Annotated in this window: 51 protein-coding genes, 2 tRNA genes and 1 pseudogene (2 of these 54 running past the window's edge); 27 read left to right on the top strand and 27 right to left on the bottom strand. The window is 40.7% G+C overall.

The window, feature by feature from the left end:
• From STRCR_RS01940 to STRCR_RS01870, 15 genes are all read right to left on the bottom strand, one after another.
• Positions 1–1031 carry the 5' portion of a serine hydrolase gene (locus STRCR_RS01940; protein WP_004229782.1) on the bottom strand. The gene continues 274 nt to the left of window position 1, outside the view, so 1031 of the gene's 1305 nt are visible here — the first part of the coding sequence; it begins with the start codon at positions 1029–1031; its stop codon lies off the left edge, out of view.
• The gene (locus STRCR_RS01935) at positions 1021–1134 is read right to left on the bottom strand and encodes an SP_0009 family protein (protein ID WP_004226303.1); all 114 of its coding nucleotides are present in this window, start codon (positions 1132–1134) and stop codon (positions 1021–1023) included. Before STRCR_RS01935 ends, STRCR_RS01940 begins: the two co-directional genes overlap by 11 nt.
• A 2-nt stretch (positions 1135–1136) precedes the next feature.
• The gene (locus STRCR_RS01930) at positions 1137–1511 is read right to left on the bottom strand and encodes an FtsB family cell division protein (protein ID WP_004227453.1); all 375 of its coding nucleotides are present in this window, start codon (positions 1509–1511) and stop codon (positions 1137–1139) included.
• Positions 1504–1770, bottom strand: coding sequence for an RNA-binding S4 domain-containing protein (locus tag STRCR_RS01925; protein WP_004228454.1), 267 nt, complete (start codon positions 1768–1770; stop codon positions 1504–1506). Before STRCR_RS01925 ends, STRCR_RS01930 begins: the two co-directional genes overlap by 8 nt.
• 84 nt (positions 1771–1854) lie before the next feature.
• Entirely contained in the window at positions 1855–5364 is a 3510-nt protein-coding gene (mfd, locus tag STRCR_RS01920; protein ID WP_004229780.1) for a transcription-repair coupling factor, read from the bottom strand.
• Complete coding sequence (gene pth, locus STRCR_RS01915; RefSeq protein ID WP_004226887.1) at positions 5357–5926, bottom strand: aminoacyl-tRNA hydrolase; 570 nt, start codon at positions 5924–5926, stop codon at positions 5357–5359. Before pth ends, mfd begins: the two co-directional genes overlap by 8 nt.
• A gap of 76 nt (positions 5927–6002) precedes the next feature.
• Positions 6003–7118, bottom strand: a complete 1116-nt coding sequence (ychF, locus tag STRCR_RS01910) for a redox-regulated ATPase YchF (protein WP_004227405.1) — start codon at positions 7116–7118, stop codon at positions 6003–6005.
• 216 nt (positions 7119–7334) lie between these two features.
• Positions 7335–7691, bottom strand: coding sequence for a helix-turn-helix domain-containing protein (locus STRCR_RS01905; protein WP_004229275.1), 357 nt, complete (start codon positions 7689–7691; stop codon positions 7335–7337).
• Entirely contained in the window at positions 7688–8494 is an 807-nt protein-coding gene (locus STRCR_RS01900; protein ID WP_004226006.1) for a CPBP family intramembrane glutamic endopeptidase, read from the bottom strand. Before STRCR_RS01900 ends, STRCR_RS01905 begins: the two co-directional genes overlap by 4 nt.
• Positions 8495–8642: 148 nt before the next feature.
• The gene (locus STRCR_RS01895) at positions 8643–9524 is read right to left on the bottom strand and encodes a diacylglycerol/lipid kinase family protein (protein ID WP_004228086.1); all 882 of its coding nucleotides are present in this window, start codon (positions 9522–9524) and stop codon (positions 8643–8645) included.
• On the bottom strand, positions 9521–9712 hold the full coding sequence (locus STRCR_RS01890; protein ID WP_004225386.1) for a DUF951 domain-containing protein: 192 nt from the start codon (positions 9710–9712) through the stop codon (positions 9521–9523). The genes STRCR_RS01895 and STRCR_RS01890 overlap by 4 nt, the downstream gene beginning before the upstream one ends.
• A gap of 637 nt (positions 9713–10349) precedes the next feature.
• Complete coding sequence (gene dnaN / locus STRCR_RS01885; RefSeq protein WP_004226435.1) at positions 10350–11486, bottom strand: DNA polymerase III subunit beta; 1137 nt, start codon at positions 11484–11486, stop codon at positions 10350–10352.
• Between the two features lie 155 nt (positions 11487–11641).
• Positions 11642–13030 (bottom strand): chromosomal replication initiator protein DnaA, encoded by a 1389-nt coding sequence (gene dnaA, locus STRCR_RS01880; RefSeq protein ID WP_004227575.1) that lies wholly within the window; start codon positions 13028–13030, stop codon positions 11642–11644.
• A gap of 203 nt (positions 13031–13233) precedes the next feature.
• Positions 13234–14004 carry a ParB/RepB/Spo0J family partition protein gene (locus STRCR_RS01875; RefSeq protein WP_004228795.1) on the bottom strand — a complete coding sequence of 257 codons (771 nt, stop codon included), beginning with the start codon at positions 14002–14004 and terminating at the stop codon, positions 13234–13236.
• A 170-nt stretch (positions 14005–14174) separates the two neighbouring features.
• Positions 14175–15383 (bottom strand): S1C family serine protease, encoded by a 1209-nt coding sequence (locus STRCR_RS01870; protein ID WP_004228905.1) that lies wholly within the window; start codon positions 15381–15383, stop codon positions 14175–14177.
• Between the two features lie 183 nt (positions 15384–15566).
• On the opposite strand from STRCR_RS01870, the pseudogene rlmH reads away from it, so the two are divergent.
• A pseudogene (rlmH, locus tag STRCR_RS01865) lies at positions 15567–16046 on the top strand (23S rRNA (pseudouridine(1915)-N(3))-methyltransferase RlmH).
• Positions 16047–16094: 48 nt separating this feature from the next.
• Here the strand turns inward: rlmH and STRCR_RS01860 are convergent.
• A tRNA-Arg gene (locus STRCR_RS01860) sits at positions 16095–16168 on the bottom strand.
• Positions 16169–16330: 162 nt separating this feature from the next.
• On the opposite strand from STRCR_RS01860, the gene STRCR_RS01855 reads away from it, so the two are divergent.
• Positions 16331–16402: transfer RNA gene (locus tag STRCR_RS01855), tRNA-Glu, on the top strand.
• A 58-nt stretch (positions 16403–16460) separates the two neighbouring features.
• Here the strand turns inward: STRCR_RS01855 and STRCR_RS01850 are convergent.
• Complete coding sequence (locus STRCR_RS01850) at positions 16461–19067, bottom strand: YfhO family protein (protein ID WP_004226913.1); 2607 nt, start codon at positions 19065–19067, stop codon at positions 16461–16463.
• A 61-nt stretch (positions 19068–19128) separates the two neighbouring features.
• Positions 19129–20748, bottom strand: coding sequence for an ATP-binding cassette domain-containing protein (locus STRCR_RS01845; RefSeq protein ID WP_004229967.1), 1620 nt, complete (start codon positions 20746–20748; stop codon positions 19129–19131).
• Positions 20749–20919: 171 nt separating this feature from the next.
• On the opposite strand from STRCR_RS01845, the gene trpS reads away from it, so the two are divergent.
• Both trpS and guaB read left to right on the top strand, forming a co-directional pair.
• A complete protein-coding gene (trpS, locus tag STRCR_RS01840; protein WP_004228701.1) occupies positions 20920–21945 on the top strand; it encodes a tryptophan--tRNA ligase in 1026 nt (341 codons plus the stop codon).
• A 616-nt stretch (positions 21946–22561) separates the two neighbouring features.
• Positions 22562–24043, top strand: a complete 1482-nt coding sequence (gene guaB / locus STRCR_RS01835; protein ID WP_004225141.1) for an IMP dehydrogenase — start codon at positions 22562–22564, stop codon at positions 24041–24043.
• Between the two features lie 1182 nt (positions 24044–25225).
• Here the strand turns inward: guaB and recF are convergent.
• Both recF and yaaA read right to left on the bottom strand, forming a co-directional pair.
• Positions 25226–26335 (bottom strand): DNA replication/repair protein RecF, encoded by a 1110-nt coding sequence (gene recF, locus STRCR_RS01830; RefSeq protein ID WP_004227982.1) that lies wholly within the window; start codon positions 26333–26335, stop codon positions 25226–25228.
• Between the two features lies 1 nt (position 26336).
• A complete protein-coding gene (gene yaaA, locus STRCR_RS01825) occupies positions 26337–26723 on the bottom strand; it encodes a S4 domain-containing protein YaaA (RefSeq protein ID WP_004227334.1) in 387 nt (128 codons plus the stop codon).
• A 79-nt stretch (positions 26724–26802) separates the two neighbouring features.
• On the opposite strand from yaaA, the gene yfmF reads away from it, so the two are divergent.
• From yfmF to STRCR_RS01780, 9 genes are all read left to right on the top strand, one after another.
• Complete coding sequence (yfmF, locus tag STRCR_RS01820; protein WP_004225994.1) at positions 26803–28050, top strand: EF-P 5-aminopentanol modification-associated protein YfmF; 1248 nt, start codon at positions 26803–26805, stop codon at positions 28048–28050.
• 1 nt (position 28051) lies between these two features.
• A complete protein-coding gene (yfmH, locus tag STRCR_RS01815) occupies positions 28052–29323 on the top strand; it encodes an EF-P 5-aminopentanol modification-associated protein YfmH (protein WP_004228611.1) in 1272 nt (423 codons plus the stop codon).
• A gap of 60 nt (positions 29324–29383) precedes the next feature.
• Positions 29384–30259, top strand: a complete 876-nt coding sequence (locus STRCR_RS01810; RefSeq protein WP_004229584.1) for a helix-turn-helix domain-containing protein — start codon at positions 29384–29386, stop codon at positions 30257–30259.
• 11 nt (positions 30260–30270) lie between these two features.
• Positions 30271–30813, top strand: coding sequence for a CDP-diacylglycerol--glycerol-3-phosphate 3-phosphatidyltransferase (pgsA, locus tag STRCR_RS01805; protein WP_004229319.1), 543 nt, complete (start codon positions 30271–30273; stop codon positions 30811–30813).
• Positions 30814–30816: 3 nt separating this feature from the next.
• Positions 30817–31653, top strand: coding sequence for an energy-coupling factor ABC transporter ATP-binding protein (locus STRCR_RS01800; RefSeq protein ID WP_004225344.1), 837 nt, complete (start codon positions 30817–30819; stop codon positions 31651–31653).
• The gene (locus STRCR_RS01795) at positions 31629–32468 is read left to right on the top strand and encodes an energy-coupling factor ABC transporter ATP-binding protein (protein WP_004225987.1); all 840 of its coding nucleotides are present in this window, start codon (positions 31629–31631) and stop codon (positions 32466–32468) included. The genes STRCR_RS01800 and STRCR_RS01795 overlap by 25 nt, the downstream gene beginning before the upstream one ends.
• Positions 32461–33258 (top strand): energy-coupling factor transporter transmembrane component T family protein, encoded by a 798-nt coding sequence (locus STRCR_RS01790; RefSeq protein ID WP_004229672.1) that lies wholly within the window; start codon positions 32461–32463, stop codon positions 33256–33258. The genes STRCR_RS01795 and STRCR_RS01790 overlap by 8 nt, the downstream gene beginning before the upstream one ends.
• 136 nt (positions 33259–33394) lie before the next feature.
• On the top strand, positions 33395–34408 hold the full coding sequence (locus STRCR_RS01785) for a LysM peptidoglycan-binding domain-containing protein (RefSeq protein ID WP_004226870.1): 1014 nt from the start codon (positions 33395–33397) through the stop codon (positions 34406–34408).
• Between the two features lie 162 nt (positions 34409–34570).
• Positions 34571–35191 carry a transglycosylase SLT domain-containing protein gene (locus tag STRCR_RS01780; protein ID WP_004225997.1) on the top strand — a complete coding sequence of 207 codons (621 nt, stop codon included), beginning with the start codon at positions 34571–34573 and terminating at the stop codon, positions 35189–35191.
• Positions 35192–35322: 131 nt separating this feature from the next.
• Here STRCR_RS01780 and STRCR_RS01775 read toward each other — a convergent pair whose 3' ends face one another.
• Entirely contained in the window at positions 35323–36276 is a 954-nt protein-coding gene (locus tag STRCR_RS01775) for an IS30 family transposase (protein WP_004225294.1), read from the bottom strand.
• Positions 36277–36455: 179 nt separating this feature from the next.
• On the opposite strand from STRCR_RS01775, the gene STRCR_RS01770 reads away from it, so the two are divergent.
• Positions 36456–38168 (top strand): hypothetical protein, encoded by a 1713-nt coding sequence (locus tag STRCR_RS01770; RefSeq protein WP_004227725.1) that lies wholly within the window; start codon positions 36456–36458, stop codon positions 38166–38168.
• Positions 38169–38376: 208 nt separating this feature from the next.
• Complete coding sequence (gene mnmA / locus STRCR_RS01765) at positions 38377–39498, top strand: tRNA 2-thiouridine(34) synthase MnmA (protein ID WP_004225154.1); 1122 nt, start codon at positions 38377–38379, stop codon at positions 39496–39498.
• Between the two features lie 55 nt (positions 39499–39553).
• Here the strand turns inward: mnmA and STRCR_RS01760 are convergent, their stop codons facing one another.
• A complete protein-coding gene (locus STRCR_RS01760; protein ID WP_004226215.1) occupies positions 39554–39943 on the bottom strand; it encodes a nuclear transport factor 2 family protein in 390 nt (129 codons plus the stop codon).
• A 120-nt stretch (positions 39944–40063) separates the two neighbouring features.
• Here STRCR_RS01760 and STRCR_RS01755 point away from each other — a divergent pair, with 120 nt between their 5' ends.
• The 8 genes from STRCR_RS01755 to rpsD all read left to right on the top strand — a co-directional run bounded on the left by STRCR_RS01755 (position 40064) and on the right by rpsD (position 48469).
• Entirely contained in the window at positions 40064–40408 is a 345-nt protein-coding gene (locus STRCR_RS01755) for a winged helix-turn-helix transcriptional regulator (RefSeq protein ID WP_004229965.1), read from the top strand.
• Positions 40409–40518: 110 nt separating this feature from the next.
• Positions 40519–41070 (top strand): hypothetical protein, encoded by a 552-nt coding sequence (locus STRCR_RS01750; protein ID WP_004228559.1) that lies wholly within the window; start codon positions 40519–40521, stop codon positions 41068–41070.
• Between the two features lie 197 nt (positions 41071–41267).
• On the top strand, positions 41268–43166 hold the full coding sequence (mnmG, locus tag STRCR_RS01745; protein WP_004229093.1) for a tRNA uridine-5-carboxymethylaminomethyl(34) synthesis enzyme MnmG: 1899 nt from the start codon (positions 41268–41270) through the stop codon (positions 43164–43166).
• An 81-nt stretch (positions 43167–43247) separates the two neighbouring features.
• Positions 43248–45209: a DHH family phosphoesterase gene (locus STRCR_RS01740; protein WP_004225352.1), complete on the top strand. Its 1962-nt coding sequence runs from the start codon at positions 43248–43250 to the stop codon at positions 45207–45209.
• Position 45210: 1 nt separating this feature from the next.
• Positions 45211–45663, top strand: coding sequence for a 50S ribosomal protein L9 (gene rplI, locus STRCR_RS01735; RefSeq protein WP_004226792.1), 453 nt, complete (start codon positions 45211–45213; stop codon positions 45661–45663).
• 157 nt (positions 45664–45820) lie between these two features.
• Positions 45821–47179, top strand: a complete 1359-nt coding sequence (dnaB, locus tag STRCR_RS01730; protein WP_004229557.1) for a replicative DNA helicase — start codon at positions 45821–45823, stop codon at positions 47177–47179.
• Between the two features lie 7 nt (positions 47180–47186).
• A complete protein-coding gene (locus STRCR_RS01725) occupies positions 47187–47459 on the top strand; it encodes a Veg family protein (protein ID WP_004225762.1) in 273 nt (90 codons plus the stop codon).
• A gap of 398 nt (positions 47460–47857) precedes the next feature.
• Positions 47858–48469 (top strand): 30S ribosomal protein S4, encoded by a 612-nt coding sequence (gene rpsD / locus STRCR_RS01720; protein WP_004225730.1) that lies wholly within the window; start codon positions 47858–47860, stop codon positions 48467–48469.
• Positions 48470–48578: 109 nt separating this feature from the next.
• On the opposite strand, the gene STRCR_RS01715 is transcribed toward rpsD, so the two are convergent.
• Positions 48579–49121 carry a TetR/AcrR family transcriptional regulator gene (locus STRCR_RS01715; protein WP_004226562.1) on the bottom strand — a complete coding sequence of 181 codons (543 nt, stop codon included), beginning with the start codon at positions 49119–49121 and terminating at the stop codon, positions 48579–48581.
• Between the two features lie 130 nt (positions 49122–49251).
• Between STRCR_RS01715 and STRCR_RS01710 the strand changes: the two genes are divergently transcribed.
• Positions 49252–51687, top strand: a complete 2436-nt coding sequence (locus tag STRCR_RS01710; RefSeq protein ID WP_004227984.1) for a YhgE/Pip domain-containing protein — start codon at positions 49252–49254, stop codon at positions 51685–51687.
• Between the two features lie 56 nt (positions 51688–51743).
• Here STRCR_RS01710 and STRCR_RS01705 read toward each other — a convergent pair whose 3' ends face one another.
• The 3 genes from STRCR_RS01705 to STRCR_RS01695 are packed head-to-tail and all read right to left on the bottom strand — an operon-like array spanning position 51744 to position 53504.
• Complete coding sequence (locus STRCR_RS01705) at positions 51744–52622, bottom strand: DUF4097 family beta strand repeat-containing protein (protein ID WP_004226163.1); 879 nt, start codon at positions 52620–52622, stop codon at positions 51744–51746.
• On the bottom strand, positions 52619–53191 hold the full coding sequence (locus STRCR_RS01700; RefSeq protein ID WP_004227579.1) for a DUF1700 domain-containing protein: 573 nt from the start codon (positions 53189–53191) through the stop codon (positions 52619–52621). The genes STRCR_RS01705 and STRCR_RS01700 overlap by 4 nt, the downstream gene beginning before the upstream one ends.
• Entirely contained in the window at positions 53178–53504 is a 327-nt protein-coding gene (locus STRCR_RS01695; RefSeq protein WP_004228401.1) for a PadR family transcriptional regulator, read from the bottom strand. Before STRCR_RS01695 ends, STRCR_RS01700 begins: the two co-directional genes overlap by 14 nt.
• 175 nt (positions 53505–53679) lie before the next feature.
• On the opposite strand from STRCR_RS01695, the gene STRCR_RS01690 reads away from it, so the two are divergent.
• The 3 genes from STRCR_RS01690 to STRCR_RS01680 all read left to right on the top strand — a co-directional run bounded on the left by STRCR_RS01690 (position 53680) and on the right by STRCR_RS01680 (position 57252).
• Positions 53680–54294, top strand: coding sequence for an NUDIX hydrolase (locus tag STRCR_RS01690; protein ID WP_338062895.1), 615 nt, complete (start codon positions 53680–53682; stop codon positions 54292–54294).
• Between the two features lie 274 nt (positions 54295–54568).
• The gene (locus STRCR_RS01685) at positions 54569–55216 is read left to right on the top strand and encodes a helix-turn-helix domain-containing protein (protein ID WP_004225437.1); all 648 of its coding nucleotides are present in this window, start codon (positions 54569–54571) and stop codon (positions 55214–55216) included.
• A 239-nt stretch (positions 55217–55455) separates the two neighbouring features.
• Positions 55456–57252, top strand: coding sequence for a heavy metal translocating P-type ATPase (locus STRCR_RS01680; protein WP_004229377.1), 1797 nt, complete (start codon positions 55456–55458; stop codon positions 57250–57252).
• Between the two features lie 412 nt (positions 57253–57664).
• Here STRCR_RS01680 and STRCR_RS01675 read toward each other — a convergent pair whose 3' ends face one another.
• Positions 57665–57671, bottom strand: the 3' end of a protein-coding gene (locus tag STRCR_RS01675; protein WP_004227088.1) for a Type 1 glutamine amidotransferase-like domain-containing protein. 599 nt of this gene lie beyond the right edge of the window; the window shows 7 of its 606 coding nt (coding positions 600–606); the start codon falls outside the window, past its right edge — the gene reads right to left on this strand; it ends in the stop codon at positions 57665–57667.

Below are 57671 nucleotides of genomic sequence, written 5' to 3'. Positions count from 1 at the left end.
ACCTTACGGCTCTTCATGTCCCAATCTTGACCAATAGCTGACTTGATGGTTTTATGGAAATCCTTGTCATATTGATGAGCTACATAATAACCTAAAATATTGGTCGCAACATTATCAGAAGACCGAGTAATTCGTTTTTCTAAGTCTCCGACACTGTATGGCTTATTATCAGCCGTTTTACTAAGATTTCCGCTGCCTTCTGGCTTATAAGCATCCTTAAAATCATTAACTGCTGGCGTGTAAGTGAAATTCTGAGAACTTTTAATTTTCCCTTTATTAATTTGTTCCTGCACATAGTAAAGCAAAGGAAGCTTGCTGACACTGGCAGAATAGATCATCTTATCGGCATTGATTTGAGCAGTCTTGCCAGTATTAAGCTGCTTCACGTAGATACTGTACTTATCTGCCTTATTGTACTTAGCCTGCAGCAGGTCTTGTATCAACCTAATTCTATCATCATGCTTAGAAACTGCCTTAGCATCAATCCAACCCTGCCCCTGCACATAGAGGTAGCTGCCATGCTGAGTTTTAGCCCTTTGAGTTACCTGAATTTTACTATAGGTTGGCAGATTTGTTTTTTTAGGAACTTGTCCTGCAACGTAAGGTTTGTCGTAAAGAGTTACCTTGTCATGAGTCCAATAACTTTTTGACTTTTTAAAAACTTCTTGTTTTTTTATCTGGTCATCATAAAAGTCTCGATAGCTAGCCTTGACATAGTTACCGTTAGCTAATTGAAAAATTGGCATCCCTTTTTTATTTTCAAGCAGTTTCTTAATAATAATTTTTGAATCTGGCTGAAGCTGACCGTCTTGTTTAGTCAAGTTAGGATCTAAATAAGTTTTTACCTTGGTGTAAACATTAGGATTAGCGGGAGTCTTAGCAAAATAGACATAGGAAAAATTTCTTGTTGGTCCTTCCTCATCCTTAGTATTGCGATCACCTCTGGCTATCGAAAATGAAACAAGAAAAACTTGCAGTAAAACCAAAAAGGCAAAGAGTTTTACTGTCCCGTTGCCTGTTTTAATCCTCATGAGAGTCCTCCACTTTTAAGGATTGATTTTTTTGATGGAGCTCCTCTAATTTTTCATCAGAGTAAGCCAAAAATTTCTCAATAGTTTCAATCAAATTTTCCATAATTATTGGGGAACCAATTCCGGAACGATGAACGTAACTTCACCAGAATCAGAATAATGATACTTGGCACGAGCGTATTTTTCAACAAATTCATCATCTTTGAGCTGCTCAGCAAGTTGTTCTTCCTTACTTGTTTGAGCCTTGGTTTTCTTATAATTTGCCTTCAGTTTAACAATTTCTGCTTTTTTATTTTGCAAATCGCGGTAACTAGAAACCAGATTATAGGTTGGTAGAATAAAAAGCAAAATGACAAAAATCAAAGTCCAACCCATAAAACGATGACGTTTGCGGGCTTCTTCTTCCTCATAGCGCTTGGTCAGGTTATTCTCTTTAATATAATCATTGTTCAGCTGAACAACCTTATCAGTCTTACTCATCCACTGCTACCCTTTTTTCACTCAAAATCTCATACATTTTTTGGGCATCGTCTCTTTTAGTACTGTCTTTCATCTCTAACACGCGCACCGTCAACAGCTTATTACCAAAGCGAATTTCGATCTCATCATTCAACTTTAGGTCGGTTGATGATTTAGCCAAAATCCCATTGACCTTGATACGGCCCTTATCAGCTACCTCCTTAGCAACAGGACGACGCTTAATGATGCGAGAGACCTTTAAATATTTATCTAATCTCATTTTTCCTCCAGAATTCGAGAGAAAATCTCTCTCATACCTGTAACTTTCCCTATTTTATCATGAATTTTAAAAAAACGCAGGACTTTATACCTTTTCAGCAGCTTTTCGACTCTTGATTTCTAAAAATTTCTGGCCGAATTTTTTCAATTCCTCTAAAATTTCATAATCTTTTTTCTGACGGACATCAAAAATAACTTCGATTTTACCTTGATGCTCGCTGATCCTAGCCTTCAAATTAGTTACTGACAAAGCTTCAAAATAATCTTGGGTTAAAAAGAGAGTCTGGCTGACTTTTTCAAAACGGACAATTACTTCCCCATTCTTCTTTTCAACGAGTTGAACGAAAACACTGTCCAGATATGACTTAACCAAACCAATTTCTAATAGATAAGCTACCTGATCAGGATAATCGCCAAAGCGATCAATTAATTCAGACTGAAGATTTTCATAATCCTCCAACACAGAAATTTCTCGAATTCGTTTGTAAATTTCAATTTTTTGCCGCTCATCACTGATGTAATCAGCAGGAAGATAGGCATCAATACCCAGATTGATTTCAGCATTGCCCTTCTGACGAGCCTGACTTCGTCCTTGTTTATGGTGAATAGCTTCTTCCAGCATCTGTGAATAAAGTTCAAAACCAACCGAATCAATAAAGCCGCTCTGTGAAGCCCCCAAAATATTACCAGCTCCGCGAATAGAGAGATCTCGCATAGCAATTTTAAAGCCCGAACCTAGCTCAGTAAATCCCTTGATGGCATCCAGCCGCTTTTCAGAAGCCTCTGTCAAAACCTTGTCAGGCTGATACATGAGGTAGGCATAGGCAATTCGATTGCTGCGGCCAACCCGCCCCCGCAATTGGTAGAGAGTAGATAACCCCATTCGGTCAGCATTTTCAACAAAAAGGGTATTGACATTAGGCATATCAATGCCTGTCTCGATAATCGTTGTGGCTACCAAGACGTCATAAACACCATCTAAAAAATCAAAAAGAGTATTTTCCAGTTGAATTTCACTCATCTGACCGTGAACCACACCAATATTAGCTTCAGGAACCAACTCCTGCAGTTCCATAGCCTTGCGGTCGATAGTTTCAACACGATTATAAACATAGAAAGCTTGACCACCTCGGCTGATTTCTCGCATGATAGCTTCGCGAATCATACCAGAATTGGTTTCCAAAACATAGGTCTGAACTGGATAGCGATTAGTCGGTGGGGTTTCAATGACCGATAAATCCCGAATACCTAGCATAGACATGTGTAAGGTCCTAGGAATAGGGGTAGCAGTCAAAGTTAGAACATCAGACTTTTTCTTGAGTTCCTTGAGTTTTTCCTTGTGCTTAACGCCAAAGCGCTGCTCCTCATCAATAACAATGAGACCCAAATCCATAAATTTCAAATCTTTGGAGAGCAAACGGTGGGTCCCGATAATAATATCAATTTGCCCCTTGGCTAGAGCAGACAGAGTCTGGCTCTGTTCCTTTTTGGTTTGAAAGCGACTGAGAACACCAACCTGGACAGCATAATTTTCAAAGCGTTCCTTAAAATTATTATAATGCTGCTGGGCTAAAACCGTTGTTGGCACTAAAACAGCAACTTGTTTGCCATCATTGACCGCCTTAAAAGCTGCTCGCATAGCTACTTCAGTCTTACCAAAACCAACATCGCCGACTAAAAGTCGATCCATAGGCTTGTCGGATTCCATATCCTGCTTGACTTCCTTGATAGACCTCAGCTGGTCATCCGTTTCAACATAGGCAAAATCATCTTCAAACTCCCGTTGATTGTCATCATCAGCTGAAAAGGCAAAACCTTTGAGCTGACTGCGTTCAGCGTAGAGTTTCAAGAGGTCATCAGCGATGTCTTCAACCTGCCTAGAAACCCTTTGCTTAGCCCTTTGGAAACGACCATCATTGAGCTTATTGATTTTGGGCTCTTTGCCATCGCTGGCCATATATTTGGAGAGCAACTCAATTTGCTCAACTGGGATAGAAATCGTATCAGCATTCTGGTATTGGACCGTCAGGTAGTCTCGGTGCACACCCTGAATTTCAATAGTTTCAATGCCAAGAAAACGCCCGATACCATGAACATTGTGGACAACATAGTCGCCCTTTTGCAGCTCATTATAATCCTTAAGCCGCTCAGCATTGCTGACATTCTGCCTGCGAATCCGCCGTTTTGGAGTCTTGTGGAAAATTTCTTTTTCTGTAATCAGGACCAGTTTTTGATCCGCAAAGTAAAAACCGTTGGTTAGAGACCCCTGAGTCAACTGAGCCTCCCCTTCACGCAAATCACCAGCTGCTACTATTGGCAGGTCACAATCATACTCCCGCAGACTTTCCTGCAACTTTTCCAGTTTGGCTTGTGAATCAGATTGGAGAACAACCGTTGCCCTAGTCTTGAGATAACGATTAACTTCATCCACCAAGAGCGGAATTTGATTGAAAAATTCCTGCATAGCATACTGGGTGAAATTATAAATTTTCTGGAAGCGAATATTGCCCAGTCCCTTGTGAAAATTTGAAAAGAAACTGGCAGGTTGATAATTTCTCAGGTCCTGAAAGATATCCGCAAAGTAGACCTGATTTGAAAGAGCCTGATGTTGCTGCAAATTTTCGGTCAGATAATTAGCAATTTCTAGATTTAACGTGGCATTGCGATCAGTTAATTTTTGAAAATCATCAAAGAAAATTGGTGTTCCCTGAGGTAGATAATCTAAAAGGCTATAGGTCTTATCGTAAAAATAAGCCAGAAACCTTTTAAAATCCTGATGCCGATAGCCATCAGCCAGCGTAGTATAAAGACCATCCAAATAGTCCTTAAGTTGATCATTTTGAGCTCGCTCTAGTTCCAACTCTAACTTAGCTAGAGCCCTTCGCCGATCGTCTTCCGTCAGTATAGTCTCATCAACAGGACTCAGGGTAAAACTTTCCAGATTTTCTAGCGATTTTTGACTCTCAGGATCAAAAGTTCGCAAGCCATCTAGTTCATCTCCGAAGAATTCCAAACGGTAGGCCCGATCTGTCTGACCATCATAGATATCTAAAATATCCCCCCGCTGACTAAATTCACCCGGAGAGAATACCTGAGAAACCTTATTGTAACCAAGACTGGTCAAGGTCTTGACTAGACTGGCCAAATCATAGTCCTGTCCAACTGTGAAAGTCAAAACAAAACGGGCATAATCCTCAGGTTTAGGTAACAGGACCCTAGCTCCCAAGAGACTAGTCACCAAAATCCCAGATTTAGTTTCATCCAGCAGAAAATTAAGACTTTCCACCCGAGAAAGAGATTTTTCCTGCGAAGCAACAACGAACTCTGCCCCGACAATATCATCCGCAAAAAATTGATAGACCGAGTCGTCACCAAGGAAAGAAACTAGATCACTGGCTAGGTTTTCAGCCTCATTCTGACTGGCCGTCAAGATGACCAGCTTGCCTTGATTAGACAAAAAGTTTCCAGCAATAGCTAAACTCTTACTGGCACCACTTAAGCCCATAACTAACTGTCGGCCCAGCAGAGCTGTCTTATCCTGCCATTCTTGCAGATGCTTGTTTTGATTAAAAAGATGTAAAAGTGTCTTATCCATTGTATTTTTGCATGGTCTGTTCAAAATCACCAGACTCCAAATAAAAGTTAACCGCAGCAGCCACTCGTTCCAGAGAAGCTAAAATTGTTGCATAATCATCCTGACTAAATGCAGACAGAACATAATGGACCACCTTAGCTCCTGTCTTGGGCCGACCAATACCAACCTTAATTCGGTCAAATTCCTGACTACCGATATACTTGATGATCGATTTGATACCATTGTGGCCGCCAGCCGATCCCTTTTGCCGGAAGCGAATCTTCCCAACTGCCATATCTAGATCATCATAGATAACCAGTAGATCCTCAACAGCGATATTAAAGTAGGTCAAAAGAGCCTGAACAGCCTGACCACTTTCATTCATAAAAGTCAAGGGCTTAACGAAATAGACCTTCTCACCATTGAGAAAGGTTGAACCGACTAAAGCCTTAAAATTTTTATCCTCTGTGAAGGTCACATCGAGATGCTTCACAATCTCATCAATAGCCATAAAACCAATATTATGCTTAGTTTTATCGTATTTTGAACCTGGATTTCCCAGACCAACAATCAATTTTGTCATTTTAATTTTTCCTATTTCAGAAAGACCAAAAGGACTGGAAGAAGGTTCCAGCCTTTCGTTGCTATCATTTTTTCACTCAAACATTAAAGCGAAATTCCATAATATCGCCATCTTGGACCACGTAATCCTTACCTTCTTCACGCAGACGACCGGCTTCCTTAACCGCTTTTTCTGAGCCATAAGTTATCAAATCGTCGTAAGACATAGTCACAGCTCTGATAAAGCCCCGTTCAAAATCTGAGTGAATGATACCAGCAGCTTGCGGAGCCTTGATTCCTCGCTTGAAAGTCCAAGCTCGCACTTCCTTCTCACCAGCGGTAAAATAAGTTCCCAATCCAAGCAAATGGTAGGCTGCGCGTGTCAGCTTATCCACACCTGACTCACTCAAGCCCATCGCTTCAAGAAATTCGCCCTTATCTTCATCATCCAACTCAGAAATTTCTTCCTCAGCACGCGCTGAAATGACGACTACTTCGGCATTTTCTGTTGCTGCGAAATCACGAATTTGCTTAACATAATTAATGCTATCTGGATCAGCAACCTGATCTTCATTGACATTAGCTACATAGAGGACTGGCTTAGCTGTCAGAAGAAAGAGTCCTTTGACAATCTTTTGCTCCTCCTCAGTAAACTCAACGGTACGTGCTGATTTACCATCTTCAAGAACTGGCTTGATCTTTTCAAGAACAGCAAACTCAGCAATCGAGTCCTTATCCTTTTGTGTACGTGCAATCTTCTCAACACGCGCATAGCGTTTATTGATAGATTCTAGATCAGCCAAGATCAATTCCAAATTGATCGTATCAATATCCGCCAGAGGATCGACAAAGGCACCTTCACGTCCCTGCTCCCGCATGACATTTTCATCATCAAAAGCACGCACCACATGGACAATAGCATCTACTTCGCGGATATTAGCCAAGAATTTATTTCCCAGACCCTCACCCTTAGAAGCCCCTTTAACAATACCAGCAATATCGGTAAATTCAAAAGTCGTTGGTACTGTTTTTTTAGGTTTAATCAACTCCGTTAATTTTTGCAGACGGCTATCTGGCACCTCAACCATTCCGACATTGGGATCAATAGTGGCAAAAGGATAGTTGGCAGCCTCTGCCCCCGCCTTGGTGATTGCATTAAAAAGCGTTGATTTTCCAACGTTGGGCAAACCAACAATACCAGCTGTTAAAGCCATGAATTTTAGTCTCCGTTCTCTCTTCAGTCAAAAATTATTATACCATAAAACATACTAGATAAGGTGACCTTTTTCAGTGTACATTTTTTAGTTTTAAACAACCCAAAAATAAACAGTAGACATGAAAATCTACTGCATCACTGAAAAATATTTCCGAAAATCACTGATAGGCTTGATAAAAATGGTAGAAAAAACTGCACGACACCACAAACTTCTCTATCTGTCTCCTAAAGCACCAGCTAGAGCACCAATAGATAAAAAGATTAAGAAACAAATGATAATAACCAATCCTCGGTTTTTATCACAAAATTCCCAAATATTCATAGGCCGATTGCCATCTTTTTCAATAACCCGCTCAATAATTTTTTCTGGCTCTTTGCCTAATATTAGCTGGTCTAAACTTACTTGAAAAATCTCTGCCAGCTTGACCAAATTATCTAAATCAGGAGTTGCTTCTCCATTTTCCCACTTGGAAATAGCCTGACGAGAAATAAATAATTCTTGGGCTAAAACCTCTTGAGAAATATTTTTAGCCGAACGTAATGATTTTAGCTGTTCTGAAAAAGTCGTCATAATCTTACCTCAATTGTTTTGGTTAGACGGTCTCTAAATCTGTAAAAAATAATTAAAGCTACTAGTAATAAGAATAAACTGTGCATCAAGATAGCTATATGTGATTCTGAAAATCCCAATAAAACCAGCATCATCCGAGTAAAATGAACTCCACCGTGAACAGCTACAGCTGCCCAAGTTGTCTCAAAGATACATTTCAGCAAATAAGCTAAAAAAGCTAAGCTAAAAGCAATGAACATCGTTAAGAGGCCAGATACTAATCCCTCTCTAAAAATATGGAAGGCATGAATTAGGGTAAAGAGTCCGCTAGTTATGAAGAGGGAAACAATCGGTGAGTACTTGGTCCGTAAAGCTTGGGTCATGTAACCGCGAAAGATCAGCTCTTCTGGAAATCCTTGAACCAGAAAAGCAGCCGAAAAGGACGTTAAAGTATAGATGAAAATGTTAGCCAAACTAAGCTTTCTTTGAATTTGAAACGGATTGTCATGGAAAAGAAATCTAGCGATGACCGACCCTAGAAAAATTAGAGCAGCCGTCAACAGGAAAGAGAGCAGAAATCCTTTGACCGACTTCTTATTAAAGGATAAATTCAAGGCCTTCCAAGTTTGCTTATCCAATACCTTGATAAAAAATAAGGCATAAAATAAATAGCCAAGAACAAAAATTGGACCACTAGAGACATTTCCATACAACCCATTAGATAATAAAGCTAGCAGACTGTTAAAGGGCAAGAATCCAACTGTCGCTAGTAGTACCTTCATTAGGGGCGAGAAAAATGACTCTCTCTTTACTTTCATCATCATGGTAAAACTCCTTTCGTTTTCTAAGCTTAGTATAGACGAGAGAAGCCTGTTTTCCTAGCACTTTCACCAGCAACTAGAGGTTGCAAAACTGGTCCAAAGCCTGAAAATAAAAGGAAAGTAATAGTTGCTGATGGCAATTTCTTACAAACTATAAATAAATCTTTCTCTTTTGAGCTGTCAGAGTCATCTGCTGACATTGAAGAATTTCACCATCAACTGCCAACAAGGTTTTATCTGGAAAAGTCAAAGTCAGACCATCCAGTAACGCATGATTTAAGTAAGAGGAAGTCTCATGTTTTTTTAAGACAAGGGTCAATAAAATCACCAAACGCTGCCAAAAATTTTCCCCTTTAGCATAAACGAGATGCAAATTTGAGTCAAATACCGTCGCACTAGGCCAAATCATAATGCCCCCGCCAAAATAAGTATTATTAGCTAGGGAGAAAAAGTAAATGTCCTTAACTTCTAAAAGCTCACCACTCCCCTTCTTAAGCTGAACACTAGCCATCGGCTTTTTAAAGAGAGATAAAATAGCTATTAAAACATAGGTCATTTTTCCTAGATGAAACCGATTGAGCCCAGACTTAATTTTAGACTGAGCTGCCTGCTTGACTACCCAAGCTGAAAAGCCGAGATCCAGGCTATTAAGTAAGATACCTGCCTGATCTACAAAAATAGTAATTTCTCTTGTACATCCAGTTAAAAGAGTTGCCATAGTCCCATCTAAATCTGGTAGTTGTAAGGCTTTAGCAAAATCATTACCTGAACCAACTGGGTAATAAGCAAAAGGAATGTCCTCTGGTAAATAATAAAGCACCTTAGACAAAGTACCATCACCTCCTAAAATCAGAAGACGATCCCCATCTGCCCAAGAGCTTAGTACATGGTCTACTTGATACTTTTCATCATCCGGACCAGTCGTATAAACTATTTCCTGATCAAGTTGAGGATAATCTTTTTGGATTTTTTCCACAACTTGATGGGCTTTGTGGGGACCAGCATTCGGATTGGCAATAATAAAAAGAGTCATAAGACATTCTTTAGCTTTCGCTCAAAATCATGACGACTCATCATGACGACATGATCACAATTAGTACAGCGAATCTTGATATCAGCCCCTAAACGCGTCACTTCCCAGCAGTTAGCCTTCTTACCAGTCTCCTTAATAGTGCAGGCATGAGGCTTTTTCATTTCAACCAAAGAACCTACCTGATACATAGATACCTCCAAAACATCTAAATATTAGCCTTATTATAAACAAAATGCCCTAAGCTGACAAATCTATAAAAAGATACCAAGCAAGGAAAAATAATATCATTAAACATTACTAGTTAGTAAGAAAATTGAATGACCCCAACACAAGTTAGGATCACCTAATTATGACAATCGTCGACAGTAACAAGCTAGACTGACGAATTATGGTTTAGAGAAGTCATATCAAAGAAAGCTAATTTCTTGCGATGCGATAAGATAAAAAAAAAGAATCTGACCAAGCAATCAAACAGTTCCAGGAGATTATGAAAAATACGGCAGTCTGAGGTACATAGTGAGTTAGACTGTCGTATTCTAGGGAAAGTTTATGGACCGCATCGCAGTGGTTGATTGGAAGTACTTATCTCTTTTTATTATTTATAGAGGATAGCGCCCTCCCTAATCAACTGTGCGGGGGTGAGACTACAGAATTGCATCGATTGCTAGGCAATACCGATTTGTGTCTTACTCCCAAAAGAAGAAGCCTGACTGATATCAGGCTTCTTCCGGAGATTATGAAAAAGAAAAGTTTATTTAGGATTGATTATAGTATAGCTTTGAGCACTTAATTTCTGCTTAAATTTCAAAAGTTTAAAAACTCTTCTTAGTTAGTCCGAACTGGAGTAATCAGCTGGATAAAGTTTTCACCATCATCACCTGGTGTCAAAGTAAATGGACGAACTGGCGATATGAAACGAATCCGAACCGTCTCACTCTTAAGAGCCTTGAGGGATTCAATTAAGTAAGTTGGATTGAAACTGATAGTTAAATCATTGCCGCTTGTTTCAAGAGTATCAATTTCTTCATTGACTTTACCAACTTCGGGAGAATTAACATGAGCCGACACCTTGCCATCTACAATTTCCAACTTAACAGTACCATTTTGAGTAGCATTAGAAATCAAATGAGCCCGCTCCATAGCTGAGCGAAGATTATTGGTATCGAAAAGAATTTCGGTTTCAAAATCACTAACTAAAAGTCGATCAGTATCTGGATAAGCCCCTTCTAACATCCGAGCATAAAAAGAAATCGTTTCACTTCTGAAAAGAATTTGACTGCCCGATAGAAAGACCTCAACAGTTTCAATATCATCACCAAAAACAGCTGAAAATTCACGCAGAGAACGGCTTGGCAAAACGACATCAAAGTTATCCCCAGAATTTTCCAAAACAAGTTTACGCTGGCTCATTCGATGAGAATCGGTAGCCACAGCCTTGAAATTCTTATGCTCTGTTAAAACCAAGTGAATTCCTGTTAAAATTGGCCGACTTTCCTGAGTGCTGGCAGCAAAAGCAGTTTCAGCAATCAAGGTTTTCAAAACCTTGGTTTCAAAAACTAAGGGATTGCTAGTCGCAACTTCCTGCAGGCGAGGGTATTGCTCAACATCTTTCCCTTTGAGGGTAATTTCTGATTTACCGCTGGTCAAAAGGACCTGACTGTGTTCAATTTCTTTAAAGTCGAGACTAATATCTGGTAAGCTGGAAATGATATTAATAAAAAAGTTGGCTTCCAGTAAGATGCTGCCTGTTTCTGAAATTAAGAGACCAGCATTTTCATCATTGCTAGCAATTGAGTTTTCAATTGAAATCTGACCATTAGAGCCTGTCAAGGTGATACCAGTTGCATGGACATCAATCTTAATGCTAGAAAGAATAGGAATAGCATTTTTGCTACTAATAGCTCTTTTAGTGGTATTTAAAGCCTGCAAAAAGAAGGCTTTATTAATTGAAAAATTAATCATGGGAACTCCTTTATAGTATTAAGTATAAGTTTAGTAGTAGTAGTAGGTCTTGTGGAGAGCGTGGATAAATCGGATTAACCTAGCTAGAGCAAGGCTAAGATGTTGTGCACAAGCTGTGGATAAACCTGCTAGAAATCAGCCTCCTATCCACAAGACTATTTGATTTTATTTTTGATAGTTTCAATTTCAATCCGCAGACTGTCATCCTGAGTTAACATATTTTTGATTTTATTATAAGCATGCAGAACTGTCGAATGATCACGTCCACCGAATTCTTTACCAATCTTAGGCAGACTGTTATCGGTCATCTCTCGTGCCAGATACATAGCAACCTGACGGGCTAGAACAATGTTTTGATTACGCTTGGTCGATTTGATTTCTTTGACGGTTACACCATAGAATTTGCTGACCTGTGTTTGAATTTCTTCAATTGAAATGATATTGATAACTGGCGCATCCTGCTTGCGGGCCCGAATGGCTTCGGCAGCTAAATCAACTGTAATGATGTTAGACTGCTTAACAGTAGCCACCAGATTGATATCCTTAAGAGCACCCTCTAGATCACGAACGTTGGAATCAAATTGGCCAGCTAAATATTCAATCGTATCCTGAGAAAAGGTGTAAGGGAAACCTTGCTCAAGAATTTTATTGGTCAAGATAGCAATCCTAGTTTCATAATCTGGCGGTGTAATATCAACCGTCAGTCCCCATTTAAAACGGGTTACCAGCCGCTCTTCCAGATTGTTGAGATGATCAGGTGTCCGATCACTAGTTAAAACAATCTGTTTGTTGTTGGCATGTAGGGCGTTGAAGGTGTTGAAAAATTCTTCCTGAGTTCCTTCCAAAGTCTTCTTAGCCAAGGATTGAATATCATCAATCAGGAGAACATCCAAGCTGCGGAAATTTTCCTTGAGTTCTTCCATAGACTCTAAGCGAATATGGGTCACAAATTCATTGATGAAATTTTCTGCTGTGATATAGCGAACCCGTGCACTGGGATTATTTTCCAAAACGGTATTACCAATAGCATTGAGTAAGTGAGTTTTCCCTAGACCAGGTCCCCCCCAGATAAAAAGAGGATTGTAGGTTGTCCCAGGACTATTAGCGACAGCAATTGAAGCTGCCTTGGCCCACTTATTTTCATCCCCTTGAATGAAGTTGTCAAACTGATACTTGGGGTTTAAATTTGACGGAACGGGAGGTTGAGTTGTCTGAGCAAAGCCCGACTGGGGATAAGCATTTGCTTGCCCCCCCTGATTTGAATTGGCTTTACTGGCTAGGACGTTCTCAATTTCAGCACTTTCAAAAATGTATTGGGCCCTAATCTGTGTATTAAAGACTTCAAAGCCAGCGGTAATCAGGACCTGCTGAAGATTTTTCTCCCAAAAGAGTTCCTTCATACGGTCGATGTAAATGATAGCTGTGTCATTTTCTACCTTAATCAACTGGGCATCTAGAACGAAAAATTCAAAAGTAGCTTGAGTGAGATGATCCCTAGACAACTCGAGGACCCTATTCCAAAAAATCGTTTCATTTTCTGTCATAGCTCTCTCCATTTTCAGAATATCTTGTACCGTATTCTAACATAAAAAGAAGAAGTTTTCCACAGGCAGAAAAGAAAATATTCACATTGTTTATGAAAGTTTTCCACAGGGTGTGGAGAATAATAGAAAAGCCCTGAAATCAAGGCTTTAGCGAGTTTTTTTATGTGTAAAAGGTCTACCTAAGAGTTTTTTGAATCCACAGCTTATTTCAGCTTGTTGATAATTCTGTTTAAGTCTTCTGAGGACGAGAAAGGAATAGTTATCTTACCTGATTGATTATTATCCATGTTTATGGTAACAGGAATTCCTAAGGCTTTAGTCAGCTCTTCCTCCAAATCTTTTTTAAAAATATTCTGCTTTTTGATCGAGGTTTTAGGGCTATTTTTGGGTTTAAGCAATTTTTCTAAGGCCCTGACTGATAGTCCTTCTGCTTTAATTCTCTGCAGCCAAGCTTCCTGTTCTTGATCGCTTAAGCCCAACAAAAGGCGTGCATGGCCAGAAGATAGACTGCCATCTTCCAAAGCTCTCTGCAAAGGATCAGATAAATTAAGAAGACGTAAAAAATTAGTGATGTAAGGGCGGGATTTCCCCATATATTTGGCGATTTCCTCATGGGTCATCTGATTAGTCTCAATCAGGTCTTGATAAGCCTTAGCTTCTTCAACGGGATTGAGATTAGAACGCTGTAAGTTCTCAATAATCGCTTGAATACGACTATCTTGGTCTGAAAGTTCCTTAACAATCGCCGGAATTGTTTGCAGCTGCGCCAACTGACAAGCCCTGAAACGCCGCTCACCTGCAATTAATTCATAGCCAATAATAGGTGATTTTCGGACAATAATTGGCTGAATGAGGCCATTCTCTTTGATGGAATCTGCTAATTCTTCCAATTCCTTTTGTTTAAAACTTAAGCGAGGTTGAAAAGGATTGGGATATATATCGTTTAAGCTTAACTCTTTTAGTTCTACAGTCATAACCATCCTTTCAAATCAAAAAAAGACGGGAGTGGGATCAACCCAAAAATTGAAAATTGGGTTCTCACCACTCCCACCCCTACACAGTTCAAAAGATCTGAGGGACCTTTTGAAGTTGGAAATAGAGCCTAGGACAAAAGTCCAAACTCATCTTATTAAACTGTCAAGTTTTACTTACTGCTGGAGGAAGAAGTATCCAGATCATTATTGGTTTTAGTTAGTTTGATATCAACAGTTTTCTTCTTACCATCACGATAGAAAGTCAAGGTGACTGTATCACCAATTTTATGCTTGTAAAGCTCCTCTTGGAGTTCAGCGACAGAGGTAACTTCTTTATCATTAATTTTGGTGATAACATCATACTCCTCTAATTTACCATCAGCCGGCATATCAGACTGAACAGAACCAACAACAACTCCTTTGGTCACGTCATCAGGAACATCCACCTTATCTTGAATTGACGAGCTTGCACTATTCAAATCAGCCATAGTAATACCAAGAGCTGGACGAACAACTTTACCATCTTTTTCTAATTGATTAATAGTTGAAACGACATTATTTGATGGAATAGCAAATCCCATTCCTTCATAGCCTTCCATAGTGATTTTACTTGAGTTAATGCCTATGACCTGTCCTTCAATGTTGATTAGGGCACCACCAGAATTTCCAGGATTGATGGCAGCATCAGTCTGAAAAGCTTTGGTTTGAACAGTTGAGCCATCTTCAGCCTGTAAGGTCACTGTCCGATCAAGACTGGAAACAATCCCTTGAGTGACAGTGTTAGCAAACTCGGAACCTAATGGACTACCGATTGCAATAGCCGTTTCTCCCACTTTAACAGAAGAGGAATCCGCAAATTCTGCTACTTTAGAGACCTTGTCAGAAGAAATTTTAATTACAGCTAAATCTGAATAGGTATCAGAACCGACTAATTCCCCCTTTATGGCTTCTTTCTGATCTTTTTCATTCCCCATCATGATAGTTAGCTTTTCAGCTCCATCAACTACATGGGCGTTAGTTACAACGTAGGCATCTTTACCATCTTTTTTATAGATTACCCCAGAACCTTGGCCATATTGGACTAGGCCATCTTTATCTTTTTCGATTCCAGCCTTATCAGCAGCCTCAGCTTCAGCATCAGATAGTTCTTGGTAATTAGAAACGGTAACAACAGCATTTTTGACCTTATCAACAGCCTTGGTCACATCTGAGGAATTATTGTATTTAATATTGCTGACAGATGTTTTACCGATAGAAGTTGTAACACCGCTGAGTTTTAACATCAAGAAAGTTGCCAGCAACCCCCCGATAAAGCCAATAAGCAGTATCAAAAAAGGTGTTAGAATTTTTTTCCAAGGTATTTTCTTTGAATTTTCCAATAATCAATCCTCCACATATTAAAAATACCCCTTAACTATACCCTATTGTTAGGGAAAAAGCAAGAATTCACAGGCTGTGGATAACTTTGTTAAAATAGGGGAAAAAAGCTGCTAGGTCAGGACAGAAGAGGCCTTCTTCTATGTGGAAAAACTGTCTAAAACGGCCTATGGTATAATGATGTTATGAAGATAAAATTGATTACAGTTGGTAAACTGAAAGAAAAATATCTCAAAGAAGGGATTGCCGAATATGCTAAACGTCTGGGACGTTTTGTCAAATTTGAAATGACCGAATTAGCAGATTAGAAAACACCTGACAAGGCCAGTCCTGCCCAAAATCAACAAATTATGGAAAAAGAAGCTGGCCGAATTATGAGTAAGATAGCTGATCGGGATTTTGTCATTGTACTGGCCATTGAGGGTCAGGAATGGTCGTCAGAAGAGTTTGCCAAGAAATTGGCTGATGCTACTCTACGAGGTTTCTCCAATATTACTTTTATAATTGGTGGAAGTTTGGGCCTAGCTCCTCAAGTTAAAAAGCGAGCTAATCTCTTGATGAGTTTTGGACGTTTGACCCTGCCTCATCAACTTATGCGTCTTGTTTTGGTGGAGCAGATTTACCGAGCCTTTATGATTCAGGAAGGCAGTCCCTATCACAAATAAAAAAACAAGCTTTGTAGATTCAAGCTTGTTTTTTAGATTAGCAAAAGATGATTCCAGCAGGATTCGAACCTGCGACCGTTCGCTTAGAAGGCGAATGCTCTATCCAGCTGAGCTATGGAACCAGCTCCTTTATTCTATCAAAATAAGCCTTTTGCTGTCAATATCGCAAAAAACTGTTAGTTTCTAGGAAGGATAGGCTTTTTGATAGTTACTTAAAGAACTTTAAAAATAATTTTAAAAAACTATTGACACATCTGATAGACTAGGATATACTATTGAAGTCTGGTCCGTTGGTCAAGGGGTTAAGACACCGCCTTTTCACGGCGGTAACACGGGTTCGAATCCCGTACGGACTATGATAAGACTTTAAGTTGCGTAAGCAACTTTTATTTTACCCAGAAAAAGGCTTTTGGACTAGTATCCAGAAGCCTTTGTTTGTCTCTTTAAAAAGTGATGATAACTATAATTATAGAGAAGAAAAAGAATAAGACCTGCTATAGAGAGAAGACTGGCTGATTTAAAACCATTTGGAATGAAACTCAACTTGACTTTCCCTTTCCCTGCTGGAACATCGACTGCCATGAAGCCTTTTTGCACTTTACGAATTTTGACAGGCTTACCGTTTAGTTTGGCTGACCAGCCCTTATCATAGGGAAGAGTAAAGAAGAGTGAGCCAGCTTTTTTAGCGGTATAGTTGGCAGTGACCTGATTATTTTGAGTTGTAACAGTGACCTTTTGCGATTTAATTTTGTCCATAGCCCTTTGATAAGCTTGAGTATTGAGGCCGTAGAAGTTTGGTCGTTCAAAAGAAACTTGATGATTTTCTGGAAAAGCCAAAGTAACTTTTATCTGACTTTCTTTTTGAAAGTAACCCAAATTAAAGAAGCTAAAAGCATTATCAGTAGTATAATTGTAAATTTTGTCATTAACGGTTACTGTTACACTATTAGCATCCTCGTTACTAAGTGAAAGATTGGGAAGGCTGATGTAAACCTGCTGATTGGCTGGAACATTGACCTGATAGCTAAGTTTAGCAGTATTTTCACCTGCAGGAGCAATGACGGTTAGGCGATCATTAAAGTTAGTCAAGGAGTCTTGAGTCTGACTTGACAGATGTGTAAAGTAAGTTTGATCAAGCCTCGTTAGATTGTTGAGTAGGGAAGCCTGATTGTCCAAGGTATTAATAGTAAATTTGACATCTTTGTAAACCCCATCCGTCAGAATTGCTAATTGACTAGCATTTTTATTACGGTAAAGCGAAAGAAAGCCAGAGCTTTTAACCGCTTTGAAACCATACTTACCAACATCCTCATTGGAAAGATTGTAAGTAACGCCAAAAAGACTATCAGCAATAATCGTATTATTTTGGTAGCGCAAGTTAAGGTTAGTCCCATTTGATTGGAAGCCCAGTCGATCCAACTGGCTGCTGGAAGCGGTATTACGAATAGAAGAAAATTGAGAGATACCATTGTAGTTGAATTTCATACTATCATTGCCAGTTTGGGGTAGAAGTCGTTCTGTTCTAAAAAACGTATCTTGCTGCTGCTTGGTATATTTAATCAATTGGTCGATTTGGCTCCGATCTCGTTCATACCCTTCTCTGGTTGGAAAAATCCATTCATCGTTCAGATTATTGACTTGGTAGTAAGCGTTGAGACCAATTTCGAAAAGTGTAAAAACGAGAGTAAAGGCAATCATGGCTAGGGACCCCAACTGTTTCTTATTGAAGGCAACCAATATAACTGCATAGGCTATTAGAAAGGCTAGGGTTAGAACTAGATGAATCGGTTTTAAAAAGGTATAGTGTCTGGCATAGATAAAAGTTAGGATAAATCCGATAATTAAAAGAGAGAAAACTGCTAATAGCCGTTTCACATAAAACTTTTGCAGGTAGCTGAGACTTTCGCCAGCCATTAAGATTATAAGGGTTGAGAATAACCAAGCATAGCGGTGGAGAAACATATTTGGCGCGTGCATCCCCTGCCAAAGTAAATCCAAAGGATTGAGATAGAAGCTGGCAATTATAACTCCTAAAAGCAAGGCATAGGCTAGTTTAACAAACCACTTTATTTCTTTGATAGTAAAGAAGGTAAGAGCCAGAGCTAATGGAAAGAGCCCAACATAAATCATAGGAATGGCCCCAAATTTTGTAGTGTCATAGGCTCCAACAAAATTTTTAGCAAAGAGGTCAAAAGTCCAGACTTTGTCAGCTAACAAAGTGTTAAAAGTTGAGAACTTTTCTCCATGGGTTGACAGATCCAAATAGCTTGGTATCAACATAACAGCTGATGTTAAGGCTGACAAGATTGACACAACTGTAAAGTTTGTAAACGAGGCGACAAGTTTCTGCCAATTAGGGTTTCGAGTTAACTGGACTAGAAAGTAGAGCGCTAAGAAGATTGCCAGCATAAAACCAAAATAATAATTTTGGATAAAGAGTAAGGTCAGCGTCAAGTAGTAAAGCCAGAAACGTTTTTGTTCCAAGAGATAATGCAACCCTAAGATGATCAAGGGAGCAAGGATAAGAACATCTAGCCAAGTATTGATTTCTAGCTGACTAACCGCAAAACTCATGAGAGCATAGGAAGTTGATAGACTAGCTATCAGGGGTTCTTGAAGCTTTACAAAAAGTTTACGAAGTGTAAAGGATATTGACACTCCCATCAAGCCAAATTTAATGAGAGTGAAGAGATAAACCGCATCAGCCATAGATTTGACACTAAAGAAATAGTAAAAGGGTGACAGAAAGGACCCTAAATAATAACTAGAGAGAGCGTAAAAATTTAGTCCCAAACCAGAAGTAAAAGTATAAAAGAAACTATCACTACCGTGCAAGATGTTACGTAACTGGGTCGCAAAAATAGAATATTGATGGAAACCATCACTGGCTAAAATAGTTGTTTTACTGCCCCAGTAAATATCCATGGACCAGAGTACTACTAGCATAATCAAGGCAGGTAGAAAAAAGGCGGAGCCATAGAAAGCGAGGAGTTTTTGATGTTTTTTCAAAACTGCTATCATAATAAACTTTCCTTATTTTAAAGAGCCTGAATACTTTCTAGCATCAGACTCTTTGATTGTTTTATTTCCACAAATCTTGAACCTTAGCTTGAACTTCTTCATTAGCTAAGAATTCATCATAAGTTTCACCAATCCGGTCGATTACCCCATTTTTAGAAATGACAATAATATGATTTGCCAAGGTTTGAATGAATTCATGATCGTGGCTGGCAAAAATAATAGATTCCTTGAAATCCCTCAGGCCATCATTGAGGCTGGAGATAGATTCCAAGTCTAAGTGATTGGTTGGGTCATCTAAAACAAGAACATTGGATTTAAGAAGCATGAGCTTGGATAGCATCACGCGCACCTTTTCTCCACCTGATAGGACATTGACAGACTTGTTAACCTCGTCGCCTGAGAAAAGCATACGTCCCAAGAATCCACGCAGGAAGGTGTTGTCATCTTCCTCTTTAGAAGCAAACTGACGCAGCCATTCAAGAATAGATTCCCCAGATGCAAAATCTTTTGAGTTGTCCTTTGGTAAATAAGAACGACTAGTTGTTACACCCCATTTAATAGTCCCTTCGTGCTCAATTTCACCCATCAAAGCTCGAATCAGAGCTGTGGTTTGAATATCATTTTGACCAATCAGGGCTGTTTTATCACCTGGACGCAGGATGAAACTAATGTTATCGAGAATTTTTTCGCCATCAACGGTAACCGATAGATTTTCTACAGTTAAAAGATCATTACCAATTTCTCGTTCAGATTTAAAACTGATAAAAGGATATTTTCGGCTGGATGGAACAATTTCTTCTAGCTCAATCTTATCCAGCATTTTCTTACGAGAGGTCGCCTGTTTGGATTTAGAAGCATTAGCTGAGAAACGAGCTACAAATTCTTGCAATTCTTTAATCTTCTCTTCGGCCTTGGCATTGCGATCTGCCTGTAGCTTAGCAGCCAGTTCGGAAGATTCTTTCCAAAAATCGTAATTACCAACATAGATCTGAATCTTACCGAAGTCAAGGTCAGCCATGTGGGTGCAAACTTTATTTAAAAAGTGACGATCATGGGAAACCACAATAACGGTATTTTCAAAGTCGATCAAAAAATCTTCCAGCCAAGAAATAGACTGAATATCAAGCCCATTGGTCGGTTCGTCCAAAAGCAGAACATCTGGCTTACCAAAGAGAGCCTTGGCTAGGAGCACCTTGACCTTATCACCATTAGCCAGTTCGCTCATGTTTTGATAATGGAAATCTTCTGGTATATTGAGGTTTTGAAGGAGCTGCGAGGCTTCACTTTCAGCTTCCCAGCCGCCAAGTTCTGCAAAAGTACCTTCTAACTCCGCTGCACGGACCCCATCTTCTTCGGAAAAATCAGGTTTCATATAGATGGCATCCTTCTCCTTCATAACCTTGTAGAGCTGTTCATTACCCATGATAACAACATCAATAGCCCGCTCTTCTTCGTAGTCAAAGTGATTTTGCCGAAGGACAGAGAGGCGTTCATTAGGACCAAGAGAAACATGGCCCGTAGTTGGCTCAATGTCACCGGCCAAAATCTTGAGAAAAGTTGACTTACCGGCTCCATTAGCCCCAATCAGGCCATAAGTATTGCCAGCTGTAAAGTTGATATTGACATCGTCGAAAAGCTTTCGGTCGCTAAAACGCAGAGAAATGTCTGATACTGTAAGCAAAGTGTTACCTCGTTATTCTTTATAATACGTGTTTTCATTCTACTAGAAATAGGGTGATTTTTCAATCTAAAGTAGATAACAAGTCAAAGACAAAAAGGAGTCGGTCTTTTGCTGGGGATTTATGATATAATCTAAAGAGCTACTGAAAGAAAAAAGAGAGAAGAAATTAATATGACAAAACCTACTATTTTAACCGGAGATAGACCAACTGGTAAATTACATATCGGTCACTATGTTGGTAGCTTGCAAAACCGTGTGCGTCTACAAAATGAAGAAAAATACCAGATGTTTGTCTTTTTGGCAGATCAGCAAGCTCTGACAGATCATGCTAAGGATCCTCAAACTATTGTGGAATCTGTAGGAAATGTAGCGCTGGATTATTTGGCAGCCGGTCTGGATCCAGAAAAATCAACTATTTTTATCCAAAGTCAGATTCCTGAATTAGCTGAACTGTCCATGTACTACATGAACTTGGTATCTCTAGCCCGTCTGGAACGCAATCCGACTGTCAAAACAGAGATTGCTCAAAAAGGCTTTGGGGAGTCCATTCCAACAGGTTTTTTGGTCTATCCTATTGCCCAAGCAGCTGATATTACAGCCTTTAAGGCCAATCTGGTTCCTGTCGGAACTGACCAGAAGCCTATGATTGAGCAGACCCGCGAGATCGTCCGCAGTTTCAACCATGCCTATGATTGTGACGTTCTGGTCGAACCGGAAGGCATTTATCCTGAAAATGAAGCAGCTGGTCGTCTGCCAGGTCTTGATGGAAATGCTAAAATGTCCAAGTCTCTGGGCAATGGTATCTATCTGGCTGATGATGCGGATACGCTCAAGAAAAAGGTCATGAGCATGTATACTGATCCTAATCATATTAAAGTTGAAGATCCTGGAAGGATTGAAGGAAATATGGTCTTTCATTATTTAGATGTCTTTGGACGTGAGGAAGATCAAGCAGATATTCAAGCCATGAAAGAGCACTATCAAGCTGGCGGTCTGGGAGATGTCAAGACCAAACGTTACCTTCTAGACATTCTGGAGCGGGAGCTAGGTCCAATCAGAGAACGGCGTCTAGAATTTGCTAAGGATATGGGGCAAGTCTATGACATGCTTAAAAAAGGCAGTCAGGCCGCCCAAGCAGTCGCTGCCCAAACCTTGGATGACGTTAAATCAGCCATGGGAATCAATTATTTTAAATAGGGGAGGGATACAGAGGCTGAGCAAAAACTCGTCCAGTATTCCTGTTTTGAAATAAATTTTTGGCGCAGTGGCTGGGGGCAAGAATTGTTAGCTAGACCAAGAAGTCTTACTCCTGCACGGTTTATTAGAGAGTGGAACAATTGATTAGGATGGCCACTAACAATTGCGAAACAAGGGTTTAGGGTCTCCAATCAACCACTGCGTCAAACTGTGTTATTACTGCAAAAAATAGAAGAATGGAATACTTTTTCCCAGCCTTAATGACCCCGCTGCTGGCTGGTTTTCCTTTTGCCGCAAAAAATCTAAAGTGATGACCATCGTTCATCTTATTTCTAACCTCAAAAGGTTCGGAGGTAGGTTAAAAAGGTCTGGGGAGAGACCTTTTTAGATTACCTCCTTAAAATTAGGGAGTGGTGAGAACCAAAATTTTCAATTTTTGGGTTCGTTCCCACTCCTTTTAAACTTCAAAATTTTCCTATTTACTAGATCAAAGTAGAGCTAGTTTTTTACAGTTTTCCCCTAAAATTTTATTGACAAATTTTTAAAGCATGATATGATATTATACTAATAATAAGAGCTTTTGGAGCTGATTTTTATAGAAAAGAGGATGGATTTAATGTCAAATTGGGACACTAAATTTTTGAAAAAAGGTTACACTTTCGATGATGTTTTGCTTATTCCAGCAGAAAGTCATGTGCTTCCAAATGAGGTTAACATGCAAACGAAACTGGCAAAGAATTTGACATTAAACATCCCGATTATTACAGCTGCTATGGATACCGTAACAGAAAGTGGTATGGCTATTGCTATGGCGCGTGCTGGGGGCTTGGGTGTAATCCATAAAAATATGTCAATCGAAGCTCAGGCTGAAGAAGTCCGTAAGGTAAAACGTTCAGAAAATGGCGTTATCATTGACCCATTCTTCTTAACACCAGACCACACAGTTGCTGAAGCAGATGAATTGATGGGGCGCTATCGTATTTCTGGTGTTCCAGTTGTAGAAACTCTGGAAAATCGTAAATTAGTCGGTATTCTTACCAACCGCGATATGCGCTTTATTTCGGATTATAACCAGCCTATTAAGACTTATATGACCAGTGACAATCTGGTGACGGCTTCAGTAGGCACAGATTTAAAGACAGCTGAAGCTATTTTACAGCAACACCGTATTGAGAAATTACCTTTAGTTGATGAAAATGGTCGTTTGTCTGGACTTATTACCATTAAAGATATCGAAAAAGTTATCGAATTTCCTGATGCTGCCAAGGATGAATTTGGCCGTCTCTTAGTTGCAGCTGCTGTCGGTGTCACTTCAGATACCTTTGAACGGGCAACGGCTCTCTTTGAAGCTGGTGCCGATGCTATTGTTATTGATACAGCTCATGGTCACTCTGCCGGGGTTTTGCGCAAAATTGCAGAAATTCGTCAAACCTTCCCAGATAAGACTTTGATTGCTGGGAACATTGCTACTGCTAAAGGGGCACGTGCCCTCTATGATGCAGGCGTTGATGTCGTTAAGGTTGGTATCGGCCCAGGATCAATCTGTACAACCCGTGTTGTAGCCGGTGTCGGTGTCCCTCAAATCACTGCTATCTATGATGCAGCCGGTGTTGCTCGTGAATACGGTAAGACTATTATCGCTGATGGTGGTATCAAGTATTCAGGTGACATCGTCAAAGCCTTGGCTGCTGGCGGCCATGCTGTTATGCTCGGTTCAATGTTAGCTGGTACTGATGAAGCGCCAGGTGAAACAGAAATCTTCCAAGGGCGTAAATTTAAGACTTATCGTGGTATGGGATCTGTTGCCGCTATGAAGAAGGGGTCTAGCGATCGCTACTTCCAAGGTTCTGTCAATGAAGCTAACAAGTTGGTTCCAGAAGGAATTGAAGGTCGTGTAGCTTATAAAGGTGCTGCTGCTGATATTGTCTTCCAATTGGTCGGTGGTATTAAGTCGGGTATGGGTTACACAGGTGCTGCAGATATTCCAGCCCTTCATGATAAGGCCCAATTTATTGAAATGTCAGGAGCTGGCCTAATTGAAAGTCACCCTCACGATGTGCAAATTACCAATGAAGCGCCAAACTACTCAGTTCAGTAAAAGTAAGACAAAAACATCCGATTCCTAAATATGCGGGAATTGGATGTTTTTGTGTCTGAGTATATGAGCTTCTACTTTGGAAATAAATATTGTTTATGATAAAAAATATCAAAATATTTTAGTTTTTTGGTAAATTACTGGTATCCTTGCTAAGCTATAAAGAAATAATAGGACACAAAGCTGGAGATTATTTAACTAATTAATTATGAAATACGTTATTACCCTTATATTATGGATACTTATGATGGCACTAGACACTATTGTTAGAAAATATAATAAAACCGCCGTAAAAATAGGAAACGTACAACTTTGTCTTCTTCATCGGTATTGGCTATAACAAGTTCTATTGGCCGTTTATGAAATATTCTATTTTTAAGACTGAATCGGTTTAAAGTTTATATAATTTACGCAATCATTACGATATAGTAGTTTTAGTCTTTATCTGTATGTATTTTTTGCTCTAGTCAACAGAGATTAAACGAGCATCTAAAAATTATTGAGGTTACAAGGTCTTCTTAAGCGATAGATTTTAGTGAGGCAGTTAAAAATTTTTACCTGCTGCAGCAGAAGAAGCAGATAAGAGAAATATAAGACTACGAAAGTCTCTCAACCATTAAGCACTTCACCAAATTTTTCTGAGTTAGATTATTTCTTTACAGGTTTGTCAAGTTGACAGTATCTTGACAGTTAAAACACAAGAGACTAAGCAAAAACTCGTCCAGTAATCCTGTTTTGGAATAAACTCCCGCACAGTTCATTAGAGAGTGGGACAGAATTGACTTAGTCATCCCACCTACAGTTGAGTTGATTAGGTTGGCTGCCATCACGTGTATAGCAAAGGATAAGGACCGCCAATTAACTACTGGGTCAAACTGTTATTACTGTAAAAAATAGAAGACTGGAATACTTTTTCCCAGCACCAATAAACCAGTACTGGCTGGTTTTCCTTTTGCCACAAGGCCGAAGCGGAAATTCGAAACGACTGTGATGACCATCATTCATCTTATTTTCAACCTCAAAAGGTCCCTCAGACGTTTTGAGCTGTGCGGGAGTGGATTGAAAAGGTCTGGGAGAACTTTTCAATCGAGAAATGAAGCTTGCAAAGCAAGTGTTAAAAACGTTCTGGAGAGAGAACTTTCAGATCGCCACCTTAAAATCAGGACGTGGTGAGAACCAAAATTTTCAATTTTTGGGTTCTCTCCCACTCCCTTTTATAATACCCTTGTCAACTGTAAAGATTTTTAAGTTATCTGGTAACCCCTGCAAATGGTCTAAACTGGTTGTGGTGATAAAGGTTTGAACATTCTCCTTTATACCGTCTAGTAAACGAAGTTGACGATGGTAGTCAAGCTCACTCATGACATCATCAAGTAAGAGGATCGGAGTATCTCCTGTTGTTGCCTTGATCAACTCGATTTCTGCTAGTTTTAGAGATAGAATTAGGCTACGCTGCTGGCCTTGACTACCGAAGGAGGCATTCATATCATTGATAAAAAAAGCTAGATCATCTCGGTGTGGACCCACACCCGTATTTTTTTTAAAACTATCGCGGTCGAAAGATTTAGCTAACTGTCCTAAAAAATTTTGCTTTATATCAGCTGGTTCTTGAAACTTAACTGATGATTGATAGGAGATTTTTAGGTGTTCCAACTGATTGGAAATAATATGGTGGTGTTTATCTGCTTCTAAAGCCAAATTTTGGACAAACTGATAACGATGCTCCATTACCCGACTTCCAAAATCAGCCAGTTGCTCATCAATGACGGCTAAATAATCCTTATCAACGACCTTTGCTGCCTTGAGGTAGGCATTACGCTGTTTTAAAACATGATTATAATTAGATAAATCTGATAGGTAAACAGGCTTTATCTGCCCTAAATCAATATCTAAAAATTTCCGCCGCAAACTAGGGGCCCCCTTGACCAGCTGTAAATCTTCTGGGGCAAAGAGAACCACAGTCATGTTGCCAATGTAATCGGATAATTTCGCTTGTTTGAGATAGTTAACTTTAGTAGTTCGCCCTTTGTCAGACAAGTTGATCTCTAGGGGGAGCTTACCACTTGTTCGTCTTAAAATCCCTGAGACAGAGAGTTCCTTGGCATGAAAATTTATCAGTTCCTTATCTGAGCGAGTCCTATGACTACGGGTTAGGGCTAGAAAATAAATAGCTTCGAGAAAGTTGGTCTTGCCTTGAGCATTTTGGCCGAGAAAAATATTGAGACCGCTGGAAAATTCAGCTGCCATTTCAGAATAATTGCGGAAATTTTTGAGAGAAATAGCTTCTAACCACATCTTAGGTACCAGGGAAGCGAACAGGCTTCTTAGAGTCCCTTTTTGCTGCTTGTTTAGTCTTGGGCTTTCCTTGTCCCTGTTTCTTAGCAGTTCTCTGGTTCATTTTTTTGATCAAAGCAGCAATTCTTTCTTTTTCAGCCTCATCCTCTTGGTGTTGAGCTAGTTCCTCGGGAGTAGGCTGAACCAGATTGATGATTAAATTTTGTTCAGGTAGGGTGATGCTATCACCAATCCGCAATTTTTTGCCCCGTCTTTTTTCATCTTGACCATTAAATAGGACAATGTTTTCAGCCAAAAAATACTTTGCTGCTCCACCGCTTCTGATTATCCGTAAATCTTTTAGCAAAGCTTGTAGGGTAATAAAGTCCTCAAACAGTTTGTAATCCATGGTTTCCTCGACTTTCTAATGAGAATATTATAGCATAAAATGATATAATTTAAGACAATAACTGACCCGAGGAGAGTCCATGAAAATTGTTGAGGGTGTCAATCTACACCTGATAGAGACTGAAAAATTTAAAACCAATCGCATTACGCTTCGCTTCACAGGTGACTATCTAGAAAAGACAGTAGCTAAGCGAGTTTTAGCTGCTCAAATGTTGGCCACCGCTAATGCCGATTATCCAACTTCACAAAAATTACGTAAAGCTTTGGCCAAGCTTTATGGAACTAGTTTGTCAACTAGAGTGTCAACCAAGGGAAAGGCTCATATTATTGATATAGATTTTGAATTCATTAACCCATCCTATCTTGGTGAAGAGACCTTTCAACATGAAGTTTTTGACATGCTTTACACGATTCTTTACAGGCCTTTAATTACCTTGGAGCAATTTCAATCCAAGGTCTTCGATGTAGAAAAGGCCAATCTAGTGTCCTACCTTGAAGCCGATAAGGAAGACTCTTTCTATATTAGTGAGTTAGGGCTTTACAATTTATTTTATCAAGATGAGAATCTAAAAGTATCCAAATATGCTAGGGTAGATCTGGTGGAGCAAGAAAATTCCTTTACTGCTTATCAAGAATTTCAAAGAATGCTCAAGGAGGATCAGATAGATATTTTTGTTCTGGGAAATTTTGAGGCTTCGGCTATCTTAGAAGCAATTAATCGTTTTCCTTTCCAAGCAAGGAAGCTTTACAAGTTTGTCAACTATAATCAAGAGCGTCTTAATATCACAAAAGAAAAAATTGACCGACGCTTTGATCATCAATCAATTTTACAGCTAGGCTATCTTCTACCCGTGACTTATGGTCAAGCTGATTATCCAGTTGCCCAAGTCCTAAACGGTATACTGGGAGGTTTTGCCCACTCTCGCCTCTTCACAGAAGTTAGGGAAAAAGAGGGATTAGCTTATTCAATTTCCAGTCAAATTCATCCCTATACAGGTTTACTCCAAGTTTACGCTGGTATTGATAAGGCCCAACGAGAAAGAGTTTTCAGGCTGATTAATCAAGAGTGGCGCAATTTGAAAACGGGCCGTTTTTCTGGTCAACTTTTGAAAGAAACCAAGCAGCTTCTACTTAACAATTTTTATCTGGCAGAAGATTGGCCAAAGGTTTTAATTGAGAGAGCCTATAATAAAAAATATCTTGTCAAAAATGATGAGGCTTTTTCTAACTGGCCTGATAAAATTAATGCGGTCAGTAAAGATGATATTATGCACTTAGCCAGAAAGATTCATTTACAGGCCCTCTACTACCTAGAAGGAAAAAAGTAAGATGCTAGAAAAAATTGACTATCCTACTCTCAAAGAAACATTGTATGTCATTAAACTTGAAAATGGAATGAGCGTTTACCTTCTTCCAAAATCAGACTTTCAGGAGATGGCTGCCCTGCTTCAGGTAAATTTTGGTGCCATTGACGAGCAGTTGTCAAAAAAAGACAGTAGGTCTAAGGAGAGCCCTGCCGGGCTTGCTCATTTTTTAGAGCATAAACTTTTTGAAATGGATCATGGCCAAGATGCTGGTCTAAAATTTTCTGAACTTGGTGCCGATAGTAATGCTTTTACCAGTTTTGAAACGACAGTCTTTTACTTTACCAGTCTGGGTGAAAATCAGGAAGCTTTACAGCTTTTACAAAGTTTTGTCAGAACAATCAATGTTGATAAAAAATCGCTTGAGCGGGAGAAAGAAATTATCGCCCAAGAAATTGACATGTATCTTGACAGCCCTGACTACCAAGTTTACAGTGGTATTTTAGCAAATTTGTATCCTAATACTAAGTTTTCTCAAGATATTGCTGGCAGTCGAGAAAGTTTAAATGAAATCACCTTAGAATGGCTTAAGGACAGTCATAAAAGCTACTATCAATCATCTAATATGTCCCTTTTTTTAGTTGGGAATTTTAAGCTTGAGTCAGCTCTTGACATCATCAAGAAGTCTCAAGAAAACTTTACTACTAAGTTGACAAAGGTTGACAAAATTCCATTAAACTTGACAGAACCTATCAAGCGGAGTTCCCTTAATTTAGATGTTACAAAACCTAGATTAGCGCTTGGTTTTCGTTTACCAGCAGAAAACGGTCCCTTGCTTAAACGAAAGTTGTCTTTGCGACTGTTCTTTTCTCTCCTTTTCGGGTGGACCAGTCAAACGTATCAAGATTGGTACGACCAAGGGCTGCTAGATGATTCATTTGATATCGATGTTGAAGTCTCTTCGCGTTTTCAATTTGCCATTCTGAGCATGGACACCATGGAACCCATTAAACTGGCTAATAATATCAAATCAGTTTTAAGAGTTTTCTCTACCTCCACTGACTTTAATAAAGAACATTTGGATTTGCTCAAACGAGAGGCATACGGGGAATTTATGAGAAGCTTAGATAACATTGAAGAACTTGCCAATCAGCTAGCAGCTTATCAAACAAAAGAAGAATCCTATTTGGATCTACCTGAAATGTTATCTTCAATCCAGCTGCCAGATCTTGAGCAGCTTGGTAAAGACCTACTTGAGAAAATGGTAACTTCCGAGTTTACAATCTTTCCAACCTAATTATAAAATTGAGCTGAAATCTGCTATAATAGAGGGTAATTATTATCTCGAGGTGTTACTATGAAAAAAACGAGCGTTGGTGAGTATCTCCATGATACTCGTCTCGCCAAAGATTTAAAGCTTGAGCAGGTGTCGATGGATTTGAACATTCCCATGCAGTATATCACTGTGATGGAGCTCAATCAGTTTCAATTTCTCGCTGAGGAGAAGCTGAAGCCTTATCTCCAAGCTTATGGAGATTATCTTGGTCTAGATAGCGATTTTTTGTTGGAAGGTTACCAAAATCCAGATTTTCAAATTGAAATTGAGGGTGAGAGTGAAGAACTAAATCAAGTCACAGATGAGGATGAGGAAAGTCCAAATCCTAAAACAGTTGAACCTTTTACCAAGTGGTCTCGTTCGGACCGTTTTGAATATCTAGAAAATCCAAAGCGTCGTCTCCCCTTGGTTCTGATGTCCCTCTTAACTGTCTTGATTATCGGATTAATAGGATTTGCCATCTATGCTCAAGTTAGTGATGAGATTAGACAAGAAGCCCAGCCTAGCTCTTCTCTTGCTCGAGAAACCAGTCAGCTAGTTAATCAGGAAACAGTCCCGTCTTCTAGTGATAGTGACAATAAACTAACGACTAAGGTCAGAGGTTCCAATATGTCCGTAAAATTAACTGATAAAACTAATCAGGTTACAATTGAAATCACTCAGGATTCAGATCAGGAAAATTCTATCTCAGTAACTAATTCTGATATGAGTAAGAAAGGCCTTATCCTGAACAGCACAACTAAGAATGCAACAGCAACTCTAATACCAGGCGTTGACAAATCTGTTATTACCCTAGCTAGTATCGATAATGTCAGTGTAAAAATCAATGGTGAAAATCTAGATCTTTCAGGTTTAACCAAAGATAGCACGAGTTATATCACCCTAACCGTCAAGTAAAGGAAGTTACCATGACAAAAAAAGAAAACATTCCCAATCTCTTAACCCTTATCCGTATCTTCATGATTCCCGTCTTCTTGATTTTGACCTCTATTTCAAATGACATCAAGTGGCATATTATTGCAGCAATCGTTTTTGCAGTTGCCAGCTTTACAGACTATTTAGATGGTTATTTAGCCCGCAAATGGAAGGTTGTCACCAATTTTGGTAAATTCGCCGATCCCCTAGCTGATAAAATGTTAGTCATGTCAGCCTTTATCATGTTGGTTGGAGTAAAGATGGCCCCTGCTTGGGTTGCAGCTATTATCATCTGCCGAGAGTTAGCCGTCACAGGTTTGCGCCTGCTCTTGGTTGAAAATGGCGGTACTGTTTTAGCCGCAGCTATGCCAGGTAAAATCAAGACCGTTACTCAAATGTTTTCCATCATCTTTCTTCTCTGCCACCTCTACTGGCCAGGGACCATCCTGCTCTACATCGCTCTCTTCTTTACCATCTATTCAGGCTATGATTATTTCAAGGGGGCAGGTTACCTCTTTAAAGACACTTTTAAATAAACTATGACAGAAATCATCTCAGTTGATAAGTTAAATTTTAAATATCAAGAGGACCAAGCTTATGTCCTCAAAGATGTAACGTTTCACGTGAAACAAGGCGAATGGCTGTCTATCGTTGGTCACAACGGTTCAGGAAAATCAACGGTTGTTCGTCTGATTGATGGACTGTTAGAAGCAGAGTCCGGCCAAATCAAGATTGCTGGTCAGGTTTTGACCGAAAATAATGTCTGGGACCTGCGTCGCCAGATTGGCATGGTTTTCCAAAATCCAGACAATCAATTTGTCGGTGCGACTGTAGCTGATGATGTAGCTTTTGGTCTGGAAAATCAAGGTCTGCCCTACGAAGAGATGAAAGTTCGTGTTCGGGAGGCTCTGGATTTGGTCGGCATGTCTGACTTTGCTGAGCGAGAACCAGCTCGTCTTTCAGGTGGTCAGAAACAAAGAGTTGCCATCGCCGGTATCGTTGCTATGCGACCAGCCATTCTGATTCTGGATGAAGCTACCAGCATGCTGGACCCCGAAGGACGTTTGGAACTGATGGCGACGATTCAGACAGTTCGAAACCAGTATGCTATGACGGTTATTTCCATTACCCACGATTTGGATGAGGTTGCCATGAGCGATCGAGTTTTGGTAATGAAGGATGGTCAAGTAGAATCCAGTTCAATACCAGAACAATTACTAGGTCGAGGGGATGATCTGTGGGACCTAGGTTTGGATATTCCCTTCACCTCGCAGCTTATTAGGGCCTTGAAAGATAATCAGATTGCTCTCAGCAAGCCCTATTTGGATGAAACTGAACTAGGAGATGAACTATGGGCATTAGTCTCAAACAAGTAAGTTTTACCTATCAAGCGGGAACGCCATTTGAAGGGCGTGCCCTTTTTGATATTAGTTTAGAAATTCTGGATGGCTCTTACACGGCCTTTATCGGCCATACTGGAAGTGGCAAGTCAACCATCATGCAGCTGCTAAATGGTCTCAACCTACCCACCCAAGGAACTGTGACAGTTGATGATTTAGTGATTAATCCAGATTCTAAAAATAAAGAAATCAAGTCAGTTCGCCAAAAGGTCGGTATGGTTTTTCAATTCCCAGAAAGTCAACTTTTTGAAGAAACCGTCCTTAGAGATGTAGCTTTCGGTCCGCAAAACTTCGGTGTTCCTAGGGACAAGGCAGAAAAAATTGCTCGAGAAAAACTAGCCTTAGTCGGATTAACACCAAACCTTTTTGAAAAAAATCCCTTTGATTTATCTGGTGGACAAATGCGACGGGTCGCCATCGCTGGCATTTTGGCTATGGAGCCAAAAATCTTAGTCTTAGATGAACCAACAGCTGGACTTGACCCCAAAGGACGGCGAGAACTGATGGAGCTTTTCGCCCAACTCCACCAGCAGGGTCAAACGATTGTCTTGGTCACCCATCTTATGGATGATGTGGCCAACTATGCTGATCAGGTTTATGTTTTAGAAAAAGGGCATCTGGTAGCTTCCGGTCAACCAAGAGATGTCTTCCAAAAGGTTGAGTTTTTGGAAAGCAAACAACTAGGTGTGCCAAAAATTACCAAGTTTGCTCAAAACTTACGGGAACATGGTCTAACGATGGACCGCCTGCCTATTACTATTGATGAATTTGTGGAGGATCTGCATGGATAAATTAATCTTAGGGCGCTATGTACCAGGGTCTTCTCTCATTCATCGCCTAGACCCCCGCAGTAAACTAATAGCCATGTTTCTCTTTATTGTAATCGTTTTTTGGGCCAATAACCTTGTTACCAACCTTCTGCTGGCTGGTTTCACTCTCTTTTTAATTTTACTGTCTCAAGTGAAACTATCCTTCTTTCTCAACGGTCTCAAGTCCATGTTCGCGATTATCCTCTTTACGACAGCCTTTCAGATATTTTTTAACCACAAAGGCAGTTTGCTCTGGCAATTTTGGTTTTTAACAATAACGGACTATGGTCTTGGTCAGGCAGCTTTGATTTTTATGCGTTTTGTCCTAATTATCTGTTTTTCAACTCTGTTGACTCTGACGACGACGCCCTTGAGTCTAGCTGATGCTGTTGAATCCTTGCTCAAGCCCCTTAAACCGCTCAAGGTTCCGGTTCACGAAATCGGTCTGATGCTGTCTCTGAGTCTGCGTTTTGTCCCAACTTTAATGGATGATACGACTCGAATTATGAAGGCTCAGCGAGCCCGAGGCGTTGATTTTGGCCAAGGAAATCTTATCCAAAAAGTTAAATCCATTGTCCCCCTCCTAATTCCGTTATTCGCCTCTAGCTTTAAGCGGGCGGATGCCTTAGCCATTGCCATGGAGGCGCGTGGCTATCGAGGGGGTGATGGGCGGACCAAGTATCGCCGACTAAATTGGGCACTTTCAGATAGCTTTGCTCTGATTTCTTTATTAATTCTAGGTCTAGCTCTTTTCTTTCTTAAAAGCCCCTAAAGCGTCTAGTCATAGGCGTTTTTCTTTATAGAGATTAAAAATATCTGTAATATTTTTAATCTAAGACTAAAGGGAGGGTAATAATAAAAGTGTATGATATATAACATACCATCTCAGAAAGGGAACATATTTCTATATGACTAAAAAATCAGTTTTAAAAGATATACGCTATTCTAAAAAGTTGGCTTTAGCAGGCTTATCAGCAGCGGCAGCTTTCGGTGCAACAACAGTTGCTCATGTTGTCCATGCTGAAACTTACACTGTCCAAGCAGGAGATACTCTCTCAGAAATTGCTGAAAATCACAACACAACTGTCGATAACTTAGCACAGACCAACAATATTTCTAATCCAGACTTTATTTTTGCTGGTCAAACTATTGAAATTGGGGGAGCGGTATCAAATCTTGGTGCTGCTCAAGCTGTTCAAGATGATGTTAATACGGTTGACCAAGCAGTAGCAAGTGCAGAAGAAGTTCAAGCTCAACCTCAAGAAGACTTTGATGCTTCTGCGACTAGTGAGGCAGTAGTAACTGACTATAGTCAAGATACCGCAGCGACTAGCGAAGCTCCTGTTCAAGAAGCTCCTGCTTCTGTAGCAACGAGTGAAGCACCTCAAGCAGAGGAAGAAGCTCCTGTTCAAGAGGATACAGCAACGCAAGATCTTGCTACAAGCAGCGAAGCTCCTGCGCAGGATCAAGCTTCTACTGGCCAAGCACCAGCTGATACAACAAGTGAAGCCCCTGCTTCTGAAGAAACTGATCAAACAGCAAGTTCTGAAGAAGCTCAGGCACCACAAGAAGCTAATGCCGTTGTTTCAGAAGAAACAGCAAGCAGTGAGGCTCCTCAAGAAGATGCTGCTCCTGCAAGCGAAGTTCCTGAAGCAGCACCAGCTCCTGCCTCGACAGGTTATTCTTCAAACCTCAGCGCAGCAGATGCCGCAGCTAAGGAAGAGATTGCTCAGCGTGAATCTGGTGGTAGCTATACGGCAGAGAATGGTTCTTACTACGGCCGTTACCAATTGACCAGAGATTATTTGAACAATGACCTTTCTGAAGAAAACCAAGAAAAAACAGCCGATGATTACGTAAACGGTCGCTATGGTTCATGGTCTGCCGCTCTTGATTACTGGAATGCTAACGGTTGGTACTAAGTAAAAGCATTGATGAACGATAAGATGAAGCTCGAAATGCTGAATTTTCGGGCTTTTTTATTTAAATTAAAATAAACTGTAATATTTTTAATAGTAAAACAATTAGTTAGTAATAATACTGAGTTAGAATATTAAAGTAAGTTAATTGAAAAGGAGTATGGCATGCCTAAGAGAAGAGTTGAAAAAACATCTGATAAATTACTTATCGTTACAATTTTGACAACTGTAGCAGCTTTAGTCTTTGGATTTATTTCAGAGCACACTAAAATCTCAGTGTCAGAATCATCTTTTGCAGAAGAATTATCGTCAACATCAGACAGTAAAGATGAGGGAGCAGCAGTTCAGGCTACTGAAACAGTAGCCTCAACAGCAACAGCCCCAACAGAAACATCAACCCCTCAATCGGAAGGAATGGATTCAACATCCGAGCAAGTTCAGCCAGAAGTGGTAGCCAGTAAGGCAAATGTAAATCCGGCAACAGCCACTCAAGCAGCTAGCACAGCCAGCCCTAGCAGTTATGCTCTCGGAAATGGTAATACGGCAGGTGCAGTTGGTTCAGATGCCGCAGCTCAAATGGCTGCAGCGACTGGCGTGAGTCAAGCAACTTGGGAATATATCATTGCTCGGGAATCAAATGGAAATCCAAACGTTGCTAATGGTTCAGGTGCTTCAGGTCTTTTCCAAACCATGCCAGGTTGGGGCTCAACAGCAACCGTCCAAGATCAAGTTAACGCTGCAATCAACGCTTACAATGCTCAAGGCATGTCTGCCTGGGGTATGTAATATATAAATCTTCACCTCAAAGCCAATCTCTATTCTGAGACTGGCTTTTTTTTTTAAAATAGAAATAAGTTGATAAGCTGCTTTGGTCTCTTGAAAGTCTTCAATCCTACATACTAAATTTCAAGTTCAAGTTAGCCAGTCTGTAAAAACTCTTTAGGAGATTTATAATTGAATAGTTTCTTTGGATAGTTGTTAATCCAGTTTTCAATAAATGCGACTTGTTGTTGAGTCGCATTTTTGCTTCCCTTAGGCAACCAGCGCCGGATGAGTCTATTATGATTCTCATTAGTTCCACGCTCCCAAGAAGAATAGGGGTGGGCATAGTAGATATGAGCAGGGTCAAAAACTTCTGCTAAACGACTGAATTCAGCCCCGTTATCAGCTGTGATAGAGTTAATTTGATAATCCCTGAGGATTGCTTTCAGAGCTTGATTGACTGAAGACGTGGACTTATCGGGAATGAGTCGAATGATTTGATAACGACTCTTTCTATCCGTTAGAGTCAACAGGCACTCGTTTTTTGCCCGAGTTTGAATAACCGTATCAATTTCAAAATCACCAACATTCTCACGCTTGTTAATGCTTTCTGGTCGTTCCTCGATAGACTTTCCAGCTGGCTTAAAGTTGGGACTGGCATGCTTTTTCTTAGTTTTCTCCTTGCGAGGATAAAGCATGTCAGCTTTAGTCAATCCTAAGTGTCCATGATGAATCCAGTAGTAAATAGTGGAGATGGGAACAGGTAATCCTTTTGCCTTTACTATCATCTCAGGAGAATATTTCTGTTTGATGTAGTGAGTTATCTTTTCTTTGAGTCCCTTGGTCAGGGAGACTTGTTTAACAGAACGTTTACGATTGTTTTGATAGGCTTTTTGGGCGAAGTCAGCTGAGTAGATCACCTCAAATTTTCCTTTACGCACTTGTTGTCTAACCTGACCACGTTTGACTTCGTTGTGAATGGTTTGAGGAGCTTTAGCCAATCTCCTAGCGATTTCACGATTTGAGAGCCCTTCTTGAAGCCAACGTTCAATTATTCTACGTTCAGTTAGTGTCAAATGTTTACTTTTTGGTGTATAATAGTTTTGCATCTCAGAGTCTTTCTAATTGTTATTGTGGTGATTACAATTATATCTCTCTGAGATGTTTTTTGATACTCTTAGGTGGCTAACTTCATTTTAGAACTTTCCTTCAATCCTACATTCAGACAATTCCCTTTTTTATGCTATACTTGAGCTAGGTTTATGAAAAAAGTTAAGGAGTTTATGACATGAAAAGAGACTATTGGTTCAACATAAGGCCCTTCCTTTTGCTTGCCTTCTTTTCTTTTATTTTATTGCTTCCTCAGTGGTTGACTAAGGGGATTATTTTTGGATCGGATTCCATTTTTCATTATAATCGCTTTTACGAAGCCGCTATGCAGATTAAGCATTGGAACTTTTCCTACTTCATTTCGATTTATGGCTTTCAACAATCTGGTCGCATTGTTAATGCAGTCTATGGCCCTTTTTTTGCTTATTTTCAAGGCTTGCTAGTCCTCATCGGTCGCACTTGGTTTGGCTACCAGCTCGTGTCCCGTTTTGTACTGGGGCTTATCGCCGGCCTGTCCATGTATGCCCTGCTTAGGGCAGCCAAGATTAAAAAAGAAATCTCTCTGCCTATTGCTTTACTTTATGTAACAACTTTCTCAATCCAATACTGGACTATTAGACAAGGTTTCAGCAGCTGGGGAGCAGCTGTTATGCCTTTTTGTTTCATCCCTGCTATCAGATTTACTTTTTATAAAGAAGTTCACCCCCTGCAGCTAGCTTTTGCGGTCAGTCTGATTTTTCAAATCCATCTGTTGAGCACTCTCTTTTTAGTAGTCATGTATATCCCTTTCTTCGTTTATGGTTTTTGTCAAAGCAAGAAAAAACTTAGAATTATGATGCAGGGCCTTCTATCGGTGGGATTATCCCTTCTTTTAACGGCTAACGTTTGGGTTGCTTTACTGTTTTTAAAAAAGGACAATCAGCTATTAGATCCCTTTATCAACGATTTAATGAATAACAATGCCATCAACACAGGTTCAACCTACTGGATTACAGCTCCCTATTCCTTAGTTATCTTTCTTATTGGACAGATAGGTTATGTTCTTTTTCGCTGGCGCAGTATGGCCAACTGGAAACGAATTTTGCACTCAGTTTATCTCCTGTTTATCCTCCTTTCGACCAGTATTATTCCTTGGAATTGGCTGGTTAATCATGGTGTAAAGTTTGCTCAGTTAATTCAATTTCCTTTTCGCTTCTTTATTCCAGCGACAATTTTATTGCTTTTGATTGGCGGTATGACGCTCAATCACTTTGTCAAGTGGCGTAAACCGATCAGCTGGATCTTAGTTGTCTTGGCCTTTGCTGGAGGTTTGCAGGCCATTGACGGAGCTTATCAAAAGGCGCATAAAGCTGAGACAGAGCAGTATGTTTTAGAGCCTACAAGGCATGTCCATTTAGTAGGAACTTATAAAGAAGAACGTCAGGCCGTTTTTGATAAAGATTTAGCTGACCTTCTTGGAAAAATTAGAAAGTCAACACCTGATTACCTCCCAATTTACAGTTCGACTAAAGGTTACAATGCCTATGATTACTATGCTGAAAAGGTTATTTTTAAATCAGGCTTTACAAAGACAGTCAACAATGACGGCAGCTTGACAATAACATGGGTTTCCAATGGTGATCAGACTGAGTTGCCAGTAACAGTCTATAAAAAGACCCGACTACTTTTAAATAATAAAGCCTTAACCCCAAAGGATTACAGTCTATCAGCCTTTGGAATTCCAACGGTAGAAGATCAAGAGGGAATCAATAAGTTGACAGTTAACTTTACAGTTCCTACTTACTTTACGGTGGCTCTCTGGTTAACTATTTTTAGCTGGTTGGGCCTAGGAGGCTTCTGGCTTTACCACAAAACTCGCAGGCGTAGTTTCCAAGTTTTGCTTTCTGATTAAATCGTGTTATAATCTTTACGGTGTTAGCTTTGCTAACGCCGTTTTTCAATGTCGACCTTCAAATCGATTGTTGAATAACTAGACCCTTCAAGTCTATGTTAACTAAGAAATAGTGGCAAAGTTCCTATTTCTAATCGAACAGGGGCTAAAAATAGCTGAGTATCAGCCTTTTAGCCCTAAGTATCTTATATTTGATGGGAGATTATCTATGACGGATAATGCTAAAACACGTGTCGTCGTTGGGATGAGTGGCGGTGTTGATTCATCAGTAACAGCCCTCTTGCTCAAACAGCAGGGCTATGATGTCATCGGCGTCTTCATGAAAAACTGGGACGACACGGATGAGTTCGGTGTCTGCACAGCGACTGAAGATTATAAGGACGTCGCAGCAGTTGCAGACCAGATTGGAATCCCCTACTACTCTGTCAACTTTGAGAAAGAGTACTGGGATCGTGTTTTTGAATACTTCTTGGCCGAGTACCGTGCCGGACGTACGCCAAATCCAGATGTCATGTGCAACAAGGAAATCAAGTTCAAAGCTTTCCTTGATTACGCTATGAGTCTGGGCGCTGACTACGTGGCAACTGGGCACTATGCCCAAGTTAGCCGTGACGAAGACGGCACTGTCCACATGCTGCGTGGGGCTGACAACAATAAGGATCAAACCTATTTCCTCAGCCAGCTCTCACAGGAGCAGCTGCAAAAGGTCATGTTCCCTCTGGGGCACCTTGAAAAGCCTGAAGTACGCCGTATTGCCGAAGAAGCTGGTCTAGCGACAGCTAAAAAGAAAGACTCGACCGGTATCTGTTTTATTGGTGAAAAGAACTTCAAAGAGTTCTTAGGAAACTACCTACCAGCACAACCCGGTCGCATGATGACCGTTGATGGTCGTGATATGGGTGAGCATGCCGGTCTCATGTACTACACCATTGGCCAGCGCGGCGGTCTGGGAATCGGCGGCCAGCACGGTGGGGACAATGCCCCTTGGTTTGTTGTCGGCAAGGACTTGTCACAAAATATCCTCTATGTCGGCCAAGGTTTCTACCATGAGTCCCTCATGTCAACCTCTTTACAGGCTAGTCAAGTTCACTTCACCCGTGATATGCCTGAGGAATTCAGCTTTGAATGCACAGCCAAATTCCGCTATCGTCAACCAGACAGTAAAGTAACTGTCAAGGTGTCAGGCGACAAAGCAGAGGTCATCTTTGATGAGCCTCAGCGTGCCATCACACCAGGACAAGCTGTTGTCTTCTACGATGGGGACGAATGCCTAGGTGGCGGGATTATTGACAATGCTTATAAAAATGAAGAAGTTCGTCAATATATTTAAAGACTTTGTCATAACTTAAAAGCGATGTGACTGCTACTGTCACATCGCTTTTATACTATCCCCAAAAATTATCTTCAACTGCTTGATCAGACGAAAAGAGCCAAACTTCCTTAATCTTCCCATTTTCCATACGGAAAAGGTCGATACCGTTCATATTAAGTTCCTCGCCATCAATACGTGTCCCTATAAATGTAACGTTAGCAGCAACTAAGTCAGCATTGTCAGAAACCCAGTTGGTGAGCACTTTGAAGGTTCCATTAGTTTTTTCAGAGAAACTGGCTAGGTGAGCACTGAGTGCTTTCTTACCAATATGAGCACCAGCAGTCGAATGTTGTCCTGGTTGATGCCATATGATATCATCAGCCATGGTATCAAAAACAGCTGGGAAATCACCTGCAGCAAGTGCTTGGTTATAAGTGTTGAAAATTTCTAAATTAATAGACATATATGTTCTCCTTAAATCTTTATGGTATAATTTTACCAGAGGCAAAAAAAGAAACAAGTACGCACTTTATCATTATTAAGTATCAAAATCGAGACTATTGTGGAGAATCAAGGAGAAAAAATGACAGCAAAAGTTAGTGAATATGGAATTTGTCCCTTTGCTACAACTCAAAAAGTTTTAACGGGTAAGTGGCCTTTGGTTATTATTTATCAGCTGAGTACGGGAACGAAACGCTTTAATGAATTACAACGTCTGATTCCAGGTATTACTCAGACAATTTTAACAAGGCATCTAAGACAATTAGAAGCTGATAAAATCGTTTCGAGAACAGTCTATGCAGAAGTCCCGCCGAGGGTTGAGTATGCGCTGACCGAACTTGGAAAAAGCTTTCAAGGAGTCCTAGATGCTGTTGAAATCTGGGGACAAAGTTATATCAAAGCATTAGACTTGGACAAAGAGCTGTAATTTTGATAGACTAACCTTAGCAATAATCATGATGGTCAAAGCTCATGAGAATTGTGCGCCTTTTGCGTACAGTTTTCGAGAGTTTTGGCTATTTTTGTGCGGAGGAAATAATGACACCTATTTCAGATGAAATTTATACGTTTACAAAGAATTTTTTAAAATTAAAAAGAAAAAAGTTATCTTGTGAAGATAAAATTTTTGTAGCTACGGCGCTTGCATGGTTAATTACTTATTTTATATCTTTGATTTATTTGACAAAAGTATTGAGTGGTAAAACAAGTGTTTCAGATCAGGTTATACTCGGTCTAATGTCTATTTTGACTATATTTTTTGTTGTTTATGACGTAATATATATTAAAAAAATAAAAAAAGAGGATGTGCAAAAAAATTTAGAAAAATATTTAGAAAAATATTGTGAATTTAAGCATGAATTTGAAGAAGAGTATGGAAAATATTTAAAAAATAAGTTAGTCAGTTCCTTAAACCATATAGTTGAGGATCTACAAAAGGATATTGAGCTGAGAATTGAAAAAAACAAATATAAATTTGATGAAGTATTGCAGGTAGTATCTTTAGCTCCTATAGTAAGCACATTTTTTAGTATTGGAAAATACGACCCAATTTATTATGTATTTGCTTTCGGGACTATTCTTCTTTTGTAGATAATAGTCCAATTTAAATCAGAAAGCATTTATTGTCCTAATTTCAACTTAAATGATTTAGAGAAAAGAAATGTTTACAATTTTTTAAAAGGGTACTTGACTGTCATTAATGGCCTAGAAAGTCCTACTGAGAGAGATGAAATATCTAAATCATTCGTTTATCCGTACTCAGCAAAAAAAGTAAGGAGAAGATTTAAATGACACACACATTTGCAGAAGAATTTGACGTTATCGTGGTCGGAGCTGGGCATGCTGGTGTTGAAGCTAGCTTGGCTGCTAGCCGGATGGGCTGCAAGACTTTGCTGGCTACCATCAACCTTGAGATGCTGGCCTTTATGCCCTGCAATCCGTCTATCGGGGGCTCTGCCAAGGGAATCGTTGTACGTGAGATCGATGCGCTTGGCGGTGAGATGGGCAAGAATATCGATAAGACCTACATCCAGATGAAGATGCTCAATACCGGTAAGGGTCCAGCGGTTCGTGCCCTGCGTGCCCAAGCCGACAAGGCCCTCTATGCGCGTGAAATGAAGCATACGGTTGAGCAGCAGGAAAACTTAACCCTGCGCCAAAGCATGATCGATGATATTTTGGTCGAAGATGGCAAGGTTGTCGGTGTCGTCACGGCGACTGGGATCAAGTACGGTGCCAAAGCTGTTGTGGTGACGACTGGGACTGCCCTGCGTGGGGAAATCATCCTCGGTGACCTCAAGTATTCATCTGGTCCCAACAACAGCCTAGCCTCTGTTACCTTAGCCGATAACCTTAAAAAACTAGGGCTTGAAATTGGGCGTTTCAAAACAGGAACCCCCCCACGTGTCAAGGCCTCAACGATCAACTACGACGAAACAGAAATCCAACCCGGCGATACTACGCCTAACCACTTCTCTTTCTTGTCAAAAGATAAGGATTACCTGCAGGATCAAGTGCCTTGCTGGCTGACCTATACCAACCAGTCCAGCCATGACATCATCAATAAAAACCTCCACCGCGCGCCCATGTTTTCAGGTGTTGTCAAGGGGGTTGGACCACGCTATTGCCCATCGATCGAAGATAAGATTGTCCGCTTTGCCGACAAGGATCGCCACCAACTGTTCTTGGAGCCCGAAGGGCGCCATACAGAGGAAGTCTATGTCCAAGGTCTCTCAACCAGCCTGCCTGAGGACGTTCAAAGAGAGCTGCTGCGCTCCATCAAGGGTCTCGAAAAGGCAGAGATGATGCGCACGGGCTACGCTATCGAATACGATATTGTCCTGCCTCACCAGCTGCGGGCTACTCTTGAAACCAAGCTGATTTCAGGTCTTTTTACGGCAGGTCAAACCAATGGTACCTCAGGTTATGAGGAAGCAGCCGGTCAAGGTTTGGTAGCTGGGATCAATGCGGCTCTCAAGGTGCAAGGTAAACCTGAACTTATTCTCAAGCGCAGCGATGCCTATATCGGTGTCATGATTGACGACTTAGTGACCAAAGGAACACTGGAACCCTACCGCCTCTTGACCTCACGCGCCGAGTACCGTCTGATTCTGCGCCATGACAATGCCGATATGCGTTTGACTCCAATCGGTCGTCAAGTCGGTTTGGTTGATGAAGAGCGCTGGCTCAGCTTCGAGATCAAGAAAGCCCAGTTTGACAATGAGATGACACGCCTGTCAACCCATAAACTAAAACCTGTCAAAGATACTAATCAGCAGGTTGAAGCCATGGGTTTTAAGCCCTTGACAGATGCAGTAACAGCCAAAGAGTTTATGCGCCGTCCAGAGGTCCGCTACACAGATGTCGTCAAATTCATCGGACCAGCTGCGGAGGATCTGGATGATAAACTCATCGAACTCCTAGAGACTGAAATTAAGTATGAAGGCTACATCAACAAGGCTTTGGACCAAGTCGCTAAAATGAAACGCATGGAAGAAAAGCGTATTCCTGCCAACATTGATTGGGATGATATTGACTCTATCGCTACCGAAGCTCGCCAGAAATTCAAAAAGATCAATCCTGAAACCATCGGCCAAGCCAGTCGGATTTCAGGCGTCAACCCAGCTGATATTTCCATTCTCATGGTCTATTTAGAAGGCAATCAAAAGGCTAGTCGTAAATCCTAACTCCTCTGTTTTAAGAAGCGAAAAGAGACCTAGGATTTTAGGGTCTCTTATGATATAATAAGGGGATTAAGAGGTTTAATAATGAGAAAAATTCGTTTAGAGACCATCCATCTTGTGATGATTGGCTTAATTTTCTTTGGAATTCTAGCCATCTGTGTCAGGACCATGAGCTCGCAAACAGCTCTCCTTCTGGCTATTTTTGTCGTCCTAGTAGCTATGGTCGGTTTGCTGTATTACCAAAAGCAGGCCTATGAATTATCAGAATTGGAACAGATTGAGCGGCTCAATGACCAAACTGAGCTCAGCCTCAAGTCCCTTCTTGATAAGATGCCCGTTGGAGTGGTACAATTTGACCCAGAAACCGATGAAATCGGCTGGTTCAACCCCTACGCAGAGTTGATTTTTACTAACGATGAAGGGGAGTTCAATGTCGACCTCTTACGGACAACTATTCAGGAGCAGAAGGCTGGTTCAGCCAACCATCGTATCCAGGTCAATGACCACATCTATGTGGTCAATATTGATCTATCCGCCGGTCTCTTTTACTTCTTCGATTCTGTAGGAACAGAGGCAGGCTTTGACAGTTCTCTAAAGCGTCCGGTTATCGGGGTTATTTCTGTTGACAACTACGATGATATCACAACCAACCTATCTGATACCGATGTGGCTCAAATCAATAGTTTTATTGCTAATTTTATTTCTAATTTTGCTGGGCAGCATCAGATTTACTACCGTCGGGTCAGCATGGATCGCTTCTATTTTTTCAGTGATTACAAGGTATTAGCAGCCTTGATTGATGACAAGTTTACCGTTCTGGAAAATTTCCGCAATGAAGCTAGAAATTTGGAACTGCCTTTGACCCTCAGTATGGGAATTTCCTTTGGGGAAGACAACCATCAACAAATTGGTCAGGCAGCTCTGCAGAACCTCAACATTGCCCTGATGCGGGGCGGTGATCAGGCTGTTATTAAGGAGACAGATGAGCATAAGAAGGCTCTCTACTTTGGTGGCGGAACTGCTTCAACAGTCAAACGGTCCAGAACGCGGACTCGAGCCATGATGACTGCTATCTCTGATCGCATAAAGAGTGCTGAACAGGTTTTTGTTGTCGGCCATAGCCGCTTGGATATGGATGCCTTGGGTGCTTCAGTTGGGATGCAACATTTTGCAGCTAATATCCTAGAAAACAGTTTTGCGGTTTATGATGAGCAAGATATGAACACCGATATTGCTCGAGCTGTTAAACGTTTACAAGAAGAAGGGAAAACGACTCTAGTCACTCTTGATCAAGCTTTAGTACAAGCAAGTGACAATGACCTCTTGATTATGGTGGATCACTCCAAATTGGGTCTGACCCTGTCAAGAGAGCTTTACGATAAGTTTACAGAAGTTATTGTAGTTGACCACCATCGGCGAGATGAAGATTTTCCTGACAAGGCCATTCTAACCTTTATCGAAAGTGGAGCCAGCTCTGCGAGTGAATTGGTGACCGAGTTGCTTCAATTCCAAAATGGCAAGGAGTCCCTGTCCAAGATCCAAGCCAGTCTCCTAATGGCTGGGATTATGCTGGATACCAAGAACTTCTCAGCTCGAGTTACCAATCGAACCTTTGATGTGGCTAGTTACCTGCGAACCATGGGTAGCGACAGTACGGAAATTCAAAAAATTTCAGCAACCGACTTTGATGACTATCGCCAAGTTAATGAGCTCATCTTGACAGGTCAATCCTATGGTGGCGATATGATCATTGCCTGTGGACCAGAGGATCAAGCATACAGCAATATCATTGCCAGTAAAGCAGCTGACACCCTTCTGTCAATGGCCAATATCGAAGCTAGCTTTGTCATTGCCAAAAACCCTTCTGGTCAAACTGCCGTTTCGGCTCGCAGTGGTGATAAAATCAACGTTCAACGGATTATGGAAGAAATGGGTGGCGGCGGTCACTTTAATTTAGCGGCTTGTCAACTAGATGACAAGACTGTCAAGCAAACGTATTATGAGTTAACAGATATTATTGACCAAATTCTTGAGGAGGAAACCTAAGATGAAAGTTATTTTTCTAGCAGATGTTAAAGGTAAAGGAAAAAAGGGCGAAATCAAGGAAGTCCCAACAGGCTATGCTCAAAATTTCCTTTTGAAAAAGCAGCTGGCCAAGGAAGCAACCCGACAAGCTATCAATGAGCTCAAGGGTAAGCAAAAATCAGAAGCCAAAGCAGCTGCCGAAATTTTAGCAGAAGCCAAGGCTGTTAAGGCGCAATTAGCCAAAGAAGAAACTCGGGTTCAATTCAGCGAAAAAGTTGGTCCAGATGGTCGGACCTTTGGCTCTATCACAGCTAAAAAAATCGCCGAAGAGCTGCACAAGCAATTTGGTATCACGATTGATAAGCGTTCTATTGAAATGGATCATCCTATTCGAGCGATTGGTTTGATTGAGGTTCCTGTCAAGCTTCACAAGGAGGTTGAGGGACAAATCAAGTTAAAAATTGACCAAGCCTAGTTGACAGACTTGTCAACTGCCTGTTAAGTAAGTTTCCTATCGCAAGAAATTCACTCTGGGACTTGTAATGTGATTGAGAAAATGCTCAATCATCATTTTATAACGACGAGTCCTTGGTTCAGCAGTTGAGACCATTCTTAGCAAGGAGGTAAGACGTATGCCAGAAGCTCAGGAGTTGCGGGTCCAACCGCAAGATTTGCTTGCTGAGCAAGCTGTCTTGGGCTCTATTTTTATTAGTCCAGATAAGCTGATTTCTGTTCGGGAATATATTGAGCCTGAAGATTTCTATAAATATTCGCACAGGGTTATCTTCAACGCTATGATAACGCTAAACGACCGCAATGATGCCATTGATGCTACGACTGTTCGGGCTATTCTAGATAGCCAAGACGACTTACAAAATATCGGCGGTCTTGCCTATTTGGTCGAGTTGGTCAACAGTGTACCAACCAGTGCCAATGCCGAGTATTATGCTAAAATTGTGGCTGAAAAGGCCATGCTTCGCAATATCATAAACCGCTTGACCGAGACAGTCAATGAGGCTTATGATGGCTCAATTGAGTCAGATGATATTATTGCCCACGCTGAAAAGGCTCTGGTCGATATCAATGAGCGCTCCAGCAACAGTGGTTTCCGTAAAATTTCTGATGTCCTCAAGGAAAATTACGAGGCCCTAGAAGAACGCTCACAACAGACTTCCGAAATAACTGGTCTACCGACTGGTTTTCGTGATTTGGATAAGATTACGACTGGTCTTCACCCTGATCAGCTAGTCATCTTGGCGGCTCGTCCGGCAGTTGGTAAGACTGCCTTCGTCCTCAATATTGCTCAGAATGTTGGTACTAAGCAAAATGCCCCTGTAGCCATCTTCTCGCTAGAAATGGGTGCAGATAGTCTGGTTAATCGGATGTTGGCAGCCGAAGGCTTAGTTGATTCTCATAACCTGCGAACGGGACAGCTGACCGATCAAGATTGGCAAAATCTGACTTTGGCTCAAGGAACCTTGGCTGATGCCCCGATTTATATTGATGACACTCCTGGGATTAAGGTGACAGAAATCCGAGCTCGCTCCAGAAAACTGGCGCAGGAACTTGGCGGCCTTGGCCTGATTGTTATTGACTACCTCCAGCTGATTACAGGAACTCGATCAGAAAATCGTCAACAAGAAGTCTCTGATATTTCCCGTCAGCTCAAGATTTTGGCCAAGGAGCTAAAAGTCCCTGTTATTGCCCTTAGTCAGCTCTCACGTGGTGTTGAACAAAGGCAGGACAAGCGTCCAGTTCTCTCCGATATTCGTGAATCTGGTTCCATTGAGCAGGATGCCGACATTGTTGCTTTCCTTTATCGCGATGACTATTATGAGCGAGGGGACAAGGAAGACGGTGACCAGCTTGAGGATAATACCATCGAAGTTATTTTAGAGAAAAACAGGGCTGGAGCTCGGGGAACGGTTAAACTGATTTTCCAAAAGGAATACAACAAATTTTCATCCATTGCGCAATTTGAAGAAAGGTAAAAATTAAATGAGTGATGCATTTGCAGATGTTGCTAAAATGAAAAAAATCAAAGAAGATGTCAAAAATCATGAGGGCCAAGAGGTCGAAATGACTCTGGATCATGGTCGTAAACGGGAAAAAACTAAGGTTGGTCGCCTAATTGAAGTTTATCCCTCTCTCTTTATTGTTGAGTACAGCGACCACGCCAGTCAACCTGGAGAAATCAGCAACACTTACGTAGAATCCTACACCTATTCAGACATTTTGACCCAAAAGAGTTTAATTCGCTATTTTGACTAGAAAAAGAAAGGCTTCGCTGCCTTTTTTCTTTTCTTCAATTTTTTCATAGTCTCTTATATCCCCCCTTGACACATCTTGACAAGTTTGTAAAGGAAGTGCTTCTAACCCTAGTTTTTTCGTTTAGGTCAGTAAAGTTAAATCAGGTTTCTGGACCTTTGAAATTAATTTGCCTCGTTTAATTTAAGCTAATACTTGATTTACAGGACTTTAGTGCTTTACAAGACCCCATTTATATGGTACACTATTTTTTGTGTGAAATAGCAGCAGGGCAAAATAAAGCTCGTCAACAGATGTTCTGAAAAACCAGTAACCTTGGCTGTTTAGGCGAAGGGCATCTGCACGAATTAGGTTTACCCAAGACGTTATTTCCTCATAAATTTTTAGAGGAGGACATTTTTATGTCACGTTATACAGGTCCATCTTGGAAGCAATCACGCCGCCTTGGCTTGTCGCTTACAGGGACAGGTAAAGAATTGGCACGTCGTAACTACGTACCAGGGCAACACGGTCCAAACAACCGTTCAAAACTTTCTGAATACGGTTTACAATTGGCTGAAAAGCAAAAATTGCGCTTTACTTACGGTTTAGGTGAGAAACAATTCCGTAACTTGTTTGTACAAGCGACTAAGATCAAAGAAGGAACACTTGGTTACAACTTCATGCTTCTTTTGGAGCGTCGCTTGGATAATGTGGTTTACCGCCTCGGTTTGGCGACAACCCGTCGTCAAGCACGTCAGTTCGTTAACCACGGACACATTCTTGTTGATGGAAAACGCGTTGATATCCCATCCTTCCGTGTAGAGCCAGGACAAGTGATCTCAGTTCGTGAAAAATCAGCTAAGGTTCCAGCAATCTTGGAAGCAGTTGAAGCAACTGTTGGCCGTCCAGCTTTTGTATCATTTGATGAAGAAAAGCTTGAAGGTTCATTGACTCGTTTGCCAGAACGCGACGAAATCAACCCAGAAATCAATGAAGCCCTTGTCGTTGAATTCTATAACAAGATGCTTTAATTTTATCAGTAAGAATAAAGGCTTTTGGATCTTTTCCAAAAGCCTTTTCTTGTGGAGAAAATTAGGCCCAGTCCCAGAGACAAGAGCCTTCTGCTATAAATCAAATTCATTAATCAAGGCTGGGAAGCAAGTTCATTAAGAGTTTGGTGATTTGTCTAGGACTCTCCTTTTTGCCCCTAGTAATCCAAATTTGGTAAACGCCAAACATAGCATGACTGATAAATACACTATTGTAGAGCTTTTCTAGCGCAGTTCGCTGAGGAGTCAGATCACTGTTATAGAAATCTGCTGAAATCATACGCTGCAGGTGATTGCGGATAAAATTTTGAATTTCCTTGGTGCCGTTTTGGGTAATTAGGGTGGCAAAGAGAGACTCTCTGTCTAAAAATTCAAAAATTTCTAGAAGAGTAGCTTCGATATCCATGTGATTTTTATCAAAGACGTATTCTAGCTTGTTAAAAATAGCTTGCTGGTACTGATCAATCATGTCGTACTTATCTTTATAGTGAGTATAAAAGCTTGAACGGCTAATACCAGCCGTTTTAGCCAGTTGACTGGTAGTAATTTCATCAAAATCTTTCTCAATTAATAGCTCGACCATGGCCTTTTCTAAAGCCTGGCGCGTGCGTGTCTTTCGACTGTCTTTTGTCATCGCATCTCCTTTTGAACAATATTATACAAGGTGTCTAAAATAAAGGGTTAGAACCTTGAAAAAATACTTCTTACTTGTATAATATATTGTATCAAAAATATAGACAATCCGTCTAAAAAAGAGGGAGAAAATGTTAGAAGAAGTCAAAGCTATTCTAAAAAAACCTACACTCTGGGTAACAATTTTTGGAGTATCATTGGTCCCTATGCTCTATAATATTATCTTTTTGAGCTCCATGTGGGATCCTTATGGGAATGTCAACCACCTACCCGTTGCTGTTGTTAATCAAGACAAAACAGCTGAGCTAAATGGTAAAGACCTGACCATTGGAAAAAATATGGTCCGCAATATGGCTGAAAATGATAGTCTTGATTACCATTTTACCTCAAAAGACAGTGCCAATAGAGGATTGAGGCACGGTGATTATTACATGGTTGTGACTCTGCCAAAGGATCTTTCGCAGAATGCCGCCAGTTTGATGACAAGCCATCCCAAAAAATTGCAGATTAATTACCAAACAACCAAGGGAAGAAGTTTTGTTGCTTCTAAAATGAGTGATTCGGCTATGTCCAAGTTAGAGGCCAGTGTCTCTAACTCTCTGACCCAAACTTATACACAGGCGGTCTTTCAAAGTATGTCCAAGTTGAAAGATGGGATGGGCCAAGCTGCCGATGGCAGCAGTGCCTTAGCGACCGGTGCGGATAGTGCTAAGTCTGGTAGTCAGACTCTTGGCGACAGTCTCAACTTGCTATCAACTTCGACCCAAGCCTTAGCTTCTGGTGCTGGTAGTCTGAATACAGGCCTGCAAGCTTATGCCAGCGGTGTAGATCAGCTCTCGTCTGGCCTTAACCTCATGAATGCCAACATGGGAACATTGGTAGATAGGGTATCTGCTCTTTCTTCTGGAGCAAATTCTGCTCAACCTCTAATAACAGGGGCAAATCAGCTCTCAACTGGCCTCAGCCAATTAGCTAGCAATACTAGCCTGACATCCGATCAAAAGACCCAGATTGACCAATTGGTCGCTGCTCTTCCTGCTCTCAATTCAGCTATTCAAAATCTGAATCAAGCTGTCAATTCTGAGGGAAGCACAGGAACGAGTGGAGTCCCAACGACTAGCACGACAACAACCAGTGGGCCAGATTTATCTGGAGTACAGGCTAGTCTGGCCAGTATTGAGTCTCAACTGCAATCTTTATCTGGCACAGGAACGAGTACGACAATCGCAGACACCTCTGGTCAATTAGCAGCAGTTCAATCAACTTCAGCTTATCAATCCTTGACGCCAGAGCAGCAGGCGGAAATTTCTAATGCTGTTACTAACAATGCCCCACAAACAAGCAGCAGTTCTGTTGATGTTAGTAGTCTAATTGCCACGGTTCAAAGCTTGGAAGCAACGCTGGCGAATGCTGGAACTGGTACTAGTACGACAACTACAACCAGCTCATCTAACCCAACGTCAACGAGCCCTGATTTATCTAGTCTACAAACCAATATCAGTAGTCTAGCTGCGCAGGCTAATCTTGTCTTACCAGGAGCTGCCAGAAGTCTATCCAGTCTGGAATCAGGTTTGGCAACTGTTAATACAACGCTTAATCAACAAGTCCTACCAGGAAGTCAGCAGGTAGCTGGCGGTATTGGGACCATGCAAAGTCAGTTATCCAGTGGTTCTTCCCAACTCTTGACAGGTGTGTCAACTTTGAGTAATGCTACCTCCACCTTAGCTAACGGAGCTGGTCAACTGTCCAGCAAGTCTGGTCAACTTACCAATGGCTCTAGTCAATTGGCCTCAGGGACTAACCAATTATCATCAGGAGCTGACCAATTGGCCCAAGGTGGTGCAGCCTTGACAACAGGCTTGTCGACCTTGTCAAGTGGCGCCGATACTCTATCTCAATCTTTAGCTAAAGCCAAGGACCAGTTGAATGTAGTTTCCGTAAAACCAACGAATGCTAAGGCAGTAGCTCAGCCTTTAAGCATAAAACATAGCGATAAGGATAATGTTGCAACCAATGGTGTCGGTATGGCTCCCTATATGATGTCAGTAGCTCTGATGGTTGTTGCTTTATCCAGTAATGTTATTTTTGCCAAGGCTCTTTCTGGTAATGAACCCAGAACCCGCTTTGCCTGGGCTAAAAACAAGCTCTTGATTAACGGCCTAATTGCTACGGTATCCGCTACTATTCTTTTCTTTGCAGTTCAGGTTATTGGGGTCCATCCTAATTATTCTGGAAAAACCTATCTGGTAACCCTTTTTACTGCTTGGGCCTTGATGGCTGTTGTGACAGCTCTAGTCGGTTGGCATCAACGCTATGGAGCCTTCGCCAGTCTGATTTTACTGCTTTTACAACTGGGTTCCAGTGCAGGGACTTATCCAATTGAGCTCAGTCCAAAATTCTTTAAAGTCATTCAGCCTTATTTACCTATGTCCTATTCAGTGTTAGGGTTACGTAAAACGATATCCCTAACTGGAGATGTGGGGCAAGAGCTTGGTACGTTGTTAGCCTTCATACTTGGAGCAATGCTTGTGGGCCTGCTAATCTATCGTCAGCAAGATGATCGTTAAGTGCAATAAAAAAGACTAGCTTGACAATACCGTCAAGCTAGCTTTTTATGTGTTGTTTATTCAAGCGTGATACTGCCGGTGTCGGCCTTTAAATCAAGAAAATTATTTTTTGAGGGTATGAGTTTATCACTGACATCAACACTACCCGTATCAGCATGACTAGATACTGTCAAATGGTAATCTTTGAGATTAAGATCAATGCTACCAGTATCGGCAGAAATCCGATTGTTCTTTTTGAAGGTTAATTGTTGGCCATCCAGACTACCCGTATCAACAGAAATTTTACTTGAGGTTAGTGTGACAGTATCCAGATTAATACTGCCAGTATCGTTGGTTAGAGTCAAATCAGACAGTTGTGAGTCGGAAATATCAACGCTCCCCGTATCAATATCTACTTGTCCAGCTAAAATTTTAGAATTTTTGACCGTTAGATTACCAGTATCAACATTGGTATCAAGGCGATTAACCGTAAGGCCATCTAGTTTAAGGCCATTAATTGAAGATTTACTTTTAAGAGTAGAAATTGTTTGCCCTTTGGGAAGAGAGATAACAATGGTATTCAAGTTTTTCGTTTTAGCATCAGCTAGCTGAGCTAAAATAGATAGATTTATAAAGTGAGCCAACCCCTTTGAGCTTTGCTTCACACTTAACTTCTTATCAGTAACATTAAAGTCGACTTTTTCCTTTTTGTTAGTGTAGTAGGAGATACTTGCTTCCTTATCTGTTGTTGATTTGACAAGAATGTCATAGTAATCACCTTCTAGATCAATGTGATCAAACGGGTCTAATTTCTTCTTCACATGGCTAACTTTGCCATGATTTTTATACTGGATAGCATCTAAACCGCCACTGAGTTGTCCAATGTAAGCCAATACGGCCCCGGAAAGAATTAAACTAATTCCAGAAATCAATGTTATTTTTTTCCACTTTTTCATGACCTTTTTCCTTTCTTATTTGCCCACCGAACTAGGCCAACTGTACCACGACCAAGCCATTTAGAGGCCTCGCTGGTTGCTAAAATAAGGAGACAGGCAAAGCCAGCGAAAAGCATTCCTATTCCGATACCAATGAGGGAACCAGCCCAGGTTGAACCGAGATAGGTTAGTCCGTCAATAAAAATAGCAATACCTGAAATAGCTCCAGCAATACCTAGCATAAAAAAGATAAAAATCATGGCGACGCCTGTTGCAAGAATGGTAAAGACCACGGCTAAGAGAGCCCAACTAAAAGGATTAAGGAGACAGGCAAGGATAGCTATCCAGATTAAAGCTAGACGTGATTTGGAGTTAGCATAAACACGGTCCGATTTCTCGTCTAAGATATTGTGAATAATATCTTTAGCAGCGTCCTTGGGACTACCCAGTTCTTGGATGACTTGAGACTCGTTTGAGGGGCCTGCTTCGTCAAAGTACTCTGTGAAGTAATCCATAGCTTCTTGATAATCTTGATGGGGCAACTTTCTTAGATACTTATCCAGTTGCTGTAAATAGTCATTTTTTGTCATGTCTGATTCTCCCTTCGATAATGCCGTCGATGGTTGAGATATGCTTCTGCCATTCATCTTTGCGCAGGGCTAACTGTGTCAGACCCGCTGATGTGATGGAATAATACTTACGTCGTCTTCCCTGGTATTCTTGACTGTAGGTTGTCAGATAGCCCGCTTTTTCCAACCGTTTGAGAATGGGATAGAGGGTTGATTCCTTGATATTAGCAATGATTTTGATAGTTTGACTAATCTCATAACCATAGGAATCCCCTTTCTCAGTAATAGCTAGAATCAAAAATTCAATGAGGATGGATGATACCGGAAAATACATAGGCACCTCCTTAAATATATATTATTTTTATATATCAAGCATAAAATATTTATCAGGACTTGTCAATAAAAATATATAAATTTTTTATATAATTTTGAAAAAAGAATTCCGCCTGTTAAAAAGATAGGCAAACATGTTATGATGGTAAGAGAAAAAAGAAAAGGGAAAAGAAATGATAGAAAATTGTATCGAACGAATAAAAGAGTACCAACCCCGACCTTTAGGGCAAGAGAGGTGTTATGCTGTTCTCTTGCCCTTAGTCTGGGATGAAAATAATCAGGATTGGCAGATTCTTTATCAGATTCGCAGTAAATATATTTCTCAACCTGGGGAGGTTTCTTTTCCGGGTGGTCGAGTGGAAACAGGAGAAAGCTTTCAAGAAGCAGCTGTTCGAGAGACAGCTGAGGAGTTGAATATTACCAGTTCTCAAATTGAAATTTTGGGTGAAATAGATTACTTTATCCATCATGGTCGGACCATCCGCTGTTTTGTCGGTAAGATTTTAGGAGACTGGCAGGCTATTCAGGCAAATCCTGACGAGGTGGAAAGACTTTTTACCCTCCCCTTGAACCAGCTTCTGATAACGAAACCAAAAATTTACCACCTAATTGCAACACCTAAACCAGACTCCAATTTTCCCTTTGAGCGGATTCCCAATGGCTCTAACTATAATTTTGGTAAGGATAATCGTAAGGTGCTCTTCTATGATCTAGGTGGAGAAAATCTCTGGGGTATTACTGCGCAATTCACTGCTCGCTTCATTGAGATTCTAAAGGATGACCATAGTTGACAGTAGTGTAAAGACTTAAGTAATCAGTTAAGTCTTTTATTTAGGTGATTTTCTTTTGTTTTCCCATCCCAGCTTGACAATAGTTGTCAAGAACTATTCGTTCGTAAAAATCTGTCTACAGCTTTGTCGGCGACCTGTCAGGTTTTTGTCGGGTCATTGTCGTCTGGCTGTCGTTCTAAAATTTTCTGCTTAGAACTATAATTAGCTTAGTAAGCAGGTGAGGAGCTAGCAAGGCTAACTTCTAAAAAACTATCTGCCAGAAAGGATCATAATCATGAAAAATCAAACAATCGTTGCGAGGCTGCGTAAACAAAAGGGGTGGACTCAAGAACGTTTAGCTGAAGAGACAGGTCTCAGTGTTCGGACCATTCAACGTATCGAAAAAGGTGATGACTCAAGTTTAGAAACCCTTGGGTTAGTTGCCAACGCCTTGGATATTTCCGTTAATGAGCTCTTTAACGATGATGAAGATAGTCAAACATTGGAAAAAGTAGCTGCCTATGTTGATGAGCAGGCTAGCCAACTAGAAAAGCGAGATGCCGAAGACAAACTCTTTTCGATTTTCCGACTGGGTTATATCTTTATTATGGTTTTGTTGGCAACTGGCATCAATTTTATTTCAGATAAGCTTCTGCAAACGATTCTTGGTCTAGTTTGGACGTTTATATTCCTAACTGGTCTGACTCTTTCTAAATACATTCGCAAGACACATTGGAAAGACCGCCTTGATAAGAAGTACCCACTGACCAAGAATATCTCTTTGTCTCGTGACCGCCATCTGGATCGTAAGGGATTTTCTCATGCCTCCAAGGATGATTTCCTCTGGTGGAAGAGTCCTGTTGTCCGACCAATTGGAATGATTTTTTGGGGTATCATTATTCCTCTGCTCTTTATCTGTAAATATGCTTTACATCTTTTCTAAGATGAAATGCTAATAATGAAGGCCTTGACTGATTATCAGGGCCTCTTTTCTTTACATATCTGTCAAGGTATTTTTGTCGGTGAATTCTTTGAGTTTCAGCTTAGTGCGACAGAAACAGGCCTTATGTTGAGGAGTTTTATGCTTTAACTTGCTATTATTAATTATAATGATTATAATTAAGTTGGTATTTATAATGATTATAATTGAGCTAAAAAATAAGAAATAAGCGGGGATTAGCCATGAGCAACTTCAAAAAATTTATGACCGTGCTCCTGATCGGACTGCTAGCTTTGGTTCTGACCTTTGGCTTAGGTCAAGGGCACTTGGCCTATTTACTGGTAGCTATTTCAGGTGGTGTGATGTCTCTTTTGATGTTTTGGGGTATGATCCAGACTCTCAAGGAAGGTCGTTATGGAGTTGATATTTTGGCTATCACAGCCATTATTGCAACTCTAGCTATTGGTGACTACTGGGCTAGTTTGATTATTCTGGTCATGTTAACAGGAGGGGAAAGTCTGGAAGACTATGCTGGTCGCCGTGCCAGCCGCGAACTGACTAGCCTCTTAGATAATACTCCTAAGTTGGCCCATAAGATAGTTGGGACCAATGTTGAAGTAGTGGATGTTGACGACCTGAGGATTAACGACACTGTTCTTTTGCGTCCTCAGGAGATGGTGCCCGTTGATGGGATCATCCTAGAAGGTTGTTCCGATTTCAATGAAGCTTCTCTAACTGGAGAGTCTAAGACTATCGAAAAAGGTCCTGGTGATAGCCTCATGTCGGGATCGCTCAATGGTTCCGATGCTATCCAGTTCAAAGTGACAGCTCTGGCCAAGGATAGTCAATACCAGCAACTGGTAAAATTGGTTAAGGAATCAAAAGGGAACCCTGCTCCTTTTGTCCGTTTAGCTGACCGTTATGCCCTTCCCTTTACCATCTTTGCCTATCTAATTGGTGGTCTCGCTTGGTTGCTCACCAAGAATCCTGTCCGTTTTGCTCAAGTATTAGTAGTCGCTTCGCCTTGCCCCTTGATTTTAGCAGCGCCAATTGCTCTGGTAGCTGGCATGAGCCAATCTTCAAAAAACGGCGTTATTGTCAAGAATGGTACAGTCTTGGAAAAACTCTCTAAAATCAAAACTGCGGCTTTCGATAAGACAGGGACTATTACTCAGGGAGATCTGCAAGTTGATCAAATTGTAGCGGTGAGAGCTAGCCAAGAAGAACTTCTGACCTATGCATCCAGCATTGAGCAATCCTCTTCACATGTCCTAGCTCAAAGTCTGGTTCATTATGCCCAGAGTCATGGCATTAAAATGCTGCCAGTTAGTGATATTGAAGAAATCACTGCCAAAGGCGTACAAGGTAACTGCCAAGGCAGTCTCTTCTCAGTTGGAAAGATGGCCATGATGCCTGACTTAACTGATGATCAAAAGACCGATAAAACCAGTATTTATGTAGCTAAAGATAACCGCTATATCGGTCACATCACTTTTACTGATCGCGTTCGACCAGAAGCAAAAAGCACCATGTCTGAACTTCAAAACCTCGGCGTGAACAATCTGGTCATGGTAACAGGAGACAGAAAAGGTATTGCCGATAAGATTGCCCAAGAAGTCGGTATCACTCAGGTTCATGCGGACTGTCTCCCTCAAGACAAAATTAACTTCCTAAGAGCAGTGGCACCAGATCAGCAGCCTGTTCTTATGGTTGGCGACGGGATTAATGATGCCCCTGCTCTAGCAACGGTCGATGTAGGTATTGCAATGGGAGCCAGTGGTTCCAGTGCTGCTAGTGAGAGTGCTGATGTTGTTATTCTCAAAGATGACCTCAGTAAGGTCACTCAAGTCATTAAGATTGCTAAACACACCATGAGTATTGCCCGTCAGTCGGTCTTAATCGGTCTGACTGTCTGTGTGGTTCTTATGTTAATCGCCGCAACCGGGGCCATTCCAACTCTAGTCGGAGCCGTACTTCAAGAAGTCGTCGATACTGTGGCTATATTATCAGCCCTGCGGGCCCATAGTAAGGCCTTATAAGGACCGATTCCTGAGAATAAGAACCAAATCAATATTACTAAGCCATCATTTTGTAGTTTTACGTCCAATCACTGTAGCAAAGTGTAAATTGTTAAAAAGTAGTAAGAGTGAGGCAGACAGTCACGATGATTTCACCCTCATACACAAAGCATTGTAAACTCTGAAGATTACATATAAAAATCTAATGTCATTAAGCTATTGTCCCTAGCATAAACATCTCCTTTAACCAAGGTAATATCATACATATAACATAAAAAGCCTAGAAACATTTGGTTTCATGGCTTTTTCAATACAGTTTTACTTAATTCCACGAGCGTAAAATGTGGTCTAACAAGTTGTATATCTGTTAGAGGTATTGCTTAATTGTATTCTTGTTTTTTCAAATATAGATAATATTGAGTAATTGTTATACTCATCCG

Origin of the sequence: Streptococcus criceti HS-6 (assembly GCF_000187975.2) — a bacterium.
GTDB lineage: Bacteria > Bacillota > Bacilli > Lactobacillales > Streptococcaceae > Streptococcus > Streptococcus criceti.
The sequence above is the reverse complement of the archived record's forward strand: the minus strand, read 5'-3'. Positions and strand labels throughout refer to the sequence as shown.

What these genes read in the sequence shown, in the direction of transcription:
- trpS (WP_004228701.1), top strand. Translation starts at nt 20,920, where the DNA reads ATGACAAAACCTACTATTTTAACCGGAGATAGACCAACTGGTAAATTA.
- STRCR_RS01710 (WP_004227984.1), top strand. Translation starts at nt 49,252, where the DNA reads ATGTTAGAAGAAGTCAAAGCTATTCTAAAAAAACCTACACTCTGGGTA.
- STRCR_RS01780 (WP_004225997.1), top strand. Translation starts at nt 34,571, where the DNA reads ATGCCTAAGAGAAGAGTTGAAAAAACATCTGATAAATTACTTATCGTT.
- mfd (WP_004229780.1), bottom strand. Translation starts at nt 5,364, where the DNA reads ATGGATAAGACACTTTTACATCTTTTTAATCAAAACAAGCATCTGCAA.
- guaB (WP_004225141.1), top strand. Translation starts at nt 22,562, where the DNA reads ATGTCAAATTGGGACACTAAATTTTTGAAAAAAGGTTACACTTTCGAT.
- STRCR_RS01800 (WP_004225344.1), top strand. Translation starts at nt 30,817, where the DNA reads ATGACAGAAATCATCTCAGTTGATAAGTTAAATTTTAAATATCAAGAG.
- STRCR_RS01680 (WP_004229377.1), top strand. Translation starts at nt 55,456, where the DNA reads ATGAGCAACTTCAAAAAATTTATGACCGTGCTCCTGATCGGACTGCTA.
- STRCR_RS01850 (WP_004226913.1), bottom strand. Translation starts at nt 19,067, where the DNA reads ATGATAGCAGTTTTGAAAAAACATCAAAAACTCCTCGCTTTCTATGGC.
- STRCR_RS01760 (WP_004226215.1), bottom strand. Translation starts at nt 39,943, where the DNA reads ATGTCTATTAATTTAGAAATTTTCAACACTTATAACCAAGCACTTGCT.
- STRCR_RS01890 (WP_004225386.1), bottom strand. Translation starts at nt 9,712, where the DNA reads ATGTATCAGGTAGGTTCTTTGGTTGAAATGAAAAAGCCTCATGCCTGC.
- yaaA (WP_004227334.1), bottom strand. Translation starts at nt 26,723, where the DNA reads ATGGATTACAAACTGTTTGAGGACTTTATTACCCTACAAGCTTTGCTA.
- STRCR_RS01700 (WP_004227579.1), bottom strand. Translation starts at nt 53,191, where the DNA reads ATGACAAAAAATGACTATTTACAGCAACTGGATAAGTATCTAAGAAAG.
- STRCR_RS01795 (WP_004225987.1), top strand. Translation starts at nt 31,629, where the DNA reads ATGGGCATTAGTCTCAAACAAGTAAGTTTTACCTATCAAGCGGGAACG.
- pgsA (WP_004229319.1), top strand. Translation starts at nt 30,271, where the DNA reads ATGACAAAAAAAGAAAACATTCCCAATCTCTTAACCCTTATCCGTATC.
- STRCR_RS01905 (WP_004229275.1), bottom strand. Translation starts at nt 7,691, where the DNA reads ATGACGACTTTTTCAGAACAGCTAAAATCATTACGTTCGGCTAAAAAT.
- STRCR_RS01785 (WP_004226870.1), top strand. Translation starts at nt 33,395, where the DNA reads ATGACTAAAAAATCAGTTTTAAAAGATATACGCTATTCTAAAAAGTTG.
- STRCR_RS01925 (WP_004228454.1), bottom strand. Translation starts at nt 1,770, where the DNA reads ATGAGATTAGATAAATATTTAAAGGTCTCTCGCATCATTAAGCGTCGT.
- STRCR_RS01930 (WP_004227453.1), bottom strand. Translation starts at nt 1,511, where the DNA reads ATGAGTAAGACTGATAAGGTTGTTCAGCTGAACAATGATTATATTAAA.
- rplI (WP_004226792.1), top strand. Translation starts at nt 45,211, where the DNA reads ATGAAAGTTATTTTTCTAGCAGATGTTAAAGGTAAAGGAAAAAAGGGC.
- mnmA (WP_004225154.1), top strand. Translation starts at nt 38,377, where the DNA reads ATGACGGATAATGCTAAAACACGTGTCGTCGTTGGGATGAGTGGCGGT.
- ychF (WP_004227405.1), bottom strand. Translation starts at nt 7,118, where the DNA reads ATGGCTTTAACAGCTGGTATTGTTGGTTTGCCCAACGTTGGAAAATCA.
- yfmH (WP_004228611.1), top strand. Translation starts at nt 28,052, where the DNA reads ATGCTAGAAAAAATTGACTATCCTACTCTCAAAGAAACATTGTATGTC.
- STRCR_RS01895 (WP_004228086.1), bottom strand. Translation starts at nt 9,524, where the DNA reads ATGACTCTTTTTATTATTGCCAATCCGAATGCTGGTCCCCACAAAGCC.
- STRCR_RS01900 (WP_004226006.1), bottom strand. Translation starts at nt 8,494, where the DNA reads ATGATGATGAAAGTAAAGAGAGAGTCATTTTTCTCGCCCCTAATGAAG.
- mnmG (WP_004229093.1), top strand. Translation starts at nt 41,268, where the DNA reads ATGACACACACATTTGCAGAAGAATTTGACGTTATCGTGGTCGGAGCT.
- pth (WP_004226887.1), bottom strand. Translation starts at nt 5,926, where the DNA reads ATGACAAAATTGATTGTTGGTCTGGGAAATCCAGGTTCAAAATACGAT.
- rpsD (WP_004225730.1), top strand. Translation starts at nt 47,858, where the DNA reads ATGTCACGTTATACAGGTCCATCTTGGAAGCAATCACGCCGCCTTGGC.
- STRCR_RS01775 (WP_004225294.1), bottom strand. Translation starts at nt 36,276, where the DNA reads ATGCAAAACTATTATACACCAAAAAGTAAACATTTGACACTAACTGAA.
- dnaB (WP_004229557.1), top strand. Translation starts at nt 45,821, where the DNA reads ATGCCAGAAGCTCAGGAGTTGCGGGTCCAACCGCAAGATTTGCTTGCT.
- STRCR_RS01875 (WP_004228795.1), bottom strand. Translation starts at nt 14,004, where the DNA reads ATGACTGTAGAACTAAAAGAGTTAAGCTTAAACGATATATATCCCAAT.
- STRCR_RS01695 (WP_004228401.1), bottom strand. Translation starts at nt 53,504, where the DNA reads ATGTATTTTCCGGTATCATCCATCCTCATTGAATTTTTGATTCTAGCT.
- STRCR_RS01705 (WP_004226163.1), bottom strand. Translation starts at nt 52,622, where the DNA reads ATGAAAAAGTGGAAAAAAATAACATTGATTTCTGGAATTAGTTTAATT.
- recF (WP_004227982.1), bottom strand. Translation starts at nt 26,335, where the DNA reads ATGTGGTTAGAAGCTATTTCTCTCAAAAATTTCCGCAATTATTCTGAA.
- STRCR_RS01725 (WP_004225762.1), top strand. Translation starts at nt 47,187, where the DNA reads ATGAGTGATGCATTTGCAGATGTTGCTAAAATGAAAAAAATCAAAGAA.
- STRCR_RS01715 (WP_004226562.1), bottom strand. Translation starts at nt 49,121, where the DNA reads ATGACAAAAGACAGTCGAAAGACACGCACGCGCCAGGCTTTAGAAAAG.
- STRCR_RS01935 (WP_004226303.1), bottom strand. Translation starts at nt 1,134, where the DNA reads ATGGAAAATTTGATTGAAACTATTGAGAAATTTTTGGCTTACTCTGAT.
- STRCR_RS01810 (WP_004229584.1), top strand. Translation starts at nt 29,384, where the DNA reads ATGAAAAAAACGAGCGTTGGTGAGTATCTCCATGATACTCGTCTCGCC.
- dnaN (WP_004226435.1), bottom strand. Translation starts at nt 11,486, where the DNA reads ATGATTAATTTTTCAATTAATAAAGCCTTCTTTTTGCAGGCTTTAAAT.
- STRCR_RS01770 (WP_004227725.1), top strand. Translation starts at nt 36,456, where the DNA reads ATGAAAAGAGACTATTGGTTCAACATAAGGCCCTTCCTTTTGCTTGCC.
- STRCR_RS01740 (WP_004225352.1), top strand. Translation starts at nt 43,248, where the DNA reads ATGAGAAAAATTCGTTTAGAGACCATCCATCTTGTGATGATTGGCTTA.
- STRCR_RS01750 (WP_004228559.1), top strand. Translation starts at nt 40,519, where the DNA reads ATGACACCTATTTCAGATGAAATTTATACGTTTACAAAGAATTTTTTA.
- dnaA (WP_004227575.1), bottom strand. Translation starts at nt 13,030, where the DNA reads ATGACAGAAAATGAAACGATTTTTTGGAATAGGGTCCTCGAGTTGTCT.
- STRCR_RS01790 (WP_004229672.1), top strand. Translation starts at nt 32,461, where the DNA reads ATGGATAAATTAATCTTAGGGCGCTATGTACCAGGGTCTTCTCTCATT.
- yfmF (WP_004225994.1), top strand. Translation starts at nt 26,803, where the DNA reads ATGAAAATTGTTGAGGGTGTCAATCTACACCTGATAGAGACTGAAAAA.
- STRCR_RS01755 (WP_004229965.1), top strand. Translation starts at nt 40,064, where the DNA reads ATGACAGCAAAAGTTAGTGAATATGGAATTTGTCCCTTTGCTACAACT.
- STRCR_RS01685 (WP_004225437.1), top strand. Translation starts at nt 54,569, where the DNA reads ATGAAAAATCAAACAATCGTTGCGAGGCTGCGTAAACAAAAGGGGTGG.